Genomic DNA, 57,671 nt, shown 5'->3' with positions numbered 1-57,671 from the left:
CACCCACGATCACGACCGAGCGGGGCGAGAGCAGGCGGGAAAGGTCGGGCATCACTACGCTATCCTAATTCCTCCCCTGAGCTTGTCTCAGGGGAGGGGGACCGCCCGCGAAGCGGGGGGTGGAGGGGCCGCCGCGCAGACGGCGGGTTCGCTGGAGAGGTTTCCGCCGACTGCGTCGGCGGCCCCTCCGTCATCGCTTGCGCGATGCCACCTCCCCCAGCAAGCTGGGGGAGGAATGGGCTCAAGCCTTCACGCGGTCCTTGTCATAGGCGCCCAGACCCGGCTTGTAGCTCTTCTCGTCGATGAACTGCTTGATGCCTTCTTTGCGGCCGTCATTGTCGTAGCTGTTGGCCGCTTCCTGCGCGCGGATCAGATAATCCTCGGCATCGTCATAGCTCATGATCCCGACGCGCCGCACCGCATCCTTGGTCGCCTTCAGCGCCACCGGGTTCTTCTTGAGCAGCACATTCGCCACTTCGGTCACGCGCTCCTTGAGCGACGCGAGCGGGAGCGATTCATTGACCAGCCCCCAATCGGCGGCAGTCTTGCCGTCGATATTTTCGCCCATCATCGCATGGTACATCGCCTTGCGGAACGGCAGCAGCTCGGTCGCCACTTTGGTCGCGCCGCCACCGGGCAGGATGCCCCAGTTGATCTCGCTCAGCCCAAACTGCGCCTCGTCCGCCGCAAAGGCGAGGTCGCAGGCGAACAGCGGGCCATAGGCGCCGCCAAAGCACCAGCCATTGACCATCGCGATCGTCGGCTTCTGGTACCAGCGCAGGCGCCGCCACCAGCCATAGGCCTCGCGCTGCACCCGCCGCGTCGCGCCCAGCCCCTGCGCCTCGGTCTCGCGGAAATATTCCTTGAGGTCCATGCCGGCGCAGAACGCCTCACCCTCACCGGTCAGCACCAGCACGCCGACATCGTCGCGGAATTCGAGCGCGTCGAGCACCTCCATCATGTCGCGGTTCAGCGTCGGGCTTTGCGCGTTGCGCTTCTCCGGGCGGTTATATTTGACCCAGGCGATGCCGTTTTCGATCGTGTAGGCGACGACGCCGTTGGTGCTGAGTTCGGTCATACTTCTTCCTTCAAGTCTGCCCCCGTCATCCCAGCGAAAGCTGGGATCTCGTGCCGCGAGCGATCGGCTGATGGCTTGAGACCCCAGCGTTCGCTGGGGTGACGACATGGTGGTTAAATCGGATAATGGCCCGGCTGGGTCTCGATCGTGATCCAGCGCAGCTCGGTGAAGCTGTCGATGCCAGCCTTGCCGCCGAACCGGCCATAGCCCGACGCCTTGACCCCGCCGAACGGCATCTGCGCCTCGTCATGCACGGTCGGGCCGTTGACGTGGCAGATGCCCGACTTGATCTGCTTTGCGACGTTCAGGCCACGCGCGGTGTCGCGGGTGAACACCGATGCCGACAGGCCATATTCGGTGTCGTTGGCCAGTTCGATCGCATGCGCTTCGTCGCGCGCGCGGATCACGCCGACAACCGGGCCAAAGCTCTCGTCGCGGAACAGCTTCATGTCCGGCGTCACCTTGTCGATAACATGCGCGGGCATCAGCACGCCGTTCGCTTCGCCGCCATTCACCTGCACCGCACCATGCGAAACCGCGTCGGCGATCAGCTCCTTGCAGTGATCGACGGTCTTCTGGTCGACCACCGCGCCCAGCGGCGTCTTGCCCTCGCGCGGGTCGCCGACCGCCATCGTCCCGACCTTCGCCGCGAACTTCTCGACGAACGCATCGGCGACGCTGTCGACGACGATGATCCGCTCGGTCGACATGCAGATCTGGCCCTGGTTCATGAATGCGCCAAACGCCGCAGCCTTCACCGCTTCGTCGAGATCGGCGTCCTCCAGCACGATCAGCGGTGCCTTGCCGCCGAGTTCCAGCAGCACGGGCTTCAGATGCTCCGCAGCGCGCTTGGCGATGATCCGGCCGACCGCGGTCGATCCGGTGAAGTTGATGCGGCGCACATGCGGGTTGTCGATCAGCGCGCCGACGATCTCCGGCGCATCGGCCGGAGCGTTGGTAACGATGCTGACCGCACCCTTGGGCAGCGCCTCGTCGAACGCCTCGGCGATCAGGCTATGCGTGCGCGGGCATTGCTCGCTCGCCTTGAGCACCACGGTATTGCCGCATGCCAGCGGCACCGCGACCGCGCGCACGCCCAGGATGATCGGCGCGTTCCACGGCGCGATGCCCAGCATCACCCCGACCGGCTCGCGCAGCGCCATGGCGATGCAGCCCGGCTTATCGGACGGGATCACTTCGCCACCGATCTGCGTCGTCAGCGCCGCAGCCTCACGCACCATGCCGACCGCGAGCATCAGGTTGAACCGCGCCCAACCTTCGGTCGCGCCGATCTCGCCCATCATCGCATCGACGAACTGGTCGGCTTTCGCAGCAAGCGCTTCAGCCGCTTTGCTCAGCGCCGCGCGGCGGGCATTGGGGCCGAGTGCCGACCAGGCCGGGAAGGCAGCGGCAGCGGCCTCAACGGCGGCATCGGCATCGGCGACGCTGAACGCTTTCGCCTCGGTCGCGACGGCGCCGGTCACCGGGTTCAGACGGGTAAAGGTTACGCCGGGAGCCGGCGGTGCGATCGTAGCCATGAACCTCTCCTTTATATTGTTATGCTATATAACCTAAAAATTGTCCGTGCAAGCGGGTAGATCGACGATCTGGTGTGCTGGGACGTCGGTCGAAAGCGTCAGGATGCGCTCGGCCTGCGCCCGTGCGGAGACGGCATCGATCGCCTGTGCGGCATGGGCGGCGCAGTCGACGAACTTGGCGATTAACGCCGCGTCATCCATTGGCCGATCGGGATGTCCCGCCGCCTGCATTACGCGGCGGGTTAGGGTGGTGCCGTCGTCGAAGGTGACCGTCAGCGACCCGCTCGCCGCTTCGCTCCGGCCCCAAGCGGGATTGCGCTGCTCGACCACCTTGTGCGCTAGCGCGCGGGTGGCGGGGTCGGCGATCCGCTCCGCCGTGAAGCTGTCGAGTGTCACCGCCCCGTCGATCAATGCTTCGGCGACGGTGTAGGGGATCGAGAATTTGGCCTCGATCGCGCGGGTTGGTTCGGCCTTCGCCGGCTGTGGGCGGATCAGCATTTCCTGGATCGGCCCGGTCTCCGCCTCGATCCGCACCACGCGCGCCGGATCGACCCGCTCGCGCAGCACCAGCGCCGCCTCGATATAGGGATGCGTACCGCGGCATGCGGGCCAGGGCTTGAAGCTCACCTGATCGCCGAGGAACGTTGCGCCCAAGCCATCGAGCAGCGCGTCGCGCGGCGCACCCCCGCCATAGATTGCGAAGAACCCCGCACGTCCCTCCAGCGGCTCGGCAAAGGCGGTCGCGCCCGCTTCGGCCAGCAACGCCGCTTCCACGGCCGCCCGCGCCACCAGCCCCTCGCGCACCCCCCGGATCGGCGAGGTCGCGTCATATTTGATCTCGCTCGGGAAACCGCCCTGCAACAGCGCCAGACCCATCGCATGGCGGATGCCATCGGCATTGAGCCCGACGAAGCGCGCGCACGCAGCCGCCGTCGCGATCAGATTGACGAGTGGCGGCGGATACCAGCCGCCGTCCTCATAGGGTCGCGGCGCAGCGATCGACAGCCGACAGGCAAGATCGCTCCCTGCCGCCATTGCGACCAGAAACTCCCCGAACGTCAGCTCTGGCCGCGCATCCGCCAGCGCCAGCAGGGCAGGGACCAGCGCCGCATTGGGATGCGCAGGCCCGGCATCGAACGTGTCCCCGAAATCGAGCTGATGCGCGAGCGCACCGTTCGCCAGGGCGGCCAGCGCTGGCGTGCTCGACCCGCCAAATCCGATCAGCCGCGACGGGCCGGGAACCGCTAGCGCGTGGCGGCGATAGGGCGCTGCATCCTCACCCAGCCCGGTCGCTCCTAGCGTCACCCCGATCGCATCGAGCAACGCCCGCCGCGTCGCGTGGCGCGTCGCATCGGGCAGCGCGTCGTGCTTCAGTTGCGCGAAATGCACCGCGATGGTCGCCGAAATAGCTTTATCACAAAACATTCTATGCAAACGCTTTCATCGGCTTTATCGGAAACGCAAGCAAAAAGAGGAGAGGGCGATGCGGACGGGCGCGATTGCGGCGGTGACGATGCTGGCGATGACGCTGCCGGGGGCGGCGCGACAGGAGCAGACGCTGCCGGGTGGTGCCAGATGGTCGGCGGAGGTTCCAGCCAACTGGAACGGCACCCTGTTGCTCTATAGCCGTGGCTACTCCCCCAGCGCGGGCAACCCCGATCCCGCCCCCAAACAGCATCGCCAGGCACTGCTCGACGCCGGCTACGCCATTGCCGGGTCGGACTATGGCAGCGGCGGCTGGGCGCTCGAACAGGCGGTTCCCGCCCAGCGCGCCGCCATCGCCGCCTTCGCTGCAAAGCACGGCAAGCCGAACCGCGTCATCGCCTGGGGCAGCTCGATGGGCGGCCTCGTCAGCACGGCGCTGGCCGAGGCAAAGGGCAGCGGGATCGACGGCGCCGCCCCGATGTGCGCGTCGATCGGCGGGTCGCTCGGCATGATGAACATGGCGCTCGACGGCGCCTACGCCTTCCGCACCCTGATCGCCCCCGACTCAGGCATTCGCGTCACCGGCATCGACGACGACCGCGTCAACGGCAAGCGCGTCGCCGATGCGCTCGCCGAGGCGTCCAAGACCCCGCAGGGCCGCGCGCGCATCGCTCTCGCCGGCGTCCTCGCCGGCATCCCCAACTGGACCAGCCGCGACAAGCCCCGGCCCGCCGCCACCGACTATGCCGCGCAAGCCGCAGAGATCGCCAAATCCTTCGTCATGGGCGTCTATCTCCCGCGCACCGATCAGGAGGCGCGCGCGGGCGGTAATTTCAGCTGGAACACCGGTATCGACTATCGCGCACAGCTCGCAAAATCGGGCCGCCGAGCGATGGTCGAGGCGCTCTACCGTCAAGCCGGGCTCAAGCTCGACGCCGATCTCGCCATCCTCGACGCCGGCCAGCGCATCGCCGCCGATCCCAAGGCGGTCGCCTATATGCGCGCCCACTACACGCCGAACGCGCGCCCGCTGGTGCCACTGGTCGCGGTCCAGACCATCGGCGACGGCCTGACCGCCCCGGCGATGCAGCGCGGCTATGCGCAAGCCGCGCGTGGCGATGTGAAGAGCCTCTACGTCAACGCGGCGGGTCATTGCACCTTCGACACCGCGACGGTGCTGGCGACGATCCGCTATCTCGATACGCGCATCGCGACGGGCAAATGGCCGCAGACCCCCGCCGCCTTCGTCCCGCACCAGCCCGCCCCAATGCTGCGCCCGTGCTGGCGCGGGGGGAACTGTCGGTGACCTGAATGATCCTCCCCCCGCAAGGGGGAGGTGTCGCTGAAAGCGACGGAGGGGGAGGGCGGCTGTGTGCTAGAGCCTCTTGCCGACGTGCTTCCGCCCCCTCCGTCAGCTACGCTGCCACCTCCCCCTGGCGGGGGAGGATTGTAAGCCTTCTCAAATCCCCTTGCGCGCGATCTTCCACTTCGGGTCCTTGCACAGTCCGCAATCCGCCCCGGTGAACAGCTTCCCCGCCTCGGCATCGCCGCGTAGCTGCCAGTTCAGCCACGCCACCGAGAAGCGCCCGACATCGCCGCCATTCTCCTCGCGGAACGTGCCGCCATGGCCGACATCGCCGTCGATCAGCGCGACCGGGATATGGGTGATCCGGGCATAATCGTCGCTGCCATTGGGCCACGCCACATCGCCCTTTCCGCCCAGCACATAGAGGGTCGGGGTGTGCAGCGCCTTCAGCATCGCCTTGTCCACAGTCATGCCGCTGATCGACTGTTTGCCGTCATTGAACACGCCGCTGTTGTGGACCAGCACGGTCTTGATGCGCTTTTCCGCACCCGCCTGGATCGCTTGCAGCCCCCCGCAGCTATGCCCGGCGACGGCGACCTGCGCCGGATCGATCAGCCCCTTGTAGCGGCTACCGGTGCGGCCATTTTCCGCAAGCGCCCAGTCGAGCCCCTTGAGCACGTCCTGCGCGCTGGTCGGGGGCGGGGGGAGCTGACCCGTGACCGGATCGACGCCGCGCGGCGCGGCATCGGCGGGGCGGGGCAGAGCGCCCGGTCCGCTGTAAATCTTGCCCGGCGCGATCACCAGATAACCATAGGACGCAATCTGCGCGAGGTGATGCCGCGCGCTCGCGCCGTCGGCCGCGCATCCGCCATTGCCCCAGATCACTACGCCCAATTTCTTGCCGCCCAGCTTGGACAGATCGGCCGGGCGATAAACGGTGTGGTCGGGAATGCCGGGATCGGCCTCCTTGATCGCGGCATAGGGTCCGGTGCCGACCGAATCGGGACGCTTGGCGTCTGCGGCGCGCATTTCGGCAAAGCGGCGGGCGGCTTCGGGATCGGGCTGCGGGGCCGTCTGCGCCAGTGCGGTGCCACCCAGCAGCGCCAGTCCAAACGCCATCATCCCGATCCGCATCGTCACTCTCCCAATGTTGTTATGCGAGAAAACTAACTTGGCAAATCGCCGATGCAAGCCCTTTCATGCGCTCTCACGCGCGATCACCCGAAAGCCGACATCGATGCGCCGCTCAATCTCTTGCCCCGCCGCCCGCGCGCGCAGCACCCGCATCACCTCCCGCGCGATGCGGGCCCCATCGACATCCATCGACGTGATGGTCGGGCGCATGTCGCCCGCGAGCCGCAAATTGCCAAAGCCGGTCACTGCCAGCTGGTCCGGCACGCGAATGCCCGCCGCCTGTGCCTCGACAATCAGTCCCTGGGCAATCCAGTCCGATCCGCACACCACGACATCGGGCTGCTCGGCAAGGTCGCTCAAGCCGCGATAGGCCAGCCGCCCCTGGCCAAAGTGACTGGGAACATTGACTTCCAGCCGAGTCGGCGCGGCCCCGCCGTCATGCACCCAGCGCGTCGCAAATCCGTCCGCGCGCCGCTCCGACCGGGTCGATCGCGGGACGACCAGATGCGGGCGGCGATAGCCGCGCTGGCGCAGAAACCGCGCCATTTCCTCACCCGCCGCGCGGTGGGAAAAGCCGACGGCGACATCGATCGGATCGTCGGGCAGCCCCCAGGTTTCGATCACCGTCGTTCCGGCCGAACGCAGCCGCTGGCGCATCTCTTCGTCCGACACGATGCCGGTCAGGATGATCGCATCGACTCGCCGCCCCAACGCCATGTTGATCTCGCGCGTCAGCCGGTGATTGTCGGCACCGGTCAGCGCGAGCATGACGCTGTTGCCGTCGCTCGACAGCTCGTCGATCATCGCTTCGACGGTGTCGTTGAAGATCGATTGCGCGATGTCGGGGACCAGCGCCGCGATCAGGCGGCTGCGGCTGCCGGCCAGTGCGGTGGCCGCCAGGTTCTGGACATAGCCTGTCTTCTCAATGGCTTCGCGAATGCGCGCGCCCGTCGCTGCGGCCACCACTTCCGGGCTGTTGAGATAACGCGAGACGGTCGCCGCCGACACGCCTGCCATTGCCGCCACATCATCTAATCGCGGATTTCGTCCTGCCATGCGGCATTTCCTACACAGCACGGCACAAAAAGGCGAAAAAGTTTCTTGCAAGCGCGTGCATCGTCATTTAGGCCAATTGTTATGACGCATGACTTCGATCCGCTTCAGCCGGAGACGTTCGACAGCGCGAATGGGGAGTATGCCGAGCTGCGCGCCCGGTGCCCCGTTGCGCATAGCGACGCGTGGGGCGGCTTTTGGGCCTTGATGAAACACGCCGATGTCGCCGCCGCGGCGACCGATTGGCAGACCTTCATCACCTCCAAACAGAATGTCGTGCCAAAGGTTGCCTTCACCGGCCGCCGCCCGCCGCTGCATCTGGATCCACCCGAGCACACCCCCTATCGCCGCGCGATCGCGCCCCTGCTGACCGAGCGTAAGGTCGCGAGGCTGGAGCCGATCGTGCGGCGAATTTGTCGGGACCTGCTGACTGACATGGTCGCGCAGGGTGGGGGCGATGTCGTCGCCGATTATTCCGCGCACATGCCGATCGCGGTGTTCGCGCACTGGATGAACCTGACGCCCGATGCGGTGGACGAACTCACCCGCGTCGGTCAGCGCTACAATATTGCGGTTCAGTCCGCCGATATGGACGCGACCAAGGAATCGAGCCTGCTGCTTTACGATATGGCGCGCGGCATCGTCGCCGACCGCAAGGCGAACCCGCTCCCGGTCGATGAGGATGTGACCAGCGCTTTGCTCGCCACGCGTGTCGATGGCGAGCCGCTGCCCGAAGAGATGATCGTCGGCACGATCCGTCAGGTGCTGGTCGTCGGCATCATTGCGCCGAGCGTGATGATCGGGTCGATCGCGGTGCATCTGGGTCGCGATCAGGCGCTGCAGGCAAAGCTGCGCGCCGACCCGGCACTGGTTCCTGCGGCGGTCGAGGAATTTCTGCGCCTCTACACTCCATATCGCGGGTTCGCGCGTACCGCGGTCACCGATGTGACGATCCGCGGGCGCACGATCCCTGCCGGCGAGCCGATCGCGCTCGTCTATGCCTCGGCCAATCGCGACGAAGAGGTATTCGAGGACGCCGACCAGTTCCGCATCGATCGCCCGAACATGAAGGATTCGCTCGCGTTCGGGCGCGGCACGCACTCGTGCGTCGGTGCGGCGCTGGCGACGCTGGAACTGAATGTGGCGGTCGAGGAACTACTCGCCGCCGCACCCGGCTTCACCCTGACCGGTGAGCCCAAGCCGACCCGCTTCCCGGAAATCGGCGCGCTCAGCGTGCCGATCGCGTTCGGACACGCGGCATGACCCATATTTTCCTCGCCGCGGGCGACCTCGCCCCCGATCGCGACGATTATGACGAGAGCTATGTCGCAACCCGTGACGTGCTGCACGCCGCCGACATCGCCTTCGCCCAGCTGGAAACTAGCTTCGCCGAAAAGGGCGTCCGCCTGCCGCAAGCGCGCCACGCCGTGCTCGCCCGCCCAGACGGTGCTGATGCACTCGCGCGCGCCGGATTCGACGTCATTTCGATGGCGGGCAACCACGTCCTCGACTGGGGCAATGACGCCTTTTTCGAGACCAAGGCGAACCTCGAGCGCGTCGGGCTCAAGGTCGTCGGGGCAGGGGCGAATATCGCCGAAGCGCGCAAGCCCGTGAAGATCACGCTCGGCGATGGAACGCGCGTCGCGATCCTCGCTTACTGCACCATCCTCCCGCACAGCTATTGGGCGGAGGAACGCCGCCCCGGTTGTGCCCCGATGCGCGCGCACACGCTCTACGAACAGATCGAACATGACCAGCCCGGCACCCCCGCGCGCATCCACACCTTCCCGCACCGCGAGGATCTCGCGGCGCTCGAGGCGGATATCCGCGCTGCCAAGGCCGATGCTGACCTCGTCTTCGTCTCGCTCCACTGGGGCATCCATTTCGTCCGCGCGAGCATCGCCGACTATCAGCGCGATGTCGCGCGTGCTGCAGTCGCCGCCGGGGCCGACGCGATCCTCGGCGGCCACCCGCACATCCTGAAGGGCTGCGAGGTCATCGACGGTGCGCCGGTCTTCTACTCGCTGTGCAACTTCGCCACCGACCTGCGCATGGACCCGGTCCACGCCGCGTCGAAAAGCTTCAACGAAATCCGCGTGCTCGCCGAGGAGTGGGAGCCGGACTTCGAAAGCCTGTACAATTTTCCCAAGGCATCGCGCATGTCGCTGGTCGCGCGGTTCGAGATCGCCAACGGGCGCATCGTCCGCTCGGGCTTCCTCCCGCTCTATATCGACCGCGACGCCGTGCCGCGCTTCGTCGAACCGGGCAACGACCGGCACGCTGAAATCGTCGACTACATGGCGGCCGTGACCGCCGAAGCAGGGCTCAACGCCCGCTATCGTGTGGAGAGTGACATGGTCGTCCTGGAAGCCGCGGCATGAGCGACGGCAAACCCGCAACCGCATCGGGCTTCCCCCTGGAAGGCTATGTTTTCCTCTATCTCATCGCTTATCTGCCCAACGTCATCATCACCAAGCTGGTGACGAGCACGGTCCATCCCGGCCTCGGCCGTCCGCTGACCGGCCTTGAGACGCTCCCTGCGTCGCTGATCATCTCGACCGTGCTGACCTATCTCTTCATCTGGTGGTCGGGCTGGCACAAGGACGCGCATGGCGTGATGGTGCTCGGTCGCCGCATCCCGGTGCCGACCAAATATACCATGTATTCGGGGCTCGGCACCGCGCTGGTGCTGTTCACCGTGCCGCTCTCCTTCACCTTCGAAGGCGTCAGCATCCCGTTCATCCAGCTGTTGATGCGCGGCGACATCCTGATCATCGCGCCGATCGTCGACCTGATCTTCGGCCGCCGCGTGCGCTGGTGGAGCTGGACTGCGCTGGTGATGGTGCTGGCCGCGATGGTGATCACGCTGAAGGACCGGGGCGGCCTGTATCTCCCGCCACTCGCTATCCTGACGGTGGTGCTCTACACCATCGGCTACTTCGTCCGCCTGATCGTGATGACCAAGGTGTCGAAGAGCGGCGATCCCGCCAGCGTCCGGCAATATTTCGTCGAGGAAAAGGTGTTCGCGCTGCCGCTGTCGGTTGCGATTCTCGCGGCGATCTCCGCCTCGGGCATTGGCAGCCAGTCGGGCGCGCTCGGCTGGGGCTTTATCTCGGTGTGGACCGATCCGGTGATCTGGCCGCTGCTCGGCATCGGCATCACGCTCACCATCGTCTCGGTCTTCGCGATCATCATCCTGCTCGACCCGCGCGAGAACGCGTACTGCGTGCCGCTGGAGCGCGCCGCCAGCCTCGTCGCGGGCGTCGGCGGTGCATTGATCCTCGCCTGGGTCTGGGGCCTGCCGCATCCGCGCCCGGCCGAGCTGGTCGGTGCCGGAATCCTGATCGCCGCCATCGTGTTGCTTTCGCTTGCCCCGCGCTTTGCCGACCGGCCCGCCCGGGCGGCGCGTGCGGAAACCACCTGAAACAAACCATCGCGTTCATTCGACCCGCAGAGACAGGCGGGCTGAACATAAGGAGGGGAATGAAATGACCAACACCATTTGTCGCCCGTCGACCCTGTTGGGCCGCAGCGCATTGGGCGCGCTCGCGCTCGCCATCGCCAGCCCGGCCCTCGCGCAGGAAGAGACTCCGGCCATCGACGCGCAGGCCGCCGAACAGGACATCGTCGTCACCGGCAGCCGCATCCGCGGCATCGACCCGGTCGGCTCGGCAGTGATCGCGATCGATGCCGACCAGATCATGGAAGAGCCGGTCACCTCGACCAACGACATCCTCCGCCGCGTGCCGCAGGTCGTGTCGCTGGGCGCGAACCGTGCCGGCGGCAGCGCTCAGAACGGCGCGGCCAATGCCACGCGCGGCGCCGGCATCAACCTGCGCGGCCTGTCCACCAACGCCACGCTACTTTTGTATGACGGCAAGCGCCTGCCGCCACAGGGGACGCAGGGCCAGTTCACCGATCCCTCCGCCATCCCCTCGATCGCGCTCGGCCGGATCGAGGTCGTCGCCGACGGCACCTCCGCCGTCTATGGCTCGGACGCGGTCGCCGGCGTGGTCAACCTGATCCTGCGCAAGGATTTCTCCGGGATCGAGGTGCGCGGCCGCTACGGCATCACCGAAGCCGACTATTACGAGGCGCAGGCCGCCATATTGCTCGGGCATAAATGGGATAGCGGCTGGATCATGGCCGCCGGCGAATATGCCAAGAACAACAATCTGTTCGGCTCCGAACTCGACTTCTACACCTCCGACAATCGCAGCCGGGGCGGGCGCGACCTGCGCGGCACCAACTGCGCGCCCGGCACCATCGTCGCGGGCGGGGTCAACTATGCGATTCCCGCGGGCGGCGTGACGCCCGGTACGGTCGGCAGCCTCGTCGCCAACACCCGCAACCTCTGCGAATTCCGCGACATTGCCCAGGTCATCCCCGATCAGGAACGTTGGAGCGGCGTGGCGGCGGTGAGCCAGGACATCACCGACGGAATCCGCATCTTCGCCGACGGCTTCTACTCGCGGCGCAGCGGCACCTTGCTGTTCAACCCGACCGCGAACGCGACCGTGCCGAGCACCAACCCCTTCTTCGTCTCCCCGGTCCCCGGCGCGACGTCGGTGACGGTCCAGACGACCTTCCTCGGCGCGACCGGTGCGCTGCCCAACCCCTATTGGGCCAGCACCTGGAACGTGTCGGGCGGGGTCGAGGCCGACCTGTTCGGCGACTTCCAGGGCACGGTCTATTATGCTCAGGGCCGGTCGGAAGAGGTCGCCGACCGCCGCCGCTCGGGCATCAATGCCGGCGCGCTCAATGCCGCGCTTGCCGACACCAACCCGGCCACCGCGCTCAACGTGTTCGGCGGCGCGAACAACCCGGCGACGCTCGCGCGGATCACCGACAATTACTTCGTGATCGAGGGCAAGACCCGGCTTGAGGTCATCAACGCGCAGATGGACGGGTCGCTGTTCGCGATCCCAGGCGGCAATGTCCGCATCGCGCTCGGTGCCGAGCATCGCGTCGAATATACCTACACCTCGCTGCTCACCGGACAGGCCGCAACGCAGGTCCGCACCGCCAGTGACGGAAGCCGCAATGTCGACGCGGTCTTCGCCGAACTGTTCGTGCCGATCGTCGGTGCCGACAATGCCGCGCCGGGCCTTGAGCGCCTCAACCTCAGCCTCGCGCTGCGGCATGAGAATTACAGCGATTTCGGCAGCACCACGAATCCCAAGATCGGCGTGACCTACTCGCCCTGGACCGGGCTGGTGCTCAAGGGGACCTACGGCACCTCGTTCCGCGCGCCGACCTTTACCGAAGTGTCGACCGTCGGCGGCGGCGCCGGCCTGTATTTCGATACGCTGCCCGGGCCCAGCGGCAACCAGATCGGTATCGGCATCGCCGGCGGCAATCCCAATCTGAAGCCCGAACAGGCGACCACCTGGTCGTTCGGCGTCGATGTGACGCCGCCGGAAATCCCCGGCTTCACCGCGTCGCTCAACTATTTCCGGATCGACTATACCGACCAGATTCAGGCGCTGCGCGGCACGCCCGGCCTGCTCACCAACCCGATCTACAGCCAGTTCGTGCAGTTCAATCCGACCCCGGCGCAGATCAGCGCGCTGGTCAATTCGGGCCTGCCGATCAACCAGGCGATCAACCAGTCGCTGGTGACGTTCATCGCCGATGGCCGTCGCCAGAATCTCGGCACCTCGCTGTTCCGCGGGCTCGATTTCACCGCCGCCTATCGCTGGAACTGGGGCGGGGTGGAGCTCGATGCAGGGATTCAGGGCACCTATATCCTCGACTATCTGTTCGAAGCGGTGCCGGGCGCGGGGCTGGTCAATGTGCTCGACACGATCGGTTTCACCCAGAAATTCCGCACCCAGGCGGACATCGGCGCGAAGGTCGGCGGGTTCAAATCGCGCCTGACCTGGAACCACCTCAACGGCTACACCAACACCACCTCGACTGTGGTGCGCGATGTCAGCAACTACGACACGTTCGACCTGCTGGTCGGCTATGACTTCACCGACCGGATCAACCTGTCGCTGGATGTGCGCAACCTGTTCGACGAGGATCCGCCCTTCGTCGACACGACCAACGGCTTCGACCCGCAGGCGTCGAACCCGATCCCGCGCATGTTCGCGATCACGGCGAACGTGAAGTTCTGATGCCGGCACTGCTCGCCGCAGCCCTGGCCGGGTGCGCGTCCCTCACGGGCGCGCATCCGGGCGGGGTGACCGTCACCGCGGCGACAGCCATCACCCCCGCGCCCAGCTGGACGCCGCAGACCACCAGCTTCTATCGCGGCGGTCCGGTCAGCGTCCCGCTGTGCCGGGTCGAGGGGGTGATCGAGGGCACTATCGGCTTCGAACTCTGGCTTCCCGCGACGTGGAACGGCCGCCTGCTCGGTGCGGGCGTGGGCGGCGATGCTGGAGTCTACAACTATACCGACATGAGCCGCCGGGTGGGGGAGGGCTTTGCCACCGTCACCACCGACAGCGGGCACAAGGTGACCCAGGCGCGCTGGATGGCCGATCCCAAGGCGCGGGTCGATTACGAACATCGCGCGGTCCATTTGACCGCCATCGCGGCCAAAGCACTCGCCGCCAAATTCTACGGCCGCACGGTGGACAAGAGCTATTTCACCGGCTGCTCGGGCGGCGGGCGTCAGGCGCTCAAGCAAATGCAGAACTACCCCGGCGACTATGACGGGGTCATCGCCGGCGCACCGGGGCCGTATATGCCGCTCCAATCGGTGCGGATGCTGTGGTTCGCGCTGCAGCAGAAATGGACCCCGGCAGGCGCGCTGAGCGACGCCGACTGGGCCCTCTACGAAAGCAAGGCCACCGCCGCGTGCGATACGCAGGATGGCGTGAAGGACGGGGTGATCAGCAAGCCGCTCGTCTGCACGTTCAAGACCGCGACGTTGCTGTGCAAGCCCGGCCAGACCGAAGCCTGCCTGACCGCACCCAAGCTCAAGATGCTCGACCTGATCCGCGCGCCGATGCGCGACGAGGCGGGCAGGGCAATGGACGGCGGCCTGTTCGCGGGCGTCCGCACGCGCCCCGGTCCGCCATCGCCGCTGCTGCGCGCGATGTGGGCCGATGGCGTGTACGACGACGCGAACTGGAACGAGGACAGCTTCCAGCGCAGCCGCGACCTGCTCGCCGCCAACCGCAAAATGCCCGAGCTGCGCGCCGACAAGGTCGCAATCCAGCCGTTCATCCGGGCGGGCGGCAAGGCGATCCTCTATCAGGGTTGGGCCGACCCCTCGACCAACGCCGGCCCGACGATCGACTATTATGCCGCGCTCGCTCGCGCCCATGGCGGGCTCGCCAAGCTGGACGACAGCGTCCGCCTGTTCATGGCCCCCGGCATGTACCACTGCGCGCGCGGTCCGGGAGCCGACCAGTTTGGCGCGTCGGGGCACCTGAGCTGGCCCGGCGACCCATCGCGCGATGTGCTGTGGTCGCTGATCCACTGGGTTGAAAAGGGGCAGGCCCCGACGCGGCTCACCGCCACCAAGATCGAGGAGGGCAGGGAGCGGTTCACCCGCACGCTCTGCCCCTATCCGCAAGCCGCGCGCTGGGACCGGAAAGGACCGACCGAAGCCGCGTCCTCCTATCGCTGCGCGGTTGATCCGGCGCTGGTCCGCTACATGTCCCGCAGGTCGTTAGTGGGGTCCTGAGCGGCGTTCACCCCGCCTCAGGTGGCTTCCACCCACGCATCGCCAGCAGCGCACCGGCCGCGACGATCGAGCCGAGGCCCATCATGATCGCCACCGTCTGGAGCTGATAGCCCGCCGCGAACAGGAACCCGGCGAGCGCCGGTGCCAGCGCGGAGCCACCGCGCCCGACGCCGATGACAAATCCGGTCGCGCTGGCGCGGACGCTGGTCGGGAAGGACTGGGCGATCAGCGCGTACAGCCCGACCACCCCGGCGTTGGTGGCAAAGCCCGCCGCAGCCGCGACCATCGACAGCCCGGCCAGATCGCTCTGCCCCTGCCCGAACAGGATGACGAGGCCGGTCGACAGCAGCATCGCGACGATGGTCAGCGCGAGCAGCCGGATCTTGCCCGTCAGCAGCCCCAGCACCAGCGACCCGCTCGCCCCGCCGACGCTCGCCCAGACCAGCACACCGGCCGCCTCGGGCGGCGGGAAGCCCATATCCTTCACGATCGGCGGGATCCACTTCACGATGAAGTAGAAGGTCATGATGTGCATCAGATAGGCCAGCGTCAGCAGGATCGTCGCCCGGCTGAGCTGCGGTGAGAACAGGGCGACCAGCGGCACCTTGCGCTTGGGCGTGTCGGTCACGGGGGGCAGGGCGTCGACCGGCGGGTGCCCCATGCGCGCCAGCGTCGCGTTGATCCGCTCCAGCGCATTGGGCGGACGCTTGTGCATCAGGAACGCAATCGACTCCGGCGCGCGCCACAGCACCAGCGGGATGAACAGCAGCGAGCAGATCGCGCCGAACACGAACACCGCGCGCCAGTCAAAATGCACCAGCAGCAGGCCCGAGATCGATCCGCCGACGATCGTGCCGACCGGATAGCCTGCCGCCATCAGCACCACGGCGAGCGAGCGGCGCTGCGCATTGGCCGCCTCCGCCACAGCGGCATTGGTCGCGGCGAGCATGCCGCCGATGCCCAACCCGGTCAGCACGCGCCAGCCCGACAGGATTTCGACATTTGCCGCGCTCGCCGCACCCAGCATGCCGATCGTCATCAGCACCAGGCACGACAGGATGGTCGCGCGCCGCCCGATCCGGTCGGCGATCCCACCCAGGAACAGCGATCCGACCGCCATGCCGATCAGCTCCATCGACAGCACCAGCCCAAGGCCGGAGGGGCCGAGCTGCCATTCCTCGCGAATGCCGTTGGCGGCAAAGCTGATCGACAGCACGTCGAACCCGTCGAGCGCGTTGAGCCCCACCATCGTCGCGACCACGCCCCATTGGAAGCGGGACATCGGTGCCTGATCGATCAGCGCCCGTGGATCGGTAGCCATTTCCCCTCCATTGGCCGCGTTCCGGCCATTGTTATATCTGAAAACAACCTATCGATAGATGCGCGCGAGCATTTCCTCAAGTGTTGCCAGTTCGGCGGCGCTGAATCGCGCCTTCAGCCACGCTTCATGCTCCAGAATCGCGGCCTTTGCCTGTGCCAGCAGGGTTTCGCCCGCGTCGGTCAGCCGGAACGCGATCCGCCGTCCATCGGTACGCGACGGGCTGCGCGATACCAGCCCGCGCTTCTCCAGCCCATGCACCAGCGCCATCGTCGTCGCACGATCCATGTCGAGCGCCTGAGCGAGATCGGTCTGCGCCAGATCGGGGTGATCCCCCGTCAGCCACAGCACCGATACCTGTTTCTGCGTCAGCCCCAGATCGGCGAAATGCTCGACGAAATGCCGCTGCACCGCGCCATGCGCGCGCCGCAGCCTGAGCCCCAGAATGCCCTCGAGATCGCCGCGGCCAATCGTCACGCCTCTTCCGCCTCCATCAATTTCCGGATGATCGTCCGCGCCCGCACGCTGCCCTGATCGATCGAATAGCCGCGCAGCTTCATGTCGGGATTCGCCATTATGCTGCGCTGCTGCGCCTCCAGCACTTCGACATCCTCGTCGAACACCTGGCCCTGCTGCGCCTTGAACCGTGCGGTGAAGCCGGCATCGTCGATGTCGAAGTTTCTCGCCATGCCCCAGAAATAGTGAGTCGTCGTTTCGGTCTCCGGAGTCATGGCATCGACGACGAAGCCGCGCACCCCCGAATTATGCTCCTCGATCGTATCCCCCGCATCCGCCGGAGACACGCCGACATCGATCAGCACCGATGACGGCGGGATGAAGTGGCACACCTGCCAGCGATCGACCGGCCCGGCCGAGCGCAGCGCGTCGCGCCAGAAGGGCGGCGGCTCGATCCCCGGCATCCAGCGGCGGACGAACACTTCCTCGCCATCGACCACCGTCTCGATCGGCGCCTCGGTAATCTCGTGCTGCCCGATCGACCCCTGATGCACCCAGGTCTCGTGGGACAGGTCCATGAGGTTGTCGATCACCAGCCGGTAATCGCAGCTGATGTGATTATACCCGCCATCGAACGTCCATCCCGGCGCGCTGCACGGCCAGAAATCGGGGATCGTCGCCGGATCCGCCTTCGCCGCATCGCCGATCCACACCCACACAAAGCGATGCTTCTCGACCACCGGATACAAAGTCGCGCACACCGCCTTGGGCACCGCCTCCGACTTGATCGGCATTTCGCTGGCACAGCCATCGGGCTCGATCAGCAGCCCGTGATAGCGGCACCGGATCGAATCCCCCTCCTTGAACCCCATCGACAGCGGGAGCAGCCGGTGCGGACACGCATCGCGCATCGCCACCACGCTGCGGTCCAGCTTGCGGTAGAGCATTACCGGTTCGCCACAGATGGTGCGCGCGATCGGCGTGCGATCCACCTCCGAATCCCATGCGGCGACATACCAGCGGTTGGTGATCCAGGTCATTGCCTCGCTCCTCTTCCTGTCCTATCGCTCATTGCAGCATTTTGTATGTAACACTTACAAATATCGCAAGGAGAATCAGGATGCCCACACCCCCGTTCCGCGCCGATCATGTCGGCAGCTTCCTCCGCCCCAAGGCGCTGATCGACGCCCGCGCCGCGTTCAAGGCGGGTGAGATCGACGCCGCAGCATTGCGCGCCGTCGAGGACGAAGCGATTCGCGGCGTGGTGAAGTTCCAGGAGGATCTGGGGCTTCAGGGCATCACCGACGGTGAGTTCCGCCGCACCTATTTCCACACCGATTTCCTGCTCCAGCTCGACGGCGTCGATGAGGCTGGCGGCACCCAGGTGAAGTTCCACCAGCATGGCGGCAAGGAGCTGGAATATGCCCCGCCGGTGATGAAAATCACCGGCAAGATCGGCCATGCCAAGGACATCCAGCGCGCCGATTATGAATTCCTCGCCAGCTGCACGTCGCGCACGCCCAAGGTGACGATCCCCTCGCCGACCATGCTGCACTTTCGCGGCGGCCGCGACGCGATCGACGCCTCCGCCTATCCGGACCTTGAGGAGTTCTACACCGACCTCGCCGCCGCCTACCGCGCCGAGATCGCCAGCCTCGCCGATGCCGGCTGCCGCTACCTCCAGCTCGACGACACCAACCTCGCGTATCTGTGCGACGACACGCAGCGTGAGAACGCCCGCAAGCGCGGCATGGACCCCGACGAGCTGCCGCGCCTCTACGCGCGCATCATCAACGATTCGATCCGCGACAAGCCCGACGACATGGTCGTCTGCGTCCACCTCTGCCGCGGCAATTTCCGCTCGAGCTGGGCAGCAGAAGGCGGCTACGAGCCCGTCGCCGAAGTGCTGTTCAACGAACTCAATATCGACGGCTATTTTCTCGAGTATGACGATCCCCGCTCGGGCGATTTCGCCCCGCTGCGCTTTGTCCCCAAGGGCAAGACCGTCGTGCTCGGCCTCGTCACGACCAAGCTCGGCGAGCTGGAGTCAAAGGACGACGTCAAGCGCCGCATCGAGGAAGCCGCGCAATTCGCGCCGCTCGATCAGCTCGCCCTGTCGCCGCAATGCGGCTTCTCCTCGACCGTCCACGGCAACGACATCGAGGTCGAGCAGCAGGCGGCAAAGATGCGCCTGGTGATCGACGTGGCGAAGGACGTTTGGGGGTAACCCCGCCTACGTTTGTGCTGAGCTTGTCGAAGCACGTGCGTCTGCCCTTGGTGGACGCGCCCTTCGACAGGCTCAGGGCAAACGGACGTTGATTCTTCACACGAATTCCGCGCCGGTCAGCCTTCCTCGGGCCAATAGAGCCGCATCGGATTGGCGACGAGCAGCTTGTGCTGCAACGCCGCGGTCGGCGCGATTTCGGGGATCACATCAACCAGCGCGCCGTCATCGGGCAGCACGCTCTCCATGTTCGGATGCGGCCAATCGGTGCCCCACAGCACGCGATCGGGATAGGCTTCGACCAGCGGGCGCACCGCGTTCACGAAATCGGCATAAGGCGGCCCGGCGGGATCGAGCCGGTCGGGGCACGTGACCTTGGTCCAGATGTCGTCGCGACTATCGAGCAGCGCGCGAAACGCCGTCATGTCCGCGCCGTCCGGCCCCTGCCGCACATCGGGCCGGCCCATATGGTCGATCACGATCGGCACCGGGATCGTGGCGAGGAACGGCTTCATTTCCTCAAGAATATCCGCCTCGAAATAGACCACGACGTGCCAGTTCAGCCGCGCGATCCGTTCCGCCACTTCGAGGAACTTGTCCTTCGGCGCATCGTCCACCAGCCGCTTCAAAAAGTTGAACCGCACCCCGCGAATGCCGCCCGCATGCAGCGCATCCAGCTCGGCGTCGCCGATCGCCGGATCGACCACCGCGACCCCGCGACACGTGCCGTTCGACACGGCAATGCCGTTCAGCGTTGCCGCATTGTCGGTCCCGTGACAGCTCGCCTGAACGATGACATTGCGCGCAAAGCCGAGCTGCGCGCGCAGCGCGAACAGCGCGTCGGGCCCAGCATCCTGCGGCAAATATTTGGCTTTGGGGCTGAACGGGAATTGCGCCTGCGGCCCGAACACATGGCAATGTGCGTCGACCGCTCCGGGAGGCGGGGTGAAGCGTGGCTTCGACGGCTCCAGCGTCCAGCTGCGGATACGTCCGTCCTGATCTGTGCTCACCGCCACACTCCCATATTTCCGTCATCCTGAACTTGTTTCAGGATCCACCGCTCCACAGGCGACTGAGCCGGTGGCGGCAGGGTGGACGACGAAGCACGTCCGGCCTGACCGCCCTTGGCCAAACGCCGACGCCGCATCACCCGAACACAACCCCATCCATCAGCTTCCGTGCTGTCCGCAGCATCCCGGCCTCAACCGGTGCGCCAGCATCATCCAGCGTAACGACGCACTCGGTCACCCCGGTCGGATGCTCGACGCCCAGGGTCAGCGACCGCCCCTCCGGCACCACCGCCAGCGCCGCCGCCGGCGATCCCTCGATCAGACACGCCGTCGCCACGCTGACCGCCCCCAGCACACCGATCGAGGCATGCACGCGATGCGGGATCAGCGAGCGCACCGCAATCGCGCCACCGTCGCGTGGCGCTGCGACCAGCATCATCTTGGGCACCGATTTCCCGGTCACATCGCCCAGGTTCATCAACGGCCCGGCCTTCAGCCGGATCGCCTCCACCTTCGCCTTCATCGCCGCGTCGGCGTCGAGCGTATCGCGGTCCTCGTAGCCGGTGATGCCGACATCGCTCGCCGCGATCACCACGCACGGCATGCCATTGTCGATCAGCGTGACCTTCACGCCGTCGATCTCGTCGACGCCATTACCGGTCGGCAAGAGCGCGCCGCAGCTCGATCCGGCGGTGTCGCGAAAGGCGAGGGGGATGGGGGCCGCAGTTCCCGGCACGCCGCTGATGCTGGCATCGCCGTCATAACGGACCACGCCGCCCGGTGACTGCACCGTCGCCACCGCGACCTGCCCGGTATTCTCCATGAAGATCGCGACGCGCGTCTCGCCGTCCTGCGCTGCCACCAACCCGCGCTCGATCGCGAACGGCCCGATCCCGGCGAGGATATTCCCGCAATTCTGCGCATCGGTGACGATCGCCTGATCGACGAACACCTGCAGGAACAGATACTCGACGTCGACCCCATCACGGTCGGACTTGCGCACCACCGCGACCTTGCTCGTCAGCGGATCGGCCCCGCCCATCCCGTCGATTTGCCGCGGATCGGGCGACCCCATCACCCGCAGCAGGAAGGCGTCGCGCGCGGCGGTGTCGCTGGGCAGGTCGTCGGCAAGGAAATACCCCCCCTTCGAAGTTCCCCCGCGCATCCACATGCAGCGGGCGCCCTCACTCATATTTCAGCCCCATCTCCGCGAGGCGCGGCCGCATGTCGTAAATGTCGAGCCCCAGCTCCCCGGCCGCCAGCCGCACGCGCTTGGCCTCCTCGGCCGCCTCGCGCTTGCGCGCCGCCTCCAGCACAGTGCCGGCATCGGCGCGCTTGACCACGCACACACCGTCATCATCGGCGACGATGACATCGCCCGGCTCGATAGCTGCCCCAGCACACACGATCGGCACATTGACCGACCCGAGCGTATTCTTGACCGTCCCCTGCGCAAACACCACCTTCGACCACACCGGAAAGCCCATCTGCGTCAGGTCGCGCACATCGCGCACGCCCGCGTCGATCACCAGCCCGCGGCACCCCCGCGCCATCGCGCTGGTCGCCAGCAGATCGCCGAAATAGCCATCGACGCATGGGGAGGTCGGCGCGAGGACGAGGATATCGCCCGCCTGCAGCTGCTCGATCGCGACATGCACCATCCAATTGTCGCCGGGCGGGGACGAGATGGTCACCGCATTCCCCGCGATCCGCGCCCCGGAGTAAATCGGACGCATGGTGTGGGCGAGCAGCCCGATCCGCCCCTGCGCCTCATGCACCGTTGCAACGCCGGCCTGGCCAAGGCCATCGACGATGTCCATCGGGGTGCGCTCGATATTCTGGACGACGCGTGCACTCATTGTCTTCTCCGGTGCGGAATGTCGAACCCGCCTTTGGGCCGATGCAGCCTTGTTGCGCGACATGTTCGCTTTTTTGAACAAATGCGCATTTCGGCCCGCGACTATGTTCACCTTCCATGGCTGCCGATCTCCAACACGCCATAATATGAATTCCGTTTATGTAATAAGATTTTCGGATATGTTGGTGGCATGATCCGGCCGTTTGACCTTAACCTCCGCCATCTCCGCGCGCTCGGGCAAGTGATCGCGCAGGGCAGCCTCAACCGCGCGGCGGAGGCGGCGGGTCTGTCGCAACCGGCACTGACGCAGGGGTTGGCCAAGCTTGAGAAGCAGCTGGGCGTCACCCTGTTCGACCGGCATTCGGACGGTGTGACGCCAAGCCCGGCCGGGACAGCGCTGGCAGAGCGGGTGGAGCGCGCGTTCGACCAGCTTGCCGCAGCGACGCGGCGTTCGGCGCGCGGCGGAACGCGCGGGTTTGCGCGGCCCGAATTGCTGATGACCGCGACCCAGCTCGACGCCTTTCTGCACTTCGCCGATGCGCAGGGCTTTGCCGGCGCGGCGGCGGCGAGCGGGATGTCGCAGCCTGCCGTCCACCGTTCGGTGCGCGAACTCGAACAGGTGTGCGCCACGCCATTGGCAGAGCGGCGGGGGCGGGGGATGGCCCTGACTCCGGCGGGCCGGTCGCTGGCGCGGGGGGTCCGCCTTGCCGCGAGCGAGATCGCGGCGGGGATCGCCGAGGCGCGCGGCGACACGGGGGAGGGCGGGCGGATCGCGATCGGCGCCATGCCGCTCAGCCGCGCGCTGCTGCTGCCCCACAGCCTTGCGCAATTCCTGCGCGAAGAGCCACGCACCGTGGTCGATGTGGTCGAGGGATCGTGGCGCGAGCTGGTCGATCCGCTGCTCGACGGCATCATCGACATCATGGTCGGCGCGCTGCGCGACGACTGCCCGCCCGGGGTGGAGCAGGTGCCGCTGTTCACCGATCGCCTCGCGATTTTCGGGCGCCGCGGGCATCCGCTGGCGCAGGGGTCAGTCGACCTCGACACGCTCGCCGCGCAATCCTGGGTCGTCGGCCCGGTCGGCACCCCGCTGCGCGCGCATTGGGAGGCGCTGTTCGCCGGGCGCGCGCTGCCTCCCGTGCCGATCGAGTGCGGCTCGGTGATGGTGATCCGCGGCCTGCTGGTGCAGAGCGACCTGCTGACCCTGCTCTCGCCCGACCAGGTCGCGCTGGAGGTGGGGGCAGGGATGCTCGAACGCATCGGCCCGCGACTCCCCGCTGCAGTCCGCACCATCGGCATCAGCACCCGCGCCAACTGGCGCCCCACCGCCAGCCAGGCCCGCTTCATCGACCTCCTCCACCGCGCCTCAAAAGAGACCAGACTTCACAAAAACGGATAGCCCCCAAAGCAATCCGATTAGAACATGTCGCGGAACAACGCTTCATAGACCCCATGATCGGTGTGACATCTCTTGTGGGATTTGGCGAAGCAGGCCAGGCGTTCGGCCAACCCGGCGTCGCGGCCTTCGACATCGCGACTGAGAATGGCGAAACACGTCCGCGCAAGATCGCCGAATATGAACGCGCCGATGTACGCTGGTCCGCCACCCCCGCCGGTGCCTTGGCGCGCGCCGATCTGGTGCTGTGCGTCGTCACTGCCGATCAGGCGCTCGCCGCCGCGCAGCGTTGTGCGCCGCTGCTGAAACCAGGCGCCTTGTGGCTCGATATGAACAGCGTTGCGCCCGGCACCAAGCGGGAGGCGGCACAGGCGATCGAGACTGCAGGCGGGCGTTACGTTGATGTCGCGGTGATGGCGCCCGTGTTGCCTGCGCGGCTGGGCGTCCCGCTGCTGGTCGCGGGGCCACATGCCGATGCCGCCGCCGAAGCCCTGCGCGCCTATGGCTTTGCCAAGGTCGCAGTGTCGGGGCCCACCGTCGGTGACGCGTCGGCGATCAAGATGATCCGGTCGGTGATGGTCAAGGGGCTGGAGGCGCTGACCGCCGAATGTGTCCTGGCGGCGGAGCGGGCGGGGGTGCGTGAGGCAGTGCTCGCCTCGCTCGACGCGAGCTGGAAGGAACAGGGCTGGGCGGAGCGCGTCGACTATAATCTCGATCGCATGCTCGCGCACGGCACGCGCCGAGCCGCCGAGATGGAGGAGGTCGCCAAGACGCTGAGCGGTCTGGGCGTCGATCCGGCCATGACGCGCGGCACGATCCAGCGGCAGCGTGAGATGGGTGCGCTCGATTTGACGCCGCCCGATGGGCTGACGGCGAAACTCGCCGCGATTGAAGCAAGGGAAGAGGACCAAGCCGCGTGATCATCGACTGCCACGGCCATTACACCGTCCTGCCCAAGGCGCATGACGCCTGGCGCGAGGAGCAGAAGGCGGCGTTCAAGGCGGGGACACCGTGCCCGCCCTATCCCGAGATCAGCGATGACGAGATCCGCGAGACGATCGAGGCGAACCAGCTGCGCCTGATCAAGGAGCGCGGCGCGGATTTGACGATCTTTAGCCCCCGCGCTTCGGCGATGGCGCCGCATGTCGGGGATGAGAACGTGGCGATCGAATGGGCGCGCCGCTGCAACGACCTGATCGCGCGTGTCGTCGGGCTGTTCCCCGAGACGTTCGTCGGCGTGTGCATGCTGCCGCAATCGCCCAAGGCCGACATGACCGCGAGCATCGCCGAGCTCGAGCGGTGCGTGACCGAACTCGGCTTTATCGGCTGCAATCTCAACCCCGATCCGGGCGGCGGGCATTTCACGCATCCGCCGCTGACCGACCGTTACTGGTACCCGTTCTACGAGAAGATGGTCGAGCTGGACGTCCCGGCGATGATCCATGTCTCGGGCAGCTGCAACCCGGCGATGCACGCGACCGGCGGCTATTATATCGCTGCTGACACGGTGGCGTTCATGCAGCTGCTGGAAGGCGATCTGTTCGCCGATTTCCCGACGCTCCGCTTCATCATCCCGCATGGCGGCGGCGCTGTGCCGTACCATTGGGGGCGCTATCGCGGCCTTGCCGACATGCTGAAGAAGCCGGCGCTCGACACGCATCTGATGAACAACATCTTCTTCGACACCTGTGTCTATCACCAGCCGGGCATCGACCTGCTGGCCGACGTGATCGAGAACAAGAACATCCTGTTCGGGTCGGAAATGGTCGGCGCGGTGCGCGGCATCGATCCCACCACCGGGCATTATTTCGACGATACCAAGCGCTACGTCGATGCCCTCGACATCAGCGACGCAGAGCGTGCCGCGATCTTTTCCGGCAATGCCCGCCGTGTCTTCCCCCGCCTCGACGCCAAGCTGAAGGAGCGCGGCCTGTGACCGACCACACCGACATCCACGCCTATCTCGCCGAGTTCGAGGATATTCCCGGCACGCGCGTGTTCACCGCCAAGCGCGCGCGCGCCGGGTACCATATGAACCAGTTCGCGATGAGCCTGATGAAAGCCGAGAACCGCGAACGCTTCAAGGCGGACGAGCGCGCCTATCTCGACGAATGGCCGCTCTCCGAAGAGATGAAACAGGCGCTGCTCGACCGCGATTACAACAAGTGCCTGGATCTGGGCGGCAACGTCTATTTTCTCGCTAAACTGTTCTCGACCGATGGCATCCCGTTTGCCGAGGCGGTCAGCACGATGACCGACATGAGCTTTCCCGAATATCGCGAGATGATGATGCGCGGCGGGCGTTCGCCCGAAGGCGTCCGCTCGATCAAAGAAGGACGTTGACCATGGCACGGATTACCGCAGGCGTTGCATCGAGCCATGTGCCGCTGCTCGGCGTGGCCGTCGATCAGGGCAAGGATCGCGACGATTATTTCGGCCCGATCTTCGCCGGATACGACTGGACACGCGAATGGCAAAAGGCCGAGAAGCCCGATGTCGTCATCCTGGTCTATAACGACCATGCGTCGGCGTTCGACATGAAGATCATTCCGACCTTCGCGATCGGCTGTGGCGAGCGTTACACTTCGGCCGACGAGGGCTGGGGGCCGCGTCCGGTGCCGGATGTCGAGGGGCATCCCGACCTTGCCTGGCATATCGCGCAAAGCCTGGTGCTCGACGAATTCGACATGACGATCATCAACGAGATGCAGGTCGATCACGGCCTGACCGTTCCGTTGTCGATGATGTTCGGAACGCCTGATGCGTGGCCGTGCAAGGTGATCCCGCTTGCGGTCAATGTCGTCACCTATCCGCCGCCCTCGGGCAATCGCTGCTGGGCGCTGGGTGAGGCGATTGCGCGCGCCGTGGCGAGCTTTCCCGAGGATCTGAACGTTCAGGTGTGGGGCACCGGCGGCATGAGCCACCAGTTGCAGGGGCCGCGCGCCGGCCTGATCAATCGTGAGTGGGACAATATGTTCCTCGACGGTCTGATCGGCGACAGCGATCACCTGCGCCGCATCCCGCACATCGAATATCTGCGCGAGACCGGGTCCGAGGGGATCGAGATGGTCATGTGGCTGATCATGCGCGGCGCGCTGGGCAAGCGCACCGCCGCGCTGCACCGGCATTATCATATCCCGTGTTCGAATACCGCGATCGGGCATCTCGTGCTGCGTCCGGACAATGGCGAGGGGCTGGATATGGCCGGGAGCGGGGTCGCGGCCTGACCCGTCACCCCAGCGCAAGCTGGGGACTCGGACGGCAAGGACAGTCCGCATGAGACCCCAGCGTTCGCTGGGGTGACGAATTAAACTGGAGCGAAACATGAAAATCGCACTCGCAGGCGCCGGGGCTTTCGGCGAAAAACATCTCGACGGGCTCAAGAACATCGACGGGGTCGAAGTAGTCTCGGTCGTCGGTCGTCGGCTCGAACCGACTCAGGCGGTGGCCGACAAATATGGCATTCGGCACGCCACCACGGACCTTGCCGAAGCGCTGGAGCAGCCGGGCCTCGACGCGGTAATCCTGTGCACGCCGACCCAGATGCACGCCGCCCAAGCGATCCAGTGCATGGACGCGGGCAAGCATGTGCAGGTCGAAATTCCGCTGTGCGACAGCCTGGCGGATGGCGAGGCGGTGCTGGCCAAGGCGCAAGAGACTGGCCTGACCGCGATGGTCGGCCATACCCGCCGCTTCAACCCGAGCCATCAATATCTGCATCGCAAGATCGCGGCGGGTGAACTGAACGTCCAGCAGATGGATGTGCAGACCTATTTCTTCCGCCGCCAGAACATGAACGCGAAGGGCGAGGCGCGCAGCTGGACCGATCACCTGCTGTGGCACCACGCCGCGCATACGGTGGACCTGTTCGCCTATCAGGCCGGGCCGATCGTCGCCGCCAATGCGGTTCAGGGGCCGATTCATCCTGAGCTTGGCATCGCGATGGACATGTCGATTCAGCTGAAGGCGGAAAGCGGCGCGATCTGCACGCTCAGCCTGTCGTTCAACAATGACGGGCCGCTCGGCACCTTCTTCCGCTATATCTGCGACAACGGCACCTGGATCGCGCGCTACGACGATCTGGTGACCGGGCGCGAGGAGCCGGTCGACCTGTCCGGGGTGGCGGTGTCGAACAACGGTATCGAGCTGCAGGATCGAGAGTTCGTCGCGGCGATCCGCGAGGGGCGTGAGCCCAATTCCAGCGTTGCGCAGGTGCTGCCCTGCTACCGCGTGCTGCACCAGCTGGAGCAGCAGCTCAACGCCGCGCGCTGAACATCAATCGGTCGCGCGTGCGCGGCCCTTGGGGGACTGACATGAAGACCCAGGTTGCGATCATTGGGGCAGGGCCGTCCGGCCTGATGCTCGGCCATCTGCTGCGTCAGGCGGGGGTGGATTGCGTCGTCGTCGAGCGCGCGGCGCCGGACTATGTGCTCGGCCGTATTCGGGCGGGGGTGCTGGAGACGGTGACGACCGATCTGATGACTCGGCTGGGCCTCGACGCGCGGATGAAGCGGGAAGGGCTGGTCGAAGCGGGGTTCAACCTCGCCACCGACGATCGGCTGATCCGCATCGATATCGCCGCGCTGACCGGGCGCAACGTGATGGTCTATGGCCAGACCGAGCTGACCCGCGACCTGATGGACGCGGCGCCGGAGCGGGGGCTCGAGGTCATTTACGATGCAGGCGATGTCGCGCTGCATGAGATCGAGGGTGATGCGCCGTTCGTTACCTATATGAAGGACGGCGCGACGAACCGGATCGACTGCGCCTATATCGCCGGGTGCGACGGGTTCCACGGGCCATCGCGCAAGGCGATCCCGGCGAGCGCGGTGCGGGAGTTCGAACGAGTCTATCCGTTCGGCTGGCTCGGCATTCTGGCGGATGTGCCGCCGTGCCATGACGAGCTGATCTATGCCAATGGGCAGCGCGGCTTCGCGCTGGCCTCGATGCGCTCGAAGACGCGCAGCCGTTATTACATCCAGGTGCCGCTGAGTGACCGGATCGAGGACTGGACCGAGGAGCGGTTGTGGGATGAACTCGCCGCGCGGTTCGACCCGATCAGCGAGCATAAGGTGACGCGCGGTCCGGCGCTGGAAATGTCGATCGCGCCGCTGCGCTCCTATGTGTTCGAGACCATGCGGCATGGCCGGCTGTTCCTCGCCGGGGACAGCGCGCATATCGTGCCGCCGACCGGAGCCAAGGGGCTGAATCTGGCCGCTTCGGACGTCGCCTATCTGTGTGACGCGCTGGTGGGTGCGGTGAAGCAGGGGGATGCGGCGGGGCTGGACGGCTATCAGGCGCGCGCGCTGGCGCGGATCTGGAAGGCGGAGCGGTTCAGCTGGTACCTGACCAAGCTGATGCACCGCTTCCCCGAGGATGGCGCGTTCGAGCATCGCATGCAGGAGGCCGAACTGGACTATGTCGCCAGCTCGACCGCGATGCAGACGGCGATTGCGGAGAATTATGTGGGGCTGCCGCTCTAGGCCCCCGCAAGCTGGGGGCGATTTGCCAGCAGGTGATCAACCACCGACGGGTCGGCCAGCGTCGACGTGTCTCCAAGATTGCTGACGTCATTCTCGCCGATCTTGCGCAGGATGCGGCGCATGATCTTGCCCGATCGGGTCTTGGGCAAAGCCGGGGCGAACTGGATCACGTCGGGGGTGGCGATGGGGCCGATTTCCTGGCGCACCCATTTGATCAGCTCGGCGCGCAGCGCGGCGTCGGGCTCGACCTCGGCATTGGTGGTGACGAAGGCGTAGATGCCCTGGCCCTTGATGTCGTGCGGCATGCCGACGACTGCGGCTTCGGCGACCTTGTGGTGGGCGACGAGCGCGCTCTCGATCTCGGCGGTGCCCATGCGGTGGCCAGAGACGTTGATGACGTCGTCGATGCGGCCGGTGATCCAGTAATAGCCGTCCTCATCGCGGCGGCAGCCGTCGCCGGTGAAATAGCGGCCGGGGAAGGTACTGAAATAGGTCTGGAAGAAGCGGTCATGGTCGCCCCACACCGTGCGCATCTGGCCGGGCCAGCTGTCGGTGATGACAAGGCAACCGTCGCCTGCGCCCGTGATCTCGTTCCCGTCATTGTCGAGCAGGGCGGGCTGGACGCCGAAGAACGGCTTGGTCGCCGAACCAGGCTTGAGCGCAGTCGCGCCGGGCAGGGGGGTGATCATCGCGCCGCCGGTCTCGGTCTGCCACCAGGTATCGACGATCGGGCAGCGGCCCTCACCGACCACGCGGTGATACCATTCCCATGCCTCGGGATTGATCGGCTCGCCGACGCTGCCGAGCAGGCGCAGGCTGGTGCGGCTGGTGCGCTTCACCCACTCATCGCCCTCGCGCATCAGCGCGCGCAGGGCGGTTGGGGCGGCGTAGAAGATCTCGACCTTGAACTTGTCGACCACCTGCCAGAAGCGGCTGTGGTCGGGGAAGTTGGGGACGCCCTCGAACATCACGCTCGTCGCGCCATTCATCAGCGGGCCGTAGACGACATAGCTGTGCCCGGTGACCCAGCCCACATCGGCGGCGCACCAGTAGATCTGGCCGGGGCGGTAGTCGAAGACATATTCGTGCGTCATCGCGGTCCAAACCGCATAGCCGCCGGTGGTGTGCAGCACGCCCTTGGGCTTGCCGGTCGATCCTGAGGTATAGAGGATGAACAGTGGGTCTTCCGCGCCCATCGCCTCGGGCGCGCAGTCGGCGCTCTGGCTGGCGGCTTCGGCCCAGTCGATATCGCGGCCGGCGACCATCGGCACATCGGCGTTGGTGCGGCGGAGCATGATGACGCGCTCGACCCCGGGGCAGCGCGCGAGGGCGGCATCGACATTGGCCTTGAGCGGGATGCGCTTGCCGCCGCGTAGCCCCTCGTCGGCGGTCAGGACGATGCGGCTGTCGCAATCCTGGATGCGCCCGGCGAGCGCGTCGGGGGAGAAGCCGGCGAATACGATCGAATGGATCGCGCCGATCCGCGCACAGGCGAGCATTGCCACCGCCGCCTCCGGCACCATCGGCAGGTAGAGCGTCACCCGCTCGCCGCGCTTCACCCCCTGTGCCTTCAGCAGATTGGCGAAGCGGCAAACATCGGCATGCAGCTCGCGATAGGTGATGGCGCGATGCGGCTCATCCGGGCTGTCCGGTTCCCACAGGATCGCGGTTGCGTCGCCGCGCTCGGCCAGATGGCGGTCGAGCGCGTTGGCGCTGATGTTGAGCGTGCCGTCGGCGAACCACGCGATGCCGAAATCGGCCTCGTCGAAGCTGGTTTCCTTGACCCGCGTAAAAGGCGTGATCCAGTCGATCCGCTGCGCCGCCTCACGCCAGAAGCCCTCGGGATCCTCGACCGAGCGGCGGTACATCGCGTCATAGCCGTCCGCATCGACCAGCGCGCTTGCCGCCCATTGTTCGGGTACCGGGAAGATCGTCTGGGCCATGTCACTCTCCTGTCTACGCCGCGCGTTTGCTATCCGCGTTAGCGCATCGGGAGCGACAGGTCAGTCCGACTTTTGTCGTAGATTCATGCTCAGTCGGCAGCTTCAGCCGCCTTTCGCGCGGGAAGCCAGCCATTGGCTCTGATCCAGCTGGAAAACAGCCGGGGCCAGGCCGCGACCGGTTCGCCCGGCTTGCCCAGCCCCCAGCTATGCCCGCCGCGCTGGAACAGGTGCATCTCCACCGGCCGCTTCGCCGCATGCATCGCCGCCGCGAGCCGCAGGCTGTGCGCGACATCGGCGGTGGGGTCGTCAAAGGCATGGGCGAGGAAGATCGGCGGCGTCGTGGCGGTCACCTGTGCCTCGACCGAATAGGCGTCGCGCCAGTCGGGCAGCTTGCTGACATAGCGGGCCGTGCGCGTCGTATCGATCGGCGCGCGCATCGAAACCACGGGATAGATCAGCCCGGCGAAGTCCGGCACCGCGCTGGTCGTGTCCACCTCGTCGATCGCCGGGTAGAAATCATGCGCGCCGCGCGTCGCGAGCATGCCGGCAAGATGGCCGCCCGCGGAGAAGCCGATCACGCCGATCCGCTTGGGATCGATCCCCAACGTCTTCCAGTTGCCGCGCAGCAGCCGCATTGCGCGCTGCCCATCCTGAAACGGAACCTCCGAACTCCATCCGTCGCCGGGCAGGCGATAATAGAGGACGAAAGCGGTCACGCCGCGCTCGGCCAGCCACTGCGCAGTGGGCATCGCCGCGCTGCCGATCTGGATGCGGAAATAGCCGCCGCCGCCGATCACGAGTACAGCCGCGCCGTTCGGTTTTTTCGGCCGCACGACGACCATGCGCGGCACGGTGACGTTGGAGACCGATCCGGTCGCCGCGCCCTCGCTGCCGATCTTCTCCGGCCCGGTGACGGTGCCGCTGCCCGGCATCGCGCCGGGCCAGAGGTTGATCACCTCGCTCCGCGCCGAAACCGGGGCTGCGACGAAGAGCAGGACGAGGGCGGCGACCCAACGCATCAGAACGTCTTCCCGATCGAGGCGTAGAGGTAGCGGCCATAGGGGACGTAGAGCGACCCGAGATAGCCATCGGCGATTACCGGCGGCTGCGTGTCGAACACGTTGCGCGCGCCGATGCGGAAGCGCGTGTCCTCCAGCGGCCCCTTGCGGATGCGATACTGCCCATAGAGGTTGAAGAACGCCTTGCCCTCGACCTTGTACGGGTTGCCGGCCGTATCGAGGAAGTTGGTGTCGTACACGGTGCCGATGTAATTACCGAATGCACCGATCTGGAAGCCCTTGTGGCTCCAGGTGAGCGATCCGGTGACGCGCCACTTGGGTCGCCCGCGCTGCTCGATCAGGTCGCTGGCGTCGGTTAGCGGGGTGGCGGCGTTGATCTGACCCGCTGCGCGCGCGTCGAACAATGCCTGCACCGCCGGCGGCGTCTCGCGCGAGAATTTGGTCAGGCGCGCGGCGTTCAGCGCCACGTCGAACCGGCCGATGTCGGTGCGGACATTGTAGAGCAGCGCCAGATCGACGCCCTGAACCGTCTGGGGTAGCAAATTGACGAACTGGTCGTTGATCCGCGTGACCGCCCCTACCGGAGCCAGTCCGGTGCCGGTGAACACCGGCGTGTCGTCGGCGGTGGGGGCGGAGCGGATCACGTTCGGGTTGCTCGATCCCTGGAGGCGCAGCAGATAGTCCAGAACCAGCGCATTTTGCGCGCCGAACTGGCCGACGATGCCGGTCTGCTGGATCGACCAGAAATCGGCGGTCAGCGTCAGGCGGCCGAGGCGGCTGGGGATGAACTTGGGCTCGATCACCGTGCCGACGGTCCAGTTGGTGCTTTCTTCCGGCTGCAGGTCGGGGTTGCCGCTGATGAAGATCGAATAGCTGATGCCCCGGCTGCACGCGCCGAAATTCGCAATCCGCGCGGCGCGCAGGTCCGCCTCGCACCGGTAGTAATCTGTGTTCGAGTTAAGCCGCGAATAGGCGACCGTCTTGGTCTGCTCCAGGTTCGGCGCGCGGAAGCCCTGCGACCAGGAGCCGCGCAGGCGCAGGCCATCGACGATATCCCATGCCGCCGCCACCTTGGGCTTGGCGACCGATCCGAAGTCCGAATATTCCTCGGCCCGGCCTGCGATCTGCAGGTCGAGGCGGTGGACCAGCGGTACGTCCATTTCGGGCGACACCAGCGGCACGGCGAGTTCGGCATAGGCCGACAGCACGGTGCGGCTGCCGAACACCGAGGGGGTCGGGCTGACCGCCGCGACGTTGGACAGGTTCGTGTCACCCGTCACCATGTCGGTAAAGGTGATCTGGCCGTTGAGGTTGGGATCGCGAATGTCCTGCTGCGTTTCGCGCCGACCCTCGACACCGAATGCGATGCCGACGCCGCCGCCGGGCAGGTCGAACAGGCTGGAATTGGACAGTTTGAAATCGCCGAGCAGCAAGGTCGTCTTGGACTTGCGGACGAGGTTAAAGCTGATCGCGTCGATCGTCGCCTGGCTCGCCGGCGAACAGTCGCCGAGCGACGGGGTGGCCGAACAGCCGCCGCTGAACGGGTTGTAGGCGTCTGGCGTCGACAGGGCGAGGTTGCGCTGAAGCGCGGTCATGTCGATCGCGTTGGAGCTGTCGCGCGCCTGCGCCTCCGAATAGAGGATGCCGGTGTCATAGTCGAAGCTGCCGATCTTGCCGCGCGCGCCGAGCAGGAAGCGCGACTGCCAGTTTTCGACATCCACGATCTGGTTACCCGCATCGACGAAGCGATAGGTGGTCAGGCGCACGGGAAGGCCGGCGGCGGGGACGTTGGTCAGGCCGGCGATGCGGTTGGGGTTGGTCTGGCCATTGGCGAAGGTGACCGGGCCGAACGGATTCCAATAGTTGCTCGCCGGAATCACGATCGCATTGAGGTTGATCGTCGGAGGCTGAATCCGCTGGGTATGGGCGAGGTAATAGCCAAGCTCGGTATAGAGCTCGACCGCGTCGCTCACTTCGTAGCGGCCGGTGAAGAAGGCGTTGTAGCGGTTGAACGACGGCGTGACGGTGGTGCCGGGGCGCGTGTCGAACCGCTCGCTGCGCAGCGTCGATGCGGTCGCGCGGGTGCCGGTGCCGTAGCAGACATTGCTGTTGATCGTGACCGCGCAGCCGGGGTTGAGCGACGACTGGGTATGGAATGCCCCCGCTGACGAGGTCAGTGCCTGATTGCCCGGGCTGCGGCGGATCGTGCCGGGGCCGCCGACGACCGCGAGGTTTGCCCAGGGGCTCTGCGTTGCGCGGCCGTCCGCCGCCAGGTTTCCGGCATAGGCCGGGTCATCGGCGAAGAAGGACAGGAGATTGTCGGTCGCGGTATAGGGCTGATCTTCCGCGAGCTGCGCGGTGCGGCGGACATAGTTGACGAACAGCGAGAAATTGCCGCGACCGCCCGCGAAGTTGTGCCCGACCAGCCCGGTGCCCTCAAACTCCTTGCGGTGCGTCCCCTCGGCATAGCCGTAGCGCAGGTCGAGCCGCGCGCCGTCAAAGTCGCCGCGCGTGACGGTGTTGACCACGCCGGCGACTGCGTCCGCGCCGTAAATGGCGGCGGCACCATCGCGCAGGATCTCCAGCCGCTCGATCCCGGCGACCGGTAGCGCGTTGGAGTTGTAGCCGAGCACGGGCACGTTGCCGTCGCCCGCCTGGCTGGTCGGGTGGCTGACCATGCGGCGGCCGTTGAGCAGCACCAGCGTGTTGCCGACGCCCAGATTGCGCAGGTTGATCGAATTGACGTCGCCGCGCGCGGCGTTGCTGGTCTGCGGGTTGTTGGCTTCGTTGAAGGTGACATCGCCCGCCTGCGGGATCGACCGGATCAGGTCATCGCCCGACAGCGCGCCGGTCGCGTCGATCTGAGCGCGATCGACCACGGTGACGGGAAGGGCGGTGGTGATGTCCTTGCCCTTGATCTGCGTGCCGACGACGACGACCTCCTGCGGAGCCTCATCCGTCGAAGGCGTGCCGGGTAGCGCGTCCTGGGCATGGGCCGGCAGCGCGATTGCGAGTGCGGCGAGCGCGGTGCCGGTCGCGAGCGCGCGGAGGCTGGTGCGGTTGGTCATGGTCTTCTCTCCCTGTTCCCGGGAAGGCGGCTTCGATGTCCACTCTTCCCCAATGCCCTTGATCAGTCCGGATCGGTCTCGGCGGCTGGCCGCGCCGGGCCGGTCGGCGCATCACCCGACAGCGCGCGGTCGAGCGCGTCCTTGTCGAGTGCATTGTCCCAGCGCGCGACGACCACCGTCGCGACCGCGTTGCCGATGAAATTGGTGAGGCTGCGGCACTCGCTCATGAAGCGGTCGATGCCCAGGATCAGCGCCATGCCCGCAACCGGCACTGACGGCACGATCGACAGCGTCGCGGCCAGCGTGATGAAGCCCGCGCCGGTAACCCCAGCTGCGCCCTTGGACGAGATCATCGCGATCAGCAGCAGCGCAATCTGGTCGCCGAGCGACAGGTCGACATTGCACGCCTGCGCGATGAACAGCGCTGCCAGCGTCATGTAGATATTGGTGCCGTCGAGGTTGAACGAATAGCCCGTGGGCACGACCAGCCCGACGACCGACTTCTCGCAGCCCGCGCGCTCCATCTTGTCCATCAGGCTGGGCAGCGCGCTTTCGGACGAGGAGGTGCCGAGCACCAGCAGCAGCTCGGCCTTGAGATAGCGCATCAGCCGGAAGATCGAGAAGCCTGCGAGCCGCGCGACGATCCCGAGCACGACGACGACGAAGATCAACGAGGTGAGGTAGAAGGTCGCAACCAGCCCGGCCAGATTGGCGAGCGATTCGATGCCGTATTTGCCGATCGTGAAGGCCATCGCGCCGAATGCGCCGACCGGGGCCGCGCGCATCAGGATGCCGACCAGCCTGAACACCACGAGGCCAACCCGCTCGAGCATGTCGCGCACGGGTGCGGCGGGTTCGCCGACCATCGACAGCGCGATGCCGAACAGGATTGCGACGAGCAGCACCGGCAATAGCTGATCGCCGGTCAGCGCGGAGACCAACGTCGTCGGGATGATCGCCATCAGAAATTCGACGATGCCGCTATCGTGCGCCTTGGCGACATAACCCTCGACCGCGCCGGTATTGAGCGTGGCGGGGTCGACGTTCATGCCCGCGCCGGGCTGGACGGTATTGGCGACGATCAGGCCGACGACCAGCGCCAGGGTCGAGAAGAACAGGAAATAGGCGAACGCCTTGCCCGCGACGCGGCCGACCGAGCGCAGCTCGGTCATGCCGGCGATGCCGGTGACGAGGGTGAGGAAGATCACCGGGGCGATGATCATCTTCACCAGCTTGATGAAGGCATCACCCAGCGGCTTGAGCGCTTCGCCCACGCCCGGCCAGAAGAAGCCGACGGCAATGCCCGCTGCGATCGCGACCAGCACCTGGACATAGAGCTGGGTCCACCAGCGTCCGGGCTTTGCGGGCTCCGCCGCGTAATCGAGTGCAACCGCCATCAACCATCCCCTCATGCGCGCCTTGATTGGCGCGTCTGGCTATAGTTGCGATGAGTATGACTGCGACAGTGGCGATGATGAAGATGTGCGAGAGATCGTTTAATATCAGTTAGTTGAACGCAACTTCCAAAGCGCTTTCACGAAAATATGTGCGCATTTTCGCTCATTGTATTTGCAAAATGTGTGATATCCCGCGCGAATGGAGATAGGGACGACTCGATTATCGCGCCGCTTGGCGCTGCTTGCTGCGATCGGGTTGGTGCTCGTCGCTGCCGTCGGACTCGGCGCGTCGCGCTGGGCGCGGGGGCAGGCGGTGGCGGCGACCGATACGGCGGCGGCCGAGCTGGCGCGCGCCAATGCCGGATTGCTGACCAGCGAGTTGCAGAAATTCCGGCTGCTGCCGCTCGTCCTCACCGAATATCCCGATGTGTCGGCGCTGCTCGAAGCGCCCTCGGCTGGCGTTGCGGCACGCGTCAACGCGCGGTTGGAGCTGCTCGCCGAGCGCACTGACGCGGCGGCAATCTATGTGATCGATGCACAGGGGAAGACGGTCGCGGCCAGCAACCACCGTCTGTCGACCAGCTTTGTCGGCCAGAACTACGGGTTCCGCCCCTATTTTCGCGACGCGCTGCGCAACGGGAGTGCGGAGCTGTTCGCGCTCGGCACGGTCAGCGGCGTTCCAGGACTTTACCTGGCTCAGCGGATCGGCACTGCCGCCCGCCCGTTGGGGGTTGTCGTGGTCAAGATCGAGTTCGAGCGCGTTCAGGCACAATGGGCCGCGCAGCAGGGCGCAACGATCGTCACCGACCGGCATGGCGTTGTCATCGTCACCAACCGCTCCGACTGGCGCTTCCGAACGCTCGCGCGGCTGTCTGCCGCCAGCCGTCAGGCGATCCGCACCACCCGCCAATACGGCACGCTAGCGCTCGACCCGCTGCCGCTGACCATCGATGGGGCGGATGCGCGCGCGGGCGAGGCGACGGGCGACAGCCGCATCGCTTCGGTCGCCGCCCCGCTCGCCGGCGCGCGGCTTCAGGTGCTCATGCCGCTGCGTCCGGCGCTTGCCAGCGCCAACGCCAATGCGCGGCTGGTGACGCTCGCCGCGCTAGTGCTGATCGTCGGGGCGCTGTTGCTGCTGTGGCGCGCGCGCGAACGGCAGCTGTTGCAAGCGGCGGCCCGTACCGCGCTGGAAACCCAGGTTGCCGAGCGGACCGCCGAGCTGCGCGAGACAAACCATCAGCTCGAGGCGGAAAGCGCCGAGCGCGCGCGCGCCGACCAACGTTACCGCGCCGCACGCGAGGAGCTGGCCCAGGCCAGCCGCCTCGGCTCGCTGGGTCAGATTACGGCGGGCGTGGCGCATGAGATCAACCAGCCGGTGGCGGCGATCCGTACCTTTGCCGACAATGCCCGCCAGCTGCTGGACCGCGGTGAGGCCGGGCGTGCCGCCGACAATCTTGGCCGGATCAGCGCACTGACCGAACGGATCGGAGCGATCACGGGCGAGTTGCGCAGCTTCGCGCGGAAGCGCACGCCCGATATCGGCGCGGTCGAAGTGGGGTCGGCGATCGAGTCCGTGATGCTATTGATCGGTGATCGGGTGCGTGCGGCCGGGGTCAGGTTGGAGCGCAGTGGGGACCCGATGCTTCGCGTGATCGCCGATCGTGTGCGGCTGGAGCAGATTCTCATCAACCTGGTCCAGAACGCGCTTGACGCGCTTGGTGGACGGTCGGACCCGCGCATCTTCATTTCGGTTGACGGGGAGGGGGATCGCGCGCGGATTACGGTCAGCGATAATGGCCCGGGCGTGCCGCAGGACCTGCGCAACCAACTCTTCACGCCATTCGTCACCGGGCGGGACGAGGGGCTGGGCCTTGGCCTTGCGATCTCCCGCGACATCGCGCGCGATTTCGGCGGCGAGCTTACGCTGGCCGAAGGCGGGGAGGGCGCGCGGTTTGAACTGACGCTGTTGCGCGCATGATCGCCGACCCGAACCAGATCGTGTTCTTCGTCGATGACGATGCGGCGCTGCGCGAGGCGAATGTCCAGACGCTCGAACTCGCGGGACTGCCGGTGCGCGCGTTCGACGATGCCGCGTCGCTGCTCGCCGCAATCGGGCCGGAGTGCGACGGCGTGGTGGTCAGCGACATCCGCATGCCGGGAATGGACGGGCTCCAACTCTTCGCGCGGCTCCGCGCCGTGGATGCGGAGCTTCCGGTCATCCTGATCACCGGCCATGCCGATGTGCCAATGGCGGTCGGCGCGCTGCGCGACGGCGCATTCGATTTCCTGCCCAAGCCCTTTGCCGCCGATCACCTTGTCGCGGCGGTGCGACGCGCCCTGGCGCATCGCCGGTTGATCCTCGACAATCGTGCGCTCCGCGCTGCTGCCGCCAGTCCGCCCGACAGCCCCTTGATCGGCGACAGTCCGGCGATGGTGCGGTTGCGCGAGAGCGTCGCGCAGGTCGCCCGCGCGGAGGTCGATGTGCTGATCGAGGGAGAAACGGGCACCGGCAAGGAACTGGTCGCCGCCATGCTGCACCGCGGCTCGCCCCGCGCCGCGCGCGCCTTTGTCGCGGTCAATTGCGCTGCGCTGCCCGATGTGCATGCCGAGATCGAGCTGTTCGGCCATGCCGCCGACGCGGTGCCGCATGGCCGGTTCGAGCGGAGTGGACGGATCGAGGCGTCGAGCCGGGGCACGCTGTTCCTCGACGATATCGACGGCATGCCGCTGGCCGTCCAGCCGCGCTTGCTGCGCGTGCTGGAGGAGCGTGAGGTGTTGCCCGTAGGTGCCGAGCGGCCGATCCCGCTCGACTTGCGCGTCATCGCCTCGGCCAAGCGGGACCTGTTGACGCTGGCGCAGCAGGGGGCGTTTCGCAGCGACCTGTATTTCCGGCTCAACGTAGTGCGGCTGTCGATCCCGCCGCTGCGTGAGCGGCGTTCCGACATCGGCCAGCTGTTCGCGGCGTTCGTCGCCGAGGCGGCGGCGCAGACCGGGCAGGCCGGGTTCCGCATGACCGACGCGATCCGCCGCCATCTGCTCGACCATGACTGGCCGGGCAACGTCCGGGAGCTTCGCAATTTCGCGTTCAGCGCGGTGCTGAACCTGCTCGATGGCAGCGGCCCGTCGACGGCGCACCAGACGCTGCCCGATCGCGTCGCCGCCTATGAGGCGATGCTGTTGCGGGAAGCGTTGGAAACGACGCGCGGCAATGTCGCGCGCGCGATCGAATTGCTCGGCGTCCCGCGCAAGACCTTTTACGACAAGATGGCGCGGGCGGGGCTTACGGCGGGTGCGTTTCGGCGGCGCTAGTTCGGGTGGGTCTGGAGTTGCGGCTGAGGGAGCAAGAGCTTGATCTGGTTGCCGATCGCGCCGACGACGCGCAGCCATGTCTGTTCCAGCGTGGTCAGATCCATGACCGGTTTGAACTCGGTGACCGCGAAATTGTAAAAATCGGTCTTGATCGTGTCCGAAAGCATGACGGGGGTCAGCTCTTGGCGAAGCGTTTGCAGCAGCCGCCATTTCCGGCGCTGCAAGGCCCAGCGCTGCAAGATACGATCGAGCTGCTGCATCGCCAGCGGGATGCCCGAGGGGTCATGCACCTCGGCAAGCAGGGTCTCGGCCCGCTCCAACGCGTCGAAATAGAACTCGTCGTAAAGCGGATGATCCTCAAGCTGCTTCAGCGCCTGCTGCTTCTGTTCGACAAGGCTGAGATGGCTGCCAATCCCTTTGCTCGCGAATTTGAAATTCTTGTCGCCGCGCCAGCCATCGACCGTGCTGCGCATGCGGCTGACCAGGGTGGAGGCGTGTTCGCCCGTGCCGCTGCTCTTGAAGGGCCCGAGATCCTGGTTGCTATAGTCAGTCTTGGTCGACCGGGGGCCATCCGCCTTTGGCTTCTTCTTGGGCTGGCTGAACACCGTCCAGACTTCGTTCTTCCCTCCTTCCAACACGCTGTGGGCGGCGACCATCTCGCACAGGAAGGTGGCGTTGGCATTGTCGGTCAGGTTACCGCCATTGGTGGGGATGGCGGTCACGCGATAATGGACGAAGAACGGTCCCTTCTCGCCCTTCTTCTTCGCCCGCAACTCCCTGCGCGTGTTGGCCTTGAGCTTCCCTTCGGCGGTGATCTTGTGCTCGCCATTGGCCGATGAGGTGATCGGGAACAGGTTATAGACCTCCCCGACGCCTCCCAGATTGTCATTGAGCAAATGGCCCCGGATAAAGCCCTGACCGTAAGTGCTCTTCAGGCGCGTATACATCGCCTTTTGCTGTTTGGCGCTGTCTGGGGCTGTGCCGGTGATGGGATCGGTGACATCGATCCAGGCATCCGCGACCCTGCCGACCGTTTCGGTCTGGATGTTCCCCTTCGCGTCCTCATAGCCGACCGACTGGGTTTTGTATTTGACCTCGCTCTTGCGCTGGATAACTGGCTGGCCACGTCCGGAAAGCTGCAGCGGGGCGGATTTCTGCAATCCCGTCTTCCGCTGGATCAGCATGTGCGTGCGCGGGCTTTTGCCCAGCACTGCAGCCAATTGCATCAGATGGGCCGAGGGCGGTGCCGACACGCGCTGTGCCGTGGGGGCAGTGCTGGCGGAACGGCGTCCGTCACGGGCGGCGAATTGCTGCGTCAACGCTGCTTCCCCCTCAATCTGACACAGGGAAAGTAGCAGGCCTGCCCGGGTCGATCAAATCGGAAGCGGAGCCAGTTGGTACGGGCGGGGGGACTTGAACCCCCACGGGCCTTGCGGCCCAACGGATTTTAAGTCCGGTGCGTCTACCATTCCGCCACGCCCGCGCGCGGCTCAGGCTCTATCGGGGTCTGGGCGGGCTGCCAAGCGCTCACACGTTGAGGCGCAGGCGCATTTCCTTGCCAGGCTTGAAATAGGGGACGCGCTTGGCGTCGACATCGACCGCCTCGCCCGTGCGCGGGTTGCGACCGGTGCGGGCCTCGCGTGCGCGGGTGGAGAATGCGCCAAAACCGCGCAATTCGACACGGCCGTCCGCCGCCAGGCGCGCGGTGATCTCTTCGAAGAAGATATCGACGATCCGCTCGATCTCTCGCGCCGACAGGTCGGGATTGTCCGTCGCCAGCATCTGTACGAGTTCAGAACGGATCATGTGCGTCCCCATGTTCGCGCTGCGGCGCCGTGCTGCCAGCTGCGACTGATCCGAGGGTTTACGCGGGGTGTGGGGGTGGCGGCAACACAATCTTGCTCACCATGCCCGAAATTTGAAATAATTAGCCGAACCTGTTGAAATGATTGGAAAGGGGCGGGCGCCGAAACGCCCGCCCACGGTCCAATTACTTCTTCTCTTCGCGCGCCTTGAGGGCTTCGCCGAGAATGTCGCCCAGCGACGCGCCCGAATCGGACGAGCCATATTGCGCAACCGCCTGCTTCTCTTCGGCGATCTGCATCGCCTTGACCGAGAAGGTCGGCTTCTTCGAACGGTCGAGGCCGGTGACCATCGCGTCGAACTTCTGGCCGACCTGGAAGCGCTCGGGGCGCTGCTCGTCGCGGTCGCGGCCGAGGTCGGTGCGCTTGATGAAGCCGGTGACGCCATCGTCGCCAACCTGCACTTCGAGGCCCGCGTCGCGGACTTCGAGGACGGTCACGGTGACCACCTCGTTCTTGTTGACGCGCGAACCTGCGCCGCCGGCTGCCGGGCTCGGCACGCCGCCACGCTCAAGCTGCTTCATGCCGAGGCTGATGCGCTCCTTGTCGGGCTCGATCGCCAGGACGACGGCCTTGACCATCTCGCCCTTGCGATGCAGCGCCAGCGCGTCTTCGCCCGAGATGCCCCAAGCGATGTCCGACATGTGGACCATGCCGTCGACGTCGTTGTCCAGACCGATGAACAGGCCGAATTCGGTGGCGTTCTTGACTTCGCCCTCGACCTCGGTGCCGACCGGATGGGCCGCCGCGAAGGCTTCCCACGGATTCTGCTGAGCCTGCTTGAGGCCGAGCGAGATGCGGCGCTTTTCCTGATCGACCTCGAGCACGACGACATCGACTTCCTGCGAGGTCGAGACGATCTTGCCCGGATGGACGTTCTTCTTGGTCCAGCTCATTTCCGACACGTGGACCAGGCCCTCGATGCCGGCTTCCAGCTCGACGAACGCACCATATTCGGTGATGTTGGTCACGCGACCCGACAGCTTCGCGCCGACCGGATACTTGCTGCCTGCGCCATCCCACGGATCGCTCTCAAGCTGCTTCATGCCGAGGCTGATGCGCTGCGTGTCGCGGTTGATGCGGATGATCTGAACCTTGACGGTGTCGCCGATGTTCAGGACTTCCGACGGGTGGTTGACGCGCTTGTAGCTGAGGTCGGTGACGTGCAGCAGGCCGTCGATGCCGCCCAGGTCGACGAACGCACCGTAATCGGTGATGTTCTTGACGACGCCGTCGATCACCTGACCTTCGGCCAGGCTCAGGATCAGGCCCGAACGCTGCTCGGCGCGGTTCTCTTCCAGAACGGCGCGGCGCGAGACGACGATGTTGCCGCGCTTGCGGTCCATCTTCAGGATCTGGAACGGCTGCGGCAGGTCCATCAGCGGCTGAACGTCGCGGACCGGACGGATATCGACCTGCGAACCGGGCAGGAATGCCACGGCGCCCGACAGGTCGACGGTGAAGCCGCCCTTGACGCGGCCGAAGATCACGCCCTCGACGCGGTTGCCCTGCGAGAATTCGAGCTCCAGCGTGTCCCATGCGGCTTCGCGGCGGGCGCGGTCGCGGCTGAGCATCGCTTCGCCGTTCGCATTCTCGACGCGGTCGACATAGACCTGGACTTCGTCGCCGACCTTCAGGTCAGCCTTCTGGCCCGGCGCTGCGAATTCGCGCAGCGGCACGCGGCCTTCGCTCTTGAGGCCAACGTCAATGACGGCGAGGTCGTTTTCGATGCCGGTGACGGTGCCGATGACGACGCGGCCTTCAAAGCTTTCTGCGCCGCCGAGCGTCTGGTCGAGGAGCGCGGCGAAATCGTCGCGCGTGGGGTTTGCCGAAGTGGCCATAAAAGGGTTCAGTCCTAACTATCGTTTTTCCGGCCGGCTGGTTGGATCCAGCGGTCTTTGAGGCCGAAACGCCGCGGCGGCCGAACGCCGGTCGCGGCATTCGTTGAACGGCCCGAACGAAGGGACTGACGCTCTTTCTGGAAAAGCGAAAACGGCGCTGGGGCATTGTGCCCCGCGCTTCCCTCCGCAAGCACCGCTCGCAGAACGGGCGCGCCATAGACGGGAACGGCCCGAAAGGCAAGGATGTCCGGTGATCCCGGAAGTGGGGGCTGCTCACCCTTTGTTTACCGCGCGCCGTCATGATGTCGATCGAATACAACCTGTGGGGGAGAGGGCGTATGGTAGCGGTAACCGTGCCGGCCAGCGGCGTGCGGGGGCGCGTCGTGGCATCGATACCGGGGCAGTATGAGGTCGTTCGCGACGACCAGCGCGGCGTGATCCGCATCAGCTGCACCGGCCTGCGCTTGGGCGAAGAGGTCGATCGCTACCTTGCCGTTCTGGAGCCGATCGTGGCCGACATGCGTGCCTGCCATGGCCGCGTCCGCGTGCTCGCCGATCTGCGCAATGCGCCGATCCGTACGCAGGAGGCGGCGGACAAGATGCGGGCGGGCAATCTGCGCCTGTATCGCACCGGCGACCGGATCGCGCTGATCGTCGAATCCAGCCTGCTCAAGATGCAGCTGCGGCGGACTTTGGTCGAATATCAGAACATCTTCGTCTCACCCAATGCCGCCGAAACCTGGGTGACCGCAGACGTGTAAGGGGATGCCCGCCGCCCCCGTGGAGGGGGGGGAGTGGGGACGGCGGGCAAACGGGTTGAGCTTCAGGCGCTCCACGCCTGGAACGGCAGGTCGAGATCGTCGGCGACCGCCTTGAATGCAATCTTGCCCTGATAGACGTTGAGGCCGTTCGCCAGATGCGGGTCGGCGGCCATCGCCTTTTCGGCACCGAGATTGGCGAGCTTCATCACGAACGGCAGCGTCGCGTTGTTGAGCGCGAAGGTGCTGGTCCGCGCGACTGCGCCCGGCATATTGGCGACGCAATAATGGATCACGCCATCCACTTCATAGACCGGGTTCTCATGCGTGGTGGCATGGCTGGTCTCGAAACAGCCGCCTTGGTCGATCGCGATGTCGACCAGCACGCTGCCGCGCTTCATCGTCTTGAGCATCTCGCGCGTCACCAGCTTGGGCGCCGCCGCGCCGGGGACCAGCACCGCGCCGATCACCAGATGCGCGTTCGCCACCGCCGCCGCGATCGCCGCCTTGCTGGCATAGGCGGTCTTGATCTGGCTGCCGAAATGCATGTCCAGTTCGGCCAGGCGGGTGTTGTTGATGTCATAGATGGTGACGTCGGCGCGCAGCCCGGTCGCCATCTGCGCCGCGTTGATGCCCGACACGCCGCCGCCCAGGATCGCGACCCGCGCCGGAGCCACGCCGGGAACGCCGCCGAGCAGCACGCCGCGTCCGCCCTGTTCCTTCTCCAGGTAATGCGCGCCAACCTGAACCGACATCCGGCCCGCGACCTCGCTCATCGGCTTGAGCAACGGGAGCGAGCGATCGTTGGCGGTCACGGTTTCATAGGCGATGCAGGTCGCACCCGACTTCATCAGCCCCTCGGCCTGCGGCTTGTCGGCGGCGAGGTGGAGATAGGTGAAGAGGGTGTGGCGCGGTTCGAGCAGCGCGATCTCGCTCGCCTGCGGTTCCTTGACCTTCACGATCATGTCGCTCTGCGCGAACACTTCGGCCGGGGTGGCGACGATCCGCGCGCCGGCCGCGATGTAATCGGCGTCGCTGAAATCGATGCCCATGCCGGCATTGGTCTGGACGACCACCTCATGCCCGGCGGCGGTCAGCTCGGCGACCAGCGGCGGGGTCAGGCCCACGCGATATTCGTGGTTCTTGATTTCCTTGGGGACTCCGACGCGCATGGACACTCTCCGACCTGGTTTTCTGTTTCGCCGCGACCGTAGCGCAAGTTGCCACTGCAAATCCCTGCAAAGTCATGCGCTGTTCAACGTGATGACGCATGGTTATGTTGTAGAGAGTCGCAAAACTGGATTTTCGTGCAACATGGATCGAATCGACGGAGCAATCCTGAAACTACTCGCCCAGAATGCGCGCGCGCCGGTGAATCAGGTCGCTGCCGAGGTCGGGCTGTCCCCCTCTGCCTGCACCCGGCGCATTCAGGCGCTGGAGGCGTCGGGGCATATTCAGGGCTATGCCGCGCGGCTCGGGCTGCGGCGGCTGGGCTACAGCGTCACGGCGTTCGTCGACATCACGCTCGGCACCGAAGTGGACGAGGATCTTGCCCGGTTCGAGGCGGCGGTCGGCCAGATCGACGGGATCGTCGAATGCGCCTTGGTGTCGGGCGGCTATGACTATCGGCTGAAAGTGCTGTGCCGCGACCTCGACGATTACGAACGGCTCCACCGCGAAAAAATGGGCCGGCTGCCGGGTGTGGTGAAGATAAGCTCCAGCTTCGTCCTGCGCTCCGTCCCGACGCGGAGCGAGGCGGATGCGCTGTTCGCTGGTGCTGGATAGACGGTTCCGGGGCGTGCAGTTGCAGGCCCATGCTGCACATGCTAACCGCCCGCGCTGTTTCAACGGACAGGCATTGGTCTAATGACCCCTCGCTTCCTCGCCACGGCATGTAAATGTTTCCCGTGAGCGAGCCCCACGGAAGCCGCGACCCGGCCGCCGACTCGACCCCCACCGACCAGCATCACCCGCATGGCCGCGAGGCCGCGCTGTGGAAGCTCGCGGTCGGCGCGATCGGGATCGTGTTCGGCGATATCGGCACCAGCCCGCTCTATGCGTTCAAGGAAACCTTTGCGGGGCATCACCCCCTCGCGCTGGACCAGGAACACATCATGGGCGTGATCAGCCTGATGTTCTGGTCGATGATGGCGGTGGTGACGTTGAAGTATGTCACGATCATCATGCGCGCCGACAATAAGGGCGAGGGCGGGAGCCTTGCGCTGCTCGCGCTGATCAACCGATCGAGCGGGCAGAAGAAGTGGACCGCCGGCATCGTGCTGCTGGGCGTGTTTGCGACGGCACTGTTCTACGGCGACTCGATGATCACGCCGGCGGTGTCGGTGCTCTCGGCGGTCGAGGGCATCGCCGTTGCCGCGCCGCAATTCTCCGGCTGGATCCTGCCGATCGCGGTCGGAATTCTGGTGGCGCTGTTCTCGATCCAGCGGACCGGAACGGCGCGGGTCGGTGCGATGTTCGGACCGATCATGCTCGGCTATTTCGCCGTCATCGCGACACTGGGCACGCTCAGCGTGATCAAGACGCCCGAAGTGCTGTGGGCGCTGCTGCCCAGCTATGCGGTGAATTTCTTCGTTATCGACGGCTTTGCCGCGTTCCTCGCGCTCGGCTCGGTCGTGCTCGCCGTGACCGGCGCTGAAGCGCTCTATGCCGATATGGGTCATTTCGGGCGCAAGCCGATCCGCGTGTCGTGGCTATGGTTCGTGCTGCCCGCGCTGATGCTCAACTATATGGGGCAGGGCGCGCTGCTGATGCGCGACGCCAGCGCGTTGCAGAGCCCGTTCTACCTGCTCGCGCCCGAATGGCTGCGGCTGCCGCTGGTCGGAGTCGCCACCATGGCCGCGATCATCGCGTCGCAAGCGGTGATCACCGGTGCCTTCTCGGTCACGCAGCAGGGCATCCAGCTTGGCTTCATCCCGCGTCTGCGGATCAGCCATACCAGTGCGGCGACGGCGGGGCAGATCTACATTCCGCTGATCAACTGGGCGCTGATGATCGCGATCATCTTGCTCGTGCTGACCTTCCAGACCTCGTCCAACCTCACCGCCGCCTATGGCATCGCGGTGACCGGCGCGATGTTGATCGACAACTTCCTGATCGCGGTCGTGCTGTTCGGCCTGTGGAAGTGGAAGAAGCGCTATGCGGTGCCGCTGCTCGCGCTGTTCTTCGTCGTCGATCTCGCCTATTTCAGCGCCAATCTGACCAAGGTACCCGATGGCGGCTGGTTCCCGCTGCTGGCGGGCGTGGTGATCTTCACGCTGCTCACCACCTGGTCCAAGGGCCGTCGCCTGATGGTCGAGCGGATGCGTGAGGCGGCGATGCCGATCAAGGTGTTCATCCAGTCGGCCGCGAACTCGGCGACACGGGTGAAGGGCACGGCGGTGTTCATGACCTCGACCCCCGAAGGGGTGCCGCACGCACTGCTCCACAACTTGAAGCACAACAAGGTGCTGCACGAGCGCGTGATCCTGCTGACGGTCAAGATCGCCGACCAGCCCTATGTCGACGACAAGGACCGCGTGAAGCTCGACGATCTGGGGCAGGGGTTCCATCGCATGAAGATCCTGTACGGATTCATGCAGGAGGCTGATGTGCCGGCGGCGCTGCAATCGTGCAGCACGTGTGGCGGGGCGTTCAACATGATGGACACCAGCTTCTTCCTGTCGCGGCAAACGCTGTTGCCGTCGGAAAATCCGGGAATGCGGATCTGGCGCGAAAAGCTGTTCGCGTGGATGCTGCGCAACGCCGAAAGCGCGATGGAGTTCTTCCGCCTGCCCACCAACCGCGTGGTCGAGCTCGGGAGCCAGGTGGAGATTTGACCGGGGCAGCGCCCGTCATCGTCTCGGCGCTGTTCGGGCGGCAGGATCAGGCGCTCTTCGATGCGTTGCGCCGCGCGCATTTTCCGCCTGAGCGCAATGTCCTGCCCGCGCATCTGACGCTGTTCCACCATCTGCCGCCGTCGGTGCTGGACGAGCTCAAGCATCGCCTCAACGCCGCCACGCGCGGGGTGCGTGCCCCGGTGGCGCGCGCGGCGGGGCTGATGTCGCTGGGGCGCGGCGTCGCGGTGCGGATCGACTCGCCCGATCTGGCCATGATCCGGCGTGACCTCTGCGACGCGTTCGCAGGGATGCTGACGCCGCAGGACGCAGGCGGATGGCGTCCGCATGTGACGATCCAGAACAAGGTCGCGCCATCGCTGGCGAAGCTGTTGCTCGATGCGCTCGGCAAGGAATTCCAGCCGCGCGACGTAGAGATCGCCGGGCTTGCCGCCTGGTATTATCGCGGCGGACCGTGGGAGCTAATTTCCCGGCACATGTTCGCTTGACCGGCTCGAAAACCCTGCCTATGTGCGCCCCTCTCGCCCGCCCGGTCACGGCGCGGGTCGCCTTGGTAGGGCGGAGTAGCTCAGTTGGTTAGAGCACGGGAATCATAATCCTGGGGTCGGGGGTTCAAGTCCCTCCTCCGCTACCATTTCGATCATCGGTGCCGAAGAGAAATGCTGCGCGGTACCGCGCGGGCAGACCATCGGGCGCGCCCTGGGCACACACCAGTTCGTTATGAAGACGAACAGCTCCGCTGCTGCGTGGCTTTGTAAGTATCGTCATACTGCATTTCTACAGTGGTTTGAATAAATCTGCGCAATTGCAACGATGTGTAGCCGATTGTTACGCCTCGCCACTGCGACCGCAAGTCCGTCCTTCCCTATATGAATGACAATATTGGAGGTTTCCGCCGAAGATCTGCGGGAAGCTCACGGCATCCATATGCCCGGGTGAGGACAAACGATCATGGCTAAGACGGCATTCCTGCTTTTCGCTTCGTATCTGGCGCTTTCCACTCCGGCACTTGCCGCGAGCGATACTTCTCCGCCGACGGACAGTGCGACGGAGACCGAAGCACAGGCACAGGACAAACCCGCGCCAAAGGCTCAGGAAGTCTTCTCCACCGGCGTGGCCAAGGGCCGCGATCGCCTGGACAGTGCGACATCGACCAGCGCGCTGCGCGGTAACGACGTCCAGAAGCTGGGGCTGCGCCCGCTCGGCGAAGTGCTGCGCACCATGGCGGGCCTGCGCGTCGCGACCAGCATTGGTGAGGGCAACAACAACTACACGGTGCGCGGCCTTCCGCTCGCTGCTGGTGGGTCGAAATACATGCAGATCCAGGAAGACGGTCTGCCGGTGCTGGAATTTGCCGACCTCTTTAACGTTGGTGCCGATGTCTATCTGCGCAACGACCTGAGCGTCGCGGCGATCGAATCGATCCGCGGCGGCTCGGCCTCGACCTTCGCGTCCAACTCGCCCGGCGGCCTCATCAACGTGCTGTCGCGCACCGGCGATGTCGAAGGCGGCACGATCCAGCTTTCGACCGGCCTCGATTATGACGAAAAGCGAGTCGATTTCAGCTATGGTGCCAAGCTGGGTGAAAACACCCGCTTCCACATCGGCGGCTTCTATCGCTCGGGCGAAGGGCCGCGCAACATCGGCTTTGACGGGTGGAAGGGCGGCCAGATCAAGGCCAATATCACGCACCAGTTGAGCAACGGCTATGTCCGGCTGTATCTGAAGGTTCTGGACGATCGCTCGCCAACTTTCGCGCCCTATTTCGCCAACATCACCGGCACCAACGCTGACCCGGTCATCCGCAGCTTTCCCGGGTTCGACCTGCGCCGGGACTCGGTGCTGTCCTCCTATCTCGGCCCGGTCGTGACGCTGGACCAGAACAACCAGCCCGCAGCCCTGCCCATTGCCACGGGCCAGAGCGCGGAAAGCCGGTCAATCGGCTTTGAAGGCCAGTTCGAGATCGCCGGTTGGACGATCACCGAACGCATGCGTTACTCGGTCAATCGCGGCGATTTCAGCCGCGCCTTCCCCAACGTCGCCAACACCGTATCGGCCTTTGCCGCCGGCCAAGGTGGCGCCGGCGCGACCGCGCGCTATGCCAGCGGCCCGCTGGCGGGGCAGGTCATCAGCCCCACCGCCAACATCAACGGCAATGGCCTGCTTTCGCTTTACTTCGTGTCGTTCGTCCGCGCCCGCTCGCTCGACAATTTCACCAACGACATTCGCGGGTCGAAAGTGTGGGATCTGTCGGGCGGCAAGCTGACCACGACGCTGGGCGCCTATTACGCGACACAGGACCTCAACACCACTTGGCTGCACACCGCGATGAACGTCGACGTCAATGGCGACAATGGCACCGCGATGGTCGACATCTTCAACGCCGGCGGCGCGCCGCAGACGCTGAACGGCTATTACGCCTTTGCCCGCGCCAGCAGCCTGTTCCGCCGCGCGTTCGACGTGAATTACAAGGTGTTCGCGCCCTACGGCTCGGTCAACTTCCACGTCGGCAAGCTCGCGGTCGGCGGCAGCGTCCGGTATGACAAGGGCAAAGTGCGCGGCTCACTCGTCGGGGCGGACCTGAACAACGGTAGCGTCGGCCTGATCACCTATGACATCAACCGCGACGGACTGATCAACCCGGCTGAAAATCGGGTGGCCTATCTGCCCTTCACTCAGCCGGGGGCGGTCAATTACGACTATGGCTATGTCAGCTATTCGGCGGGCGTGAACTACCGCGTGGCCGAGCCCTTCTCGGTCTTCGCCCGCTACAGCAAGGGCGCCCGCGCCAATGCCGACAAGGTGCTGTTCACCCCGCTGATCAACAACGCCACCGGCGACATCCGCAGCGAGCGCGACAAGCAGGATGAGGTCAAGCAGCTCGAAGGCGGCTTCAAGTTCCGCAAGGACGGCTTCACGCTCAACGGCACCGCGTTCCGCGTCACCGCGGCGGACCATAATGTCCTGAACGGCGCCGCCAACCGCACCGACCGCAGCTATCGCGCGACCGGCGTCGAGCTGGAAGGCGGCATCCAGCGTGGCCCGTTCAGCTTGATGGCTGGCGCGACCTATACCAAGGCGAAGATCACGCAGGATCTGCTCGAACCGACCCTGACCGGCAAGGTGCCGCGCCACCAGCCCGACTGGACGCTCACCGCTACGGGCTCAGCCGATCTGGGCCGGGCGACCGTGGGTGCGAGCGTGGTGACGATCACCAAGAGCTTTGCGCAGGACTCGAACCTGCTGGTCATGCCCGGCTTCACCACGGTCGATCTGTTCGCGCAGGTGAAGCTGTTCAAGGGCGGTAGCCTGGCGCTGAACGTCAACAATGCGTTCGATACGCTCGGGATTTTCGAAGTGAACCAGGCCAGCGTGCCGGCCAATGGCATCGGCTTTGCCCGCGCCGCAAACGGTCGGACGATCTCGGGGGCGCTGCGCATCGACTTTTGAAGATCAACGCGGCGCGGGTGGCTGGCCTAGCCCCCCGCGTCGCGGATCGCTTCCATCGCGACGAAGGTCGATGTGCTCGCGACGTGCGGTAGGCTGGAGATGCGTTCGCCCAGCACTTCGCGGTAGCGGCGGATATCCGCGGTCCGGACCTTGAGCAGATAGTCGAAGCTGCTGGCGATCATGTGGCATTCCTCGACCTCAGGGATGCGCAGCACCGCGGCGCGGAACGCCTCCAGCGCATCCTCGCGCGTGTCGGACAGCTTCACCTCGGTAAAAGCGATATGGTCGAGGCCGAGGCGGGCGGGATCGACGATCGCACGGAAGCCGCGGATCACGCCGCTGGCGAGCAGGCGTTTGACGCGCACCTGACACGGCGTCTTGGACAGGCCGACGCGCGCGGCGAGGTCGGTGATCGAGATGCGGCCATCGACGCGGAGGGTTTCGACGATCTTGCGGTCAAACGGGTCGAGATCGCTGTGTTCGAGCGTGTGGGCGCGCATTTCGTCTGCCAATCCGTAAAAATGAAGGCGAAACGCCAAGCATAGTGCGTGTCAAAAGTCCATCTGCCGCATCATCCTTTGATAGGATGGCGGCATGACCCAGCCTTTCGCCGATTTCGCCCCGCCCGTTCGTCCCGCCACCCCGCTGCGCGCCGCGATCACCGCGGCATATCGTCGGCCGGAGCCCGAATGTCTCGCGCCGCTGATCGAAGCGGCAACGTTGCCCACAGGCGTGCGGGAAGCGGCGAAGGCGACCGCGACCGGACTGATCACCGCGCTGCGCGCCAAGCACAAGGGCACCGGGGTCGAGGGGCTGGTGCAGGAATATGCGCTGTCGAGCCAGGAAGGCGTGGCGCTGATGTGCCTCGCCGAGGCATTGCTGCGCATCCCCGATGCGGCGACCCGCGACGCGCTGATCCGCGACAAGATTTCGGACGGCGACTGGAAGAGCCATGTCGGCGATGGCCGCTCGCTGTTCGTCAACGCAGCGACCTGGGGGCTGGTGGTCACCGGCAAACTGACCGGGAGCGTCAACGATGCGGGACTCGCCGCCGCGCTCACCCGCCTGATTGCGCGCGCGGGCGAGCCGGTGATCCGGCGCGGTGTCGACATGGCGATGCGGATGATGGGCGAGCAGTTCGTGACTGGCGAGACGATCGCCGAGGCATTGAAGCGCGCCCGCCCGCTGGAGGCGCGCGGCTTCCAGTATAGCTATGACATGCTGGGCGAAGCGGCGACGACGATGGCGGACGCCGACCGCTATTATCGCGATTACGAAAACGCGGTGAATGCGATCGGTACGGCGTCGGCGGGGCGCGGCGTGGTCGGGGGACCGGGCATTTCGATCAAGCTGTCGGCGCTCCACCCGCGCTATGCCCGCGCGCAGGCGGGGCGGGTGATGGCCGAGCTGCTGCCGCGGGTGAAGGCGCTGGCGGTGCTGGCTAAGTCCTACGACATCGGCTTCAACATCGATGCGGAAGAGGCCGACCGGCTGGAGCTGTCGCTCGACCTGCTCGAAAGCCTCGCGCTCGACCCCGACCTCGCGGGCTGGGACGGGTTGGGCTTCGTGGTGCAGGCCTATGGCAAGCGCTGTCCGTTCGTGATCGACTGGATCATCGACCTTGCCCAGCGCGCCGGGCGGCGGATCATGGTGCGGCTGGTCAAGGGCGCCTATTGGGACGCGGAGATAAAACGGGCGCAGGTCGATGGGCTGGCTGACTTCCCGGTCTATACCCGCAAGGTGCATACCGATGTCGCGTATATCGCCTGCGCGCGGAAACTGCTCGCGGCGAAGGCCCATGTCTTCCCGCAATTCGCGACGCATAATGCGCAGTCGCTGGCGACGATCTACCATCTGGCCGGGCCGGACTTCACGATTGGCGACTATGAGTTCCAGTGCCTGCACGGCATGGGCGAGCCGCTGTATGACGAGGTCGTCGGCAGCGATAAGCTGAACCGCCCGTGCCGCATCTATGCGCCGGTCGGCACGCATGAGACGCTGCTCGCCTATCTCGTCCGCCGCCTGCTCGAAAACGGCGCGAACTCCAGCTTCGTCAACCGCATCGCCAATCCCGAAGTGTCGATTGCCGAGCTGGTGACCGATCCGGTCGAGGTCGTGACCGCGATGGATGCGCCGGGGTCGAAGCACCCGATCATCGCGCTGCCCCGCGACCTCTATGGCGCGCGGGTCAATTCGGTGGGGATCGACCTGTCGGATGAGACGGCGCTGGTCGCGCTTGGCGATGCGTTGCGCGAGAGTGCCGAAATCGGCTGGCTCGCCCAGCCGGCAAATGGTGAGGGCAAGTCGCGCCCGGTAGCCAACCCCGCCGACGCGCTCGACATCGTCGGAACGGCGGTCGAGATGAGCGAGGCAGCGGCAGTGCAGGCGGTCGAAACCGCGCAGTCGGTCGCTGCGGACTGGGCCGCCGTGCCGGTCGCCGAGCGCGCTGCGTGCCTCGATCGTGCGGCGGACCTCATGGAATCGCGCATGCAGCTGCTGATGGGGCTGATCATGCGTGAGGCGGGCAAGTCCGCGCCCAACGCGATCGCCGAGGTGCGTGAGGCGGTGGATTTCCTGCGTTACTATGCGCAACAGGCGCGCGCGACGCTGGGTGCCGCGCATGTTCCGCTCGGCCCGGTAACGTGCATCAGCCCGTGGAATTTCCCGCTGGCGATCTTCATCGGTCAGGTCGCGGCGGCGCTGGTCACCGGCAACCCGGTCCTCGCCAAACCGGCCGAGGAAACCCCGCTGATCGCCGCGCAGGGCATCGCGATCCTGCACGCGGCGGGCATCCCCGCCGATGTCGTCCAGCTGGTCCCCGGCGATGGCCAGATCGGCGCGGCTTTGGTCGGTGCGGCGGGCACGCAGGGGGTGATGTTCACCGGATCGACCGAAGTCGCACGGATCATCCAGCGGCAGCTTGCCAAACGCCTTGCCAGCGACGGCACGCCGATCCCGTTCATCGCCGAAACCGGCGGGCAGAATGCGATGATCGTCGACAGCTCGGCGCTGGCCGAACAGGTCGTCGCCGATGTCATCGCGTCGGCCTTTGACAGCGCGGGGCAGCGGTGTTCGGCGCTGCGCGTATTGTGCCTGCAGGAGGATGTCGCCGACCGCATTCTGGCAATGCTGAAGGGCGCGCTGCATGAGCTGTCGATCGGGCGCACCGACCGGTTGGCGACGGATATCGGCCCGGTGATCAGCGCCGAGGCGCAGCTCAACATCAACAGCCATATCGAAAAGATGCGCCGGATGGGCCGCCGCGTCGAACAGATCGAGCTGGCGGGCGAGACCGGGCAGGGGACGTTCGTGCCCCCGACGATCATCGAGATCGACGCAATCGCCGACCTGCAGCGCGAAGTGTTCGGCCCGGTGCTGCACGTGATGCGCTATCAGCGCCGCGATCTCGACCGGGTGATCGATGCGATCAACGCGACGGGGTATGGCCTGACCTTTGGCCTGCACACCCGACTGGACGAGACGGTCGAGCATGTCACCCAGCGGGTCGAGGCGGGCAATCTCTACATCAATCGCAACATCATCGGCGCGGTGGTCGGCGTGCAGCCGTTCGGTGGGCGTGGCCTGTCGGGCACCGGGCCGAAGGCGGGCGGGCCGCTCTATCTCGGGCGGTTGGTCAAGGCGCCGACGGTGCCGGCGGACCTTGCCTCGTCCGCGTCCGATCCGGCGCTGCGCGATTTTGCGCTGTGGCTGGGTGAGGGTGGCGATTGTGCGCGGGAAGCGGGCGAGGCGTCCCTGCTAGGGGCGCAGCTGGAGCTGCCGGGGCCGGTGGGCGAGACCAACCTCTACACGATCCACCCGCGCGGCCGCGTGCTGCTGCTCCCGCAAAGCCGCGCGGGGCTGATCGCCCAGCTCTGCGCCGTGCTCGCAACCGGCAACCGCGCGGTGATCGCCAATGCCGCGTTGCGCGTGGAACTGATCGGCGCGCCCGAGCGCGTTTTGCAGCGGATCGACTGGGTGGCCGACTGGCGCGTGGCCGGTCCCTATAGCGGCGCGCTGATCGAGGGCGACGCAACCGCGCGCCTCGCCGCGCTGGCCGACATCGCCGACCTGCCCGGCCCGATCGTGCTGGCACAGGCGGGGACGCCGCGACTGGACTGGCTGGTGGAGGAGGTTTCGACCTCGATCAACACGACAGCGGCGGGCGGCAATGCCAGCCTGATGGCGATGGCCTAACGCGGCGCGATTGCCAGAACGGGTCGCCATGCAGGATCGTCGAGCACGCTTTCGGCGAAGAATTGCGCGCCCGCCTGGGTCAGGTGGACACGATCGGCCGACAGGATGCGGCCCCGTGCGTCGAACACCGGCAACCCGCCATGGCGGCGCTGCATGATGCCGAGCAGGTCGACATAATGGTCGTGCGGGACCAAAGCGGCATAGATGGCGTTGTCTGATACGGTCTTCGGCAGCAGCACGGCGCGGACGCCGGGGCGCTGGGACATGGGCACGCGCATCCAGGCGTTGAGATTATACCCGAAATGCTTGGGACCGATCAGCAGCCACCCCTTGTCCGCGAGAATCGCGTCCCTCGCGGCGGCGGAGGTCTTGCACCCCAGCGGCGCGGACGTCGAGGCGACGAAGATCACCGCCTGCGCATCCGTGACGAGTTGGCGGGTGGTGGCCGGCGCGCGGGACAGCGCACACAGATTGGCGTCGGTGCGATAGACGATCTCGAAGCCGTCGAAGCGTTTGCTTTCGACCAGCATGTTGACCATGTCGCGCGCCATGCTGTTGCCGATGACTAGCAGATTGGGGCGCGCGGGATCGTCGAACCGGTCCGTCTGAAAGCGGAAGGCCGCGTTGTTATAGGCGGCATAGTCGCCCGCGCCGAGGCCCATTCCCGGCACACGCTGCGGTACCCCGGACGTGATCGACACGGCGAGGGCTGCCGCGCCGGTGAGTGCGGTGACGGCAATGCCGAGCGTCAGGAACGGGCGGCGCGGCCACCGGCGCGCATCTCGGAACGGCTGTTCGATCCAGCGCCAGCTCGCAGTTCCGATGGCCAAAGTGGCTAGGGTTAGGGCGGCCATTACATCCGCGCTTGGCGGTGTGACGCTGATCGCCCGCGCGAAGGCGAACAGCGGCTGGTGCCAAAGATAGATGCTGTAGCTGGCGAGGCCAACCAGCACGAGCGGTCCCCAGCCCAGCACGCGCTGCGCCAATCCGCCAGCGGTGCCGTGGCGCAGGATCAGCGCGGTTCCGACACAGGGCAGCAGCGCGCGCCAGCCGGGATAGGACGCGGTCTCGTCGATCAAGATCATCGCGCCGAGGATCATCGCCAGCCCGGTGAGCGCGAGCACGCGCGCGACCCGCTCGGGCTGGGGCGTCTGTGGCAGGCGCCACGCGGTCAGCGCGCCGAGCAGCAATTCCCAGGCGCGGGTGTGAATGAGGTAGAAGGACGCATCCGGCTGGCGCGCGGACAGGACCACGCTGAGCAACAGGCTGATCGCGATTCCACCCGCCAGCATCGGCGCGAACAGCCGGGGCCGCCGCCGCAGCACCAGCAGCGCCAGCAACGGATAGGTGATGTAGAATTGCTCTTCGACCCCGAGGCTCCAGGTGTGGAGCAGCGGTTTGAACGTCGCGGCGAGCTCCCAATAACCGCTGGTCAGCGTCAGCAGGACATTGTTGGCGAAGAACAGCGTCGCGACCGCGCTTTGGCCCAGATTCTCGTAATCGTCGGGAAGCAGCAGCCAGTAGCCGACGATCAACGAGAGCGCGACGACCGGGATCAGCGCAGGCAAGATGCGGCGCGCGCGGCGTTCATAGAAATGCGCGAGCGAGAAGCTGCCATCCGCCACGCCATCGGTGATGATGCGCGAGATCAGGAAACCGCTGATCACAAAGAACACGTCGACACCGACGAACCCGCCGGGCAGGGCGGAGAGCCCGGCATGGTGCAGCACCACGCCCAGCACCGCCACGGCGCGCAGCCCGTCAATGTCGTTCCTGCGCTCCATCGATCTTCCGGTTTGCGTAATCTGCGCCGCTCATGGCCCGGCGCTGCGTCGCGGCGCAAGCCCGGCTTTGCAGCGCACCAATCGCTTTGTGTTGGCCGTCGCGGCCGTCGCTGCTAGCCGCACAACAAAATACGGGAGCGAAAGATGCAGTTCGATATCGTGATCGTGGGTGCGGGGCATGGCGGGGCACAGGCGGCGATCGCGCTGCGGCAGGCCAAGTTCGAAGGGACGATCGCGGTGATCGGCGACGAACCCGAGCTGCCCTATGAGC

At 66.0% G+C, this 57,671-nt stretch carries 45 protein-coding genes and 2 tRNA genes (1 of these 47 running past the window's edge); 24 read left to right on the top strand and 23 right to left on the bottom strand.

Annotated features, from left to right (window positions below; all coding sequences use genetic code 11):
• From KYX69_RS19035 to KYX69_RS19020, 4 genes are all read right to left on the bottom strand, one after another.
• Window positions 1-52, bottom strand: the start of a protein-coding gene (locus KYX69_RS19035) for an acetate--CoA ligase family protein (protein WP_300500266.1). Its footprint begins 2,036 nt before the window's first position; only the first 52 of its 2,088 coding nucleotides appear in the window; the start codon lies at window positions 50-52; its stop codon lies beyond the left edge, outside the window.
• Window positions 53-241: 189 nt separating this feature from the next.
• Entirely contained in the window at window positions 242-1,078 is an 837-nt protein-coding gene (locus KYX69_RS19030; RefSeq protein ID WP_300500263.1) for a p-hydroxycinnamoyl CoA hydratase/lyase, read from the bottom strand.
• 113 nt (window positions 1,079-1,191) lie between these two features.
• Window positions 1,192-2,616 (bottom strand): aldehyde dehydrogenase, encoded by a 1,425-nt coding sequence (locus tag KYX69_RS19025; protein WP_300500261.1) that lies wholly within the window; start codon window positions 2,614-2,616, stop codon window positions 1,192-1,194.
• A gap of 33 nt (window positions 2,617-2,649) precedes the next feature.
• Window positions 2,650-4,041, bottom strand: a complete 1,392-nt coding sequence (locus tag KYX69_RS19020) for an MmgE/PrpD family protein (protein WP_300500258.1) — start codon at window positions 4,039-4,041, stop codon at window positions 2,650-2,652.
• A 58-nt stretch (window positions 4,042-4,099) separates the two neighbouring features.
• Here KYX69_RS19020 and KYX69_RS19015 point away from each other — a divergent pair, with 58 nt between their 5' ends.
• Window positions 4,100-5,347: an alpha/beta hydrolase gene (locus tag KYX69_RS19015; protein ID WP_300500255.1), complete on the top strand. Its 1,248-nt coding sequence runs from the start codon at window positions 4,100-4,102 to the stop codon at window positions 5,345-5,347.
• Between the two features lie 153 nt (window positions 5,348-5,500).
• Here KYX69_RS19015 and KYX69_RS19010 read toward each other — a convergent pair whose 3' ends face one another.
• Together KYX69_RS19010 and KYX69_RS19005 are read right to left on the bottom strand one after the other, a co-directional pair.
• On the bottom strand, window positions 5,501-6,481 hold the full coding sequence (locus KYX69_RS19010; protein ID WP_300500252.1) for a hypothetical protein: 981 nt from the start codon (window positions 6,479-6,481) through the stop codon (window positions 5,501-5,503).
• Window positions 6,482-6,544: 63 nt separating this feature from the next.
• The gene (locus tag KYX69_RS19005) at window positions 6,545-7,537 is read right to left on the bottom strand and encodes a LacI family DNA-binding transcriptional regulator (RefSeq protein ID WP_300500249.1); all 993 of its coding nucleotides are present in this window, start codon (window positions 7,535-7,537) and stop codon (window positions 6,545-6,547) included.
• 81 nt (window positions 7,538-7,618) lie between these two features.
• On the opposite strand from KYX69_RS19005, the gene KYX69_RS19000 reads away from it, so the two are divergent.
• The 5 genes from KYX69_RS19000 (at window position 7,619) to KYX69_RS18980 (ending at window position 15,176) form a co-directional block, all read left to right on the top strand.
• Window positions 7,619-8,797 (top strand): cytochrome P450, encoded by a 1,179-nt coding sequence (locus KYX69_RS19000; protein ID WP_300500246.1) that lies wholly within the window; start codon window positions 7,619-7,621, stop codon window positions 8,795-8,797.
• Window positions 8,794-9,915: a CapA family protein gene (locus KYX69_RS18995; RefSeq protein ID WP_300500244.1), complete on the top strand. Its 1,122-nt coding sequence runs from the start codon at window positions 8,794-8,796 to the stop codon at window positions 9,913-9,915. The genes KYX69_RS19000 and KYX69_RS18995 overlap by 4 nt, the downstream gene beginning before the upstream one ends.
• Entirely contained in the window at window positions 9,912-10,958 is a 1,047-nt protein-coding gene (locus tag KYX69_RS18990; protein WP_300500241.1) for a hypothetical protein, read from the top strand. Before KYX69_RS18995 ends, KYX69_RS18990 begins: the two co-directional genes overlap by 4 nt.
• 64 nt (window positions 10,959-11,022) lie before the next feature.
• A complete protein-coding gene (locus KYX69_RS18985) occupies window positions 11,023-13,656 on the top strand; it encodes a TonB-dependent siderophore receptor (protein ID WP_300500239.1) in 2,634 nt (877 codons plus the stop codon).
• Window positions 13,656-15,176 carry a tannase/feruloyl esterase family alpha/beta hydrolase gene (locus KYX69_RS18980; RefSeq protein ID WP_300500236.1) on the top strand — a complete coding sequence of 507 codons (1,521 nt, stop codon included), beginning with the start codon at window positions 13,656-13,658 and terminating at the stop codon, window positions 15,174-15,176. Before KYX69_RS18985 ends, KYX69_RS18980 begins: the two co-directional genes overlap by 1 nt.
• A 7-nt stretch (window positions 15,177-15,183) precedes the next feature.
• Here the strand turns inward: KYX69_RS18980 and KYX69_RS18975 are convergent, their stop codons facing one another.
• The 3 genes from KYX69_RS18975 to KYX69_RS18965 are packed head-to-tail and all read right to left on the bottom strand — an operon-like array spanning window position 15,184 to window position 17,990.
• Window positions 15,184-16,497, bottom strand: coding sequence for an MFS transporter (locus KYX69_RS18975; RefSeq protein WP_300500233.1), 1,314 nt, complete (start codon window positions 16,495-16,497; stop codon window positions 15,184-15,186).
• Window positions 16,498-16,545: 48 nt separating this feature from the next.
• Window positions 16,546-16,971: a MarR family winged helix-turn-helix transcriptional regulator gene (locus KYX69_RS18970; RefSeq protein ID WP_300500231.1), complete on the bottom strand. Its 426-nt coding sequence runs from the start codon at window positions 16,969-16,971 to the stop codon at window positions 16,546-16,548.
• Window positions 16,968-17,990, bottom strand: coding sequence for an aromatic ring-hydroxylating dioxygenase subunit alpha (locus tag KYX69_RS18965; protein ID WP_300500228.1), 1,023 nt, complete (start codon window positions 17,988-17,990; stop codon window positions 16,968-16,970). Before KYX69_RS18965 ends, KYX69_RS18970 begins: the two co-directional genes overlap by 4 nt.
• An 80-nt stretch (window positions 17,991-18,070) precedes the next feature.
• On the opposite strand from KYX69_RS18965, the gene KYX69_RS18960 reads away from it, so the two are divergent.
• Window positions 18,071-19,177 carry a 5-methyltetrahydropteroyltriglutamate--homocysteine S-methyltransferase gene (locus KYX69_RS18960; protein WP_300500225.1) on the top strand — a complete coding sequence of 369 codons (1,107 nt, stop codon included), beginning with the start codon at window positions 18,071-18,073 and terminating at the stop codon, window positions 19,175-19,177.
• Between the two features lie 116 nt (window positions 19,178-19,293).
• Here the strand turns inward: KYX69_RS18960 and KYX69_RS18955 are convergent, their stop codons facing one another.
• The 3 genes from KYX69_RS18955 to ligK form a co-directional block, all read right to left on the bottom strand.
• Entirely contained in the window at window positions 19,294-20,184 is an 891-nt protein-coding gene (locus tag KYX69_RS18955; protein ID WP_300500223.1) for an amidohydrolase, read from the bottom strand.
• A gap of 136 nt (window positions 20,185-20,320) precedes the next feature.
• On the bottom strand, window positions 20,321-21,376 hold the full coding sequence (locus tag KYX69_RS18950) for a 4-oxalomesaconate tautomerase (RefSeq protein ID WP_300500220.1): 1,056 nt from the start codon (window positions 21,374-21,376) through the stop codon (window positions 20,321-20,323).
• Entirely contained in the window at window positions 21,369-22,043 is a 675-nt protein-coding gene (gene ligK / locus KYX69_RS18945) for a 4-carboxy-4-hydroxy-2-oxoadipate aldolase/oxaloacetate decarboxylase (RefSeq protein WP_300500217.1), read from the bottom strand. Before ligK ends, KYX69_RS18950 begins: the two co-directional genes overlap by 8 nt.
• Before the next feature lie 189 nt (window positions 22,044-22,232).
• Here ligK and KYX69_RS18940 point away from each other — a divergent pair, with 189 nt between their 5' ends.
• The 7 genes from KYX69_RS18940 to pobA all read left to right on the top strand — a co-directional run bounded on the left by KYX69_RS18940 (window position 22,233) and on the right by pobA (window position 28,921).
• Entirely contained in the window at window positions 22,233-23,441 is a 1,209-nt protein-coding gene (locus KYX69_RS18940; protein ID WP_300500214.1) for a LysR family transcriptional regulator, read from the top strand.
• 53 nt (window positions 23,442-23,494) lie between these two features.
• The gene (locus KYX69_RS18935) at window positions 23,495-24,358 is read left to right on the top strand and encodes an NAD(P)-dependent oxidoreductase (RefSeq protein ID WP_300500211.1); all 864 of its coding nucleotides are present in this window, start codon (window positions 23,495-23,497) and stop codon (window positions 24,356-24,358) included.
• Window positions 24,355-25,374: an amidohydrolase family protein gene (locus tag KYX69_RS18930; RefSeq protein WP_300500209.1), complete on the top strand. Its 1,020-nt coding sequence runs from the start codon at window positions 24,355-24,357 to the stop codon at window positions 25,372-25,374. The genes KYX69_RS18935 and KYX69_RS18930 overlap by 4 nt, the downstream gene beginning before the upstream one ends.
• Window positions 25,371-25,781: a protocatechuate 4,5-dioxygenase subunit alpha gene (gene ligA, locus KYX69_RS18925; RefSeq protein WP_300500206.1), complete on the top strand. Its 411-nt coding sequence runs from the start codon at window positions 25,371-25,373 to the stop codon at window positions 25,779-25,781. Before KYX69_RS18930 ends, ligA begins: the two co-directional genes overlap by 4 nt.
• Window positions 25,782-25,783: 2 nt before the next feature.
• Window positions 25,784-26,665 (top strand): class III extradiol dioxygenase subunit beta, encoded by an 882-nt coding sequence (locus KYX69_RS18920; protein WP_300500204.1) that lies wholly within the window; start codon window positions 25,784-25,786, stop codon window positions 26,663-26,665.
• Between the two features lie 97 nt (window positions 26,666-26,762).
• The gene (locus KYX69_RS18915) at window positions 26,763-27,710 is read left to right on the top strand and encodes a Gfo/Idh/MocA family oxidoreductase (protein WP_300500201.1); all 948 of its coding nucleotides are present in this window, start codon (window positions 26,763-26,765) and stop codon (window positions 27,708-27,710) included.
• A 41-nt stretch (window positions 27,711-27,751) separates the two neighbouring features.
• Window positions 27,752-28,921, top strand: coding sequence for a 4-hydroxybenzoate 3-monooxygenase (gene pobA / locus KYX69_RS18910; RefSeq protein WP_300500199.1), 1,170 nt, complete (start codon window positions 27,752-27,754; stop codon window positions 28,919-28,921).
• Here pobA and acs read toward each other — a convergent pair.
• The 4 genes from acs to KYX69_RS18890 form a co-directional block, all read right to left on the bottom strand.
• Window positions 28,918-30,864, bottom strand: coding sequence for an acetate--CoA ligase (gene acs, locus KYX69_RS18905; protein WP_300500196.1), 1,947 nt, complete (start codon window positions 30,862-30,864; stop codon window positions 28,918-28,920). The two genes, pobA and acs, sit on opposite strands and share 4 nt — an antisense overlap.
• An 89-nt stretch (window positions 30,865-30,953) precedes the next feature.
• Entirely contained in the window at window positions 30,954-31,883 is a 930-nt protein-coding gene (locus KYX69_RS18900; RefSeq protein WP_300500194.1) for an alpha/beta hydrolase, read from the bottom strand.
• Window positions 31,883-34,951, bottom strand: coding sequence for a TonB-dependent receptor (locus KYX69_RS18895; protein WP_300500192.1), 3,069 nt, complete (start codon window positions 34,949-34,951; stop codon window positions 31,883-31,885). Before KYX69_RS18895 ends, KYX69_RS18900 begins: the two co-directional genes overlap by 1 nt.
• Before the next feature lie 62 nt (window positions 34,952-35,013).
• Window positions 35,014-36,348: a dicarboxylate/amino acid:cation symporter gene (locus KYX69_RS18890; protein ID WP_300500294.1), complete on the bottom strand. Its 1,335-nt coding sequence runs from the start codon at window positions 36,346-36,348 to the stop codon at window positions 35,014-35,016.
• A 232-nt stretch (window positions 36,349-36,580) separates the two neighbouring features.
• Between KYX69_RS18890 and KYX69_RS18885 the strand changes: the two genes are divergently transcribed.
• Together KYX69_RS18885 and KYX69_RS18880 are read left to right on the top strand one after the other, a co-directional pair.
• Window positions 36,581-38,326, top strand: coding sequence for an ATP-binding protein (locus tag KYX69_RS18885; protein WP_300500189.1), 1,746 nt, complete (start codon window positions 36,581-36,583; stop codon window positions 38,324-38,326).
• Window positions 38,323-39,657 (top strand): sigma-54 dependent transcriptional regulator, encoded by a 1,335-nt coding sequence (locus KYX69_RS18880; protein WP_300500187.1) that lies wholly within the window; start codon window positions 38,323-38,325, stop codon window positions 39,655-39,657. Before KYX69_RS18885 ends, KYX69_RS18880 begins: the two co-directional genes overlap by 4 nt.
• Here KYX69_RS18880 and KYX69_RS18875 read toward each other — a convergent pair.
• The 4 genes from KYX69_RS18875 to rpsA all read right to left on the bottom strand — a co-directional run bounded on the left by KYX69_RS18875 (window position 39,654) and on the right by rpsA (window position 43,360).
• Complete coding sequence (locus KYX69_RS18875; protein ID WP_300500184.1) at window positions 39,654-40,976, bottom strand: hypothetical protein; 1,323 nt, start codon at window positions 40,974-40,976, stop codon at window positions 39,654-39,656. The two genes, KYX69_RS18880 and KYX69_RS18875, sit on opposite strands and share 4 nt — an antisense overlap.
• A 76-nt stretch (window positions 40,977-41,052) precedes the next feature.
• Window positions 41,053-41,140 (bottom strand) — tRNA-Leu (locus tag KYX69_RS18870).
• Window positions 41,141-41,184: 44 nt separating this feature from the next.
• Window positions 41,185-41,463 (bottom strand): integration host factor subunit beta, encoded by a 279-nt coding sequence (ihfB, locus tag KYX69_RS18865; RefSeq protein ID WP_300500180.1) that lies wholly within the window; start codon window positions 41,461-41,463, stop codon window positions 41,185-41,187.
• 184 nt (window positions 41,464-41,647) lie between these two features.
• On the bottom strand, window positions 41,648-43,360 hold the full coding sequence (rpsA, locus tag KYX69_RS18860) for a 30S ribosomal protein S1 (RefSeq protein ID WP_300500177.1): 1,713 nt from the start codon (window positions 43,358-43,360) through the stop codon (window positions 41,648-41,650).
• 338 nt (window positions 43,361-43,698) lie between these two features.
• Between rpsA and KYX69_RS18855 the strand changes: the two genes are divergently transcribed.
• Window positions 43,699-44,121 (top strand): STAS/SEC14 domain-containing protein, encoded by a 423-nt coding sequence (locus KYX69_RS18855; protein WP_300500175.1) that lies wholly within the window; start codon window positions 43,699-43,701, stop codon window positions 44,119-44,121.
• Window positions 44,122-44,183: 62 nt separating this feature from the next.
• On the opposite strand, the gene ald is transcribed toward KYX69_RS18855, so the two are convergent.
• Window positions 44,184-45,290, bottom strand: a complete 1,107-nt coding sequence (gene ald, locus KYX69_RS18850; protein ID WP_300500172.1) for an alanine dehydrogenase — start codon at window positions 45,288-45,290, stop codon at window positions 44,184-44,186.
• A 142-nt stretch (window positions 45,291-45,432) separates the two neighbouring features.
• On the opposite strand from ald, the gene KYX69_RS18845 reads away from it, so the two are divergent.
• The 5 genes from KYX69_RS18845 to KYX69_RS18825 all read left to right on the top strand — a co-directional run bounded on the left by KYX69_RS18845 (window position 45,433) and on the right by KYX69_RS18825 (window position 51,422).
• On the top strand, window positions 45,433-45,903 hold the full coding sequence (locus KYX69_RS18845; protein WP_300500170.1) for an Lrp/AsnC family transcriptional regulator: 471 nt from the start codon (window positions 45,433-45,435) through the stop codon (window positions 45,901-45,903).
• 206 nt (window positions 45,904-46,109) lie between these two features.
• A complete protein-coding gene (locus tag KYX69_RS18840) occupies window positions 46,110-47,954 on the top strand; it encodes a potassium transporter Kup (protein WP_300500292.1) in 1,845 nt (614 codons plus the stop codon).
• Complete coding sequence (locus KYX69_RS18835) at window positions 47,951-48,460, top strand: 2'-5' RNA ligase family protein (protein ID WP_300500169.1); 510 nt, start codon at window positions 47,951-47,953, stop codon at window positions 48,458-48,460. Before KYX69_RS18840 ends, KYX69_RS18835 begins: the two co-directional genes overlap by 4 nt.
• A 69-nt stretch (window positions 48,461-48,529) precedes the next feature.
• A tRNA-Met gene (locus KYX69_RS18830) sits at window positions 48,530-48,606 on the top strand.
• A 317-nt stretch (window positions 48,607-48,923) separates the two neighbouring features.
• Window positions 48,924-51,422: a TonB-dependent receptor gene (locus KYX69_RS18825; RefSeq protein ID WP_300500167.1), complete on the top strand. Its 2,499-nt coding sequence runs from the start codon at window positions 48,924-48,926 to the stop codon at window positions 51,420-51,422.
• Window positions 51,423-51,448: 26 nt separating this feature from the next.
• On the opposite strand, the gene KYX69_RS18820 is transcribed toward KYX69_RS18825, so the two are convergent.
• Entirely contained in the window at window positions 51,449-51,922 is a 474-nt protein-coding gene (locus KYX69_RS18820) for an Lrp/AsnC ligand binding domain-containing protein (protein WP_300500164.1), read from the bottom strand.
• 94 nt (window positions 51,923-52,016) lie between these two features.
• On the opposite strand from KYX69_RS18820, the gene putA reads away from it, so the two are divergent.
• Window positions 52,017-55,616, top strand: a complete 3,600-nt coding sequence (putA, locus tag KYX69_RS18815; RefSeq protein WP_300500162.1) for a trifunctional transcriptional regulator/proline dehydrogenase/L-glutamate gamma-semialdehyde dehydrogenase — start codon at window positions 52,017-52,019, stop codon at window positions 55,614-55,616.
• On the opposite strand, the gene KYX69_RS18810 is transcribed toward putA, so the two are convergent.
• Window positions 55,613-57,400, bottom strand: coding sequence for an acyltransferase (locus KYX69_RS18810; RefSeq protein WP_300500159.1), 1,788 nt, complete (start codon window positions 57,398-57,400; stop codon window positions 55,613-55,615). The two genes, putA and KYX69_RS18810, sit on opposite strands and share 4 nt — an antisense overlap.
• Before the next feature lie 144 nt (window positions 57,401-57,544).
• On the opposite strand from KYX69_RS18810, the gene KYX69_RS18805 reads away from it, so the two are divergent.
• On the top strand, window positions 57,545-57,671 hold a 127-nt coding region (locus KYX69_RS18805; RefSeq protein WP_300500289.1), incomplete at its 3' end, for an FAD-dependent oxidoreductase.

Source organism: Sphingomonas sp. (assembly GCF_030145815.1).
In the GTDB taxonomy this organism is placed as follows: domain Bacteria; phylum Pseudomonadota; class Alphaproteobacteria; order Sphingomonadales; family Sphingomonadaceae; genus Sphingomonas.
The sequence above is the reverse complement of the archived record's forward strand: the minus strand, read 5'-3'. Positions and strand labels throughout refer to the sequence as shown.

Excerpts from the sequence above, each read along its gene's own strand:
- KYX69_RS18915 (WP_300500201.1), top strand. The coding sequence starts at position 26,763 with ATGAAAATCGCACTCGCAGGCGCCGGGGCTTTCGGCGAAAAACATCTC.
- KYX69_RS19025 (WP_300500261.1), bottom strand. The coding sequence starts at position 2,616 with ATGGCTACGATCGCACCGCCGGCTCCCGGCGTAACCTTTACCCGTCTG.
- KYX69_RS18855 (WP_300500175.1), top strand. The coding sequence starts at position 43,699 with ATGGTAGCGGTAACCGTGCCGGCCAGCGGCGTGCGGGGGCGCGTCGTG.
- KYX69_RS18810 (WP_300500159.1), bottom strand. The coding sequence starts at position 57,400 with ATGGAGCGCAGGAACGACATTGACGGGCTGCGCGCCGTGGCGGTGCTG.
- KYX69_RS18980 (WP_300500236.1), top strand. The coding sequence starts at position 13,656 with ATGCCGGCACTGCTCGCCGCAGCCCTGGCCGGGTGCGCGTCCCTCACG.
- KYX69_RS18880 (WP_300500187.1), top strand. The coding sequence starts at position 38,323 with ATGATCGCCGACCCGAACCAGATCGTGTTCTTCGTCGATGACGATGCG.
- KYX69_RS18845 (WP_300500170.1), top strand. The coding sequence starts at position 45,433 with ATGGATCGAATCGACGGAGCAATCCTGAAACTACTCGCCCAGAATGCG.
- KYX69_RS19020 (WP_300500258.1), bottom strand. The coding sequence starts at position 4,041 with ATGTTTTGTGATAAAGCTATTTCGGCGACCATCGCGGTGCATTTCGCG.
- KYX69_RS18965 (WP_300500228.1), bottom strand. The coding sequence starts at position 17,990 with ATGACCTGGATCACCAACCGCTGGTATGTCGCCGCATGGGATTCGGAG.
- KYX69_RS19030 (WP_300500263.1), bottom strand. The coding sequence starts at position 1,078 with ATGACCGAACTCAGCACCAACGGCGTCGTCGCCTACACGATCGAAAAC.
- KYX69_RS18900 (WP_300500194.1), bottom strand. The coding sequence starts at position 31,883 with ATGCGTTGGGTCGCCGCCCTCGTCCTGCTCTTCGTCGCAGCCCCGGTT.
- ald (WP_300500172.1), bottom strand. The coding sequence starts at position 45,290 with ATGCGCGTCGGAGTCCCCAAGGAAATCAAGAACCACGAATATCGCGTG.
- KYX69_RS18975 (WP_300500233.1), bottom strand. The coding sequence starts at position 16,497 with ATGGCTACCGATCCACGGGCGCTGATCGATCAGGCACCGATGTCCCGC.
- rpsA (WP_300500177.1), bottom strand. The coding sequence starts at position 43,360 with ATGGCCACTTCGGCAAACCCCACGCGCGACGATTTCGCCGCGCTCCTC.
- KYX69_RS18950 (WP_300500220.1), bottom strand. The coding sequence starts at position 21,376 with ATGAGTGAGGGCGCCCGCTGCATGTGGATGCGCGGGGGAACTTCGAAG.
- KYX69_RS19015 (WP_300500255.1), top strand. The coding sequence starts at position 4,100 with ATGCGGACGGGCGCGATTGCGGCGGTGACGATGCTGGCGATGACGCTG.
- KYX69_RS18895 (WP_300500192.1), bottom strand. The coding sequence starts at position 34,951 with ATGACCAACCGCACCAGCCTCCGCGCGCTCGCGACCGGCACCGCGCTC.
- pobA (WP_300500199.1), top strand. The coding sequence starts at position 27,752 with ATGAAGACCCAGGTTGCGATCATTGGGGCAGGGCCGTCCGGCCTGATG.
- KYX69_RS18890 (WP_300500294.1), bottom strand. The coding sequence starts at position 36,348 with ATGGCGGTTGCACTCGATTACGCGGCGGAGCCCGCAAAGCCCGGACGC.
- ihfB (WP_300500180.1), bottom strand. The coding sequence starts at position 41,463 with ATGATCCGTTCTGAACTCGTACAGATGCTGGCGACGGACAATCCCGAC.
- acs (WP_300500196.1), bottom strand. The coding sequence starts at position 30,864 with ATGGCCCAGACGATCTTCCCGGTACCCGAACAATGGGCGGCAAGCGCG.
- KYX69_RS19010 (WP_300500252.1), bottom strand. The coding sequence starts at position 6,481 with ATGCGGATCGGGATGATGGCGTTTGGACTGGCGCTGCTGGGTGGCACC.
- KYX69_RS18820 (WP_300500164.1), bottom strand. The coding sequence starts at position 51,922 with ATGCGCGCCCACACGCTCGAACACAGCGATCTCGACCCGTTTGACCGC.
- KYX69_RS19005 (WP_300500249.1), bottom strand. The coding sequence starts at position 7,537 with ATGGCAGGACGAAATCCGCGATTAGATGATGTGGCGGCAATGGCAGGC.
- KYX69_RS18960 (WP_300500225.1), top strand. The coding sequence starts at position 18,071 with ATGCCCACACCCCCGTTCCGCGCCGATCATGTCGGCAGCTTCCTCCGC.
- KYX69_RS18825 (WP_300500167.1), top strand. The coding sequence starts at position 48,924 with ATGGCTAAGACGGCATTCCTGCTTTTCGCTTCGTATCTGGCGCTTTCC.
- KYX69_RS18940 (WP_300500214.1), top strand. The coding sequence starts at position 22,233 with ATGATCCGGCCGTTTGACCTTAACCTCCGCCATCTCCGCGCGCTCGGG.
- KYX69_RS18935 (WP_300500211.1), top strand. The coding sequence starts at position 23,495 with ATGATCGGTGTGACATCTCTTGTGGGATTTGGCGAAGCAGGCCAGGCG.
- putA (WP_300500162.1), top strand. The coding sequence starts at position 52,017 with ATGACCCAGCCTTTCGCCGATTTCGCCCCGCCCGTTCGTCCCGCCACC.
- KYX69_RS18985 (WP_300500239.1), top strand. The coding sequence starts at position 11,023 with ATGACCAACACCATTTGTCGCCCGTCGACCCTGTTGGGCCGCAGCGCA.
- KYX69_RS18920 (WP_300500204.1), top strand. The coding sequence starts at position 25,784 with ATGGCACGGATTACCGCAGGCGTTGCATCGAGCCATGTGCCGCTGCTC.
- KYX69_RS18990 (WP_300500241.1), top strand. The coding sequence starts at position 9,912 with ATGAGCGACGGCAAACCCGCAACCGCATCGGGCTTCCCCCTGGAAGGC.
- KYX69_RS18995 (WP_300500244.1), top strand. The coding sequence starts at position 8,794 with ATGACCCATATTTTCCTCGCCGCGGGCGACCTCGCCCCCGATCGCGAC.
- KYX69_RS19000 (WP_300500246.1), top strand. The coding sequence starts at position 7,619 with ATGACGCATGACTTCGATCCGCTTCAGCCGGAGACGTTCGACAGCGCG.
- ligK (WP_300500217.1), bottom strand. The coding sequence starts at position 22,043 with ATGAGTGCACGCGTCGTCCAGAATATCGAGCGCACCCCGATGGACATC.